This window comes from Vibrio splendidus 12E03, from assembly GCF_000272105.2.
Taxonomy (GTDB): domain Bacteria; phylum Pseudomonadota; class Gammaproteobacteria; order Enterobacterales; family Vibrionaceae; genus Vibrio; species Vibrio splendidus_I.
In genome coordinates this window covers 1-57,671 of sequence record NZ_AJZD02000066.1, presented here as the reverse complement: position 1 = coordinate 57,671, position 57,671 = coordinate 1, and the positions used below count along the sequence as shown (strand labels likewise).

At 43.9% G+C, this 57,671-nt stretch carries 44 protein-coding genes and 2 pseudogenes (1 of these 46 running past the window's edge); 21 read left to right on the top strand and 25 right to left on the bottom strand.

Translation table 11 applies throughout. The features are described from left to right. Positions 1 to 1,127, top strand: the 3' portion of a protein-coding gene (locus A142_RS06245; protein ID WP_017064641.1) for a methyl-accepting chemotaxis protein. Its footprint begins 298 nt before the window's first position; the window shows 1,127 of its 1,425 coding nt (coding positions 299–1,425); its start codon lies off the left edge, out of view; its stop codon occupies positions 1,125 to 1,127. Positions 1,128 to 1,534: 407 nt separating this feature from the next. Here A142_RS06245 and A142_RS06240 read toward each other — a convergent pair whose 3' ends face one another. The 3 genes from A142_RS06240 to A142_RS06230 all read right to left on the bottom strand — a co-directional run bounded on the left by A142_RS06240 (position 1,535) and on the right by A142_RS06230 (position 4,928). Beyond that, complete coding sequence (locus tag A142_RS06240; RefSeq protein WP_029405446.1) at positions 1,535 to 2,260, bottom strand: HAD-IA family hydrolase; 726 nt, start codon at positions 2,258 to 2,260, stop codon at positions 1,535 to 1,537. 304 nt (positions 2,261 to 2,564) lie between these two features. Then, entirely contained in the window at positions 2,565 to 4,373 is a 1,809-nt protein-coding gene (locus A142_RS06235) for an HD domain-containing phosphohydrolase (RefSeq protein ID WP_019822214.1), read from the bottom strand. A gap of 60 nt (positions 4,374 to 4,433) precedes the next feature. Beyond that, positions 4,434 to 4,928, bottom strand: coding sequence for a hypothetical protein (locus tag A142_RS06230; protein WP_029405445.1), 495 nt, complete (start codon positions 4,926 to 4,928; stop codon positions 4,434 to 4,436). Positions 4,929 to 5,176: 248 nt separating this feature from the next. Between A142_RS06230 and A142_RS06225 the strand changes: the two genes are divergently transcribed. The 4 genes from A142_RS06225 to A142_RS06210 all read left to right on the top strand — a co-directional run bounded on the left by A142_RS06225 (position 5,177) and on the right by A142_RS06210 (position 11,276). Further along, complete coding sequence (locus A142_RS06225) at positions 5,177 to 5,656, top strand: CreA family protein (protein WP_017064645.1); 480 nt, start codon at positions 5,177 to 5,179, stop codon at positions 5,654 to 5,656. A 129-nt stretch (positions 5,657 to 5,785) separates the two neighbouring features. Continuing rightward, positions 5,786 to 7,090, top strand: coding sequence for an inosine/guanosine kinase (locus A142_RS06220; protein ID WP_019822208.1), 1,305 nt, complete (start codon positions 5,786 to 5,788; stop codon positions 7,088 to 7,090). Positions 7,091 to 7,385: 295 nt separating this feature from the next. Further along, positions 7,386 to 9,134: a formate--tetrahydrofolate ligase gene (locus tag A142_RS06215; RefSeq protein WP_019822206.1), complete on the top strand. Its 1,749-nt coding sequence runs from the start codon at positions 7,386 to 7,388 to the stop codon at positions 9,132 to 9,134. A 237-nt stretch (positions 9,135 to 9,371) separates the two neighbouring features. After that, positions 9,372 to 11,276 (top strand): sensor domain-containing diguanylate cyclase, encoded by a 1,905-nt coding sequence (locus A142_RS06210; protein WP_019822204.1) that lies wholly within the window; start codon positions 9,372 to 9,374, stop codon positions 11,274 to 11,276. Between the two features lie 41 nt (positions 11,277 to 11,317). On the opposite strand, the gene A142_RS06205 is transcribed toward A142_RS06210, so the two are convergent. After that, the gene (locus A142_RS06205; RefSeq protein WP_029405444.1) at positions 11,318 to 11,923 is read right to left on the bottom strand and encodes a beta-phosphoglucomutase family hydrolase; all 606 of its coding nucleotides are present in this window, start codon (positions 11,921 to 11,923) and stop codon (positions 11,318 to 11,320) included. An 87-nt stretch (positions 11,924 to 12,010) separates the two neighbouring features. On the opposite strand from A142_RS06205, the gene arfB reads away from it, so the two are divergent. Beyond that, on the top strand, positions 12,011 to 12,421 hold the full coding sequence (gene arfB / locus A142_RS06200) for an alternative ribosome rescue aminoacyl-tRNA hydrolase ArfB (RefSeq protein WP_019822200.1): 411 nt from the start codon (positions 12,011 to 12,013) through the stop codon (positions 12,419 to 12,421). A gap of 93 nt (positions 12,422 to 12,514) precedes the next feature. Here the strand turns inward: arfB and A142_RS06195 are convergent, their stop codons facing one another. Next, a complete protein-coding gene (locus A142_RS06195) occupies positions 12,515 to 12,832 on the bottom strand; it encodes a helix-turn-helix transcriptional regulator (RefSeq protein WP_019822198.1) in 318 nt (105 codons plus the stop codon). Positions 12,833 to 13,033: 201 nt separating this feature from the next. Between A142_RS06195 and A142_RS06190 the strand changes: the two genes are divergently transcribed. After that, on the top strand, positions 13,034 to 13,360 hold the full coding sequence (locus tag A142_RS06190) for a hypothetical protein (RefSeq protein ID WP_019822196.1): 327 nt from the start codon (positions 13,034 to 13,036) through the stop codon (positions 13,358 to 13,360). 123 nt (positions 13,361 to 13,483) lie between these two features. Here the strand turns inward: A142_RS06190 and A142_RS06185 are convergent, their stop codons facing one another. The 3 genes from A142_RS06185 to A142_RS06175 form a co-directional block, all read right to left on the bottom strand. Beyond that, entirely contained in the window at positions 13,484 to 14,542 is a 1,059-nt protein-coding gene (locus tag A142_RS06185) for a S1 family peptidase (protein ID WP_019822194.1), read from the bottom strand. A 264-nt stretch (positions 14,543 to 14,806) separates the two neighbouring features. After that, positions 14,807 to 15,940 (bottom strand): glycine cleavage system aminomethyltransferase GcvT, encoded by a 1,134-nt coding sequence (gene gcvT / locus A142_RS06180; protein ID WP_029405443.1) that lies wholly within the window; start codon positions 15,938 to 15,940, stop codon positions 14,807 to 14,809. 447 nt (positions 15,941 to 16,387) lie between these two features. Continuing rightward, positions 16,388 to 17,011 carry a helix-turn-helix domain-containing protein gene (locus A142_RS06175; protein WP_019822190.1) on the bottom strand — a complete coding sequence of 208 codons (624 nt, stop codon included), beginning with the start codon at positions 17,009 to 17,011 and terminating at the stop codon, positions 16,388 to 16,390. A gap of 441 nt (positions 17,012 to 17,452) precedes the next feature. Between A142_RS06175 and A142_RS06170 the strand changes: the two genes are divergently transcribed. The 3 genes from A142_RS06170 (at position 17,453) to gcvP (ending at position 22,146) form a co-directional block, all read left to right on the top strand. Then, positions 17,453 to 18,745 carry a serine hydroxymethyltransferase gene (locus A142_RS06170; RefSeq protein ID WP_019822188.1) on the top strand — a complete coding sequence of 431 codons (1,293 nt, stop codon included), beginning with the start codon at positions 17,453 to 17,455 and terminating at the stop codon, positions 18,743 to 18,745. Positions 18,746 to 18,796: 51 nt separating this feature from the next. Next, positions 18,797 to 19,177, top strand: a complete 381-nt coding sequence (gene gcvH / locus A142_RS06165; RefSeq protein WP_004730871.1) for a glycine cleavage system protein GcvH — start codon at positions 18,797 to 18,799, stop codon at positions 19,175 to 19,177. Between the two features lie 89 nt (positions 19,178 to 19,266). Continuing rightward, positions 19,267 to 22,146, top strand: a complete 2,880-nt coding sequence (gene gcvP, locus A142_RS06160) for an aminomethyl-transferring glycine dehydrogenase (RefSeq protein ID WP_019822185.1) — start codon at positions 19,267 to 19,269, stop codon at positions 22,144 to 22,146. Positions 22,147 to 22,508: 362 nt separating this feature from the next. Here gcvP and A142_RS06155 read toward each other — a convergent pair whose 3' ends face one another. Beyond that, positions 22,509 to 23,723, bottom strand: a complete 1,215-nt coding sequence (locus tag A142_RS06155; RefSeq protein WP_019822182.1) for a DUF3644 domain-containing protein — start codon at positions 23,721 to 23,723, stop codon at positions 22,509 to 22,511. Positions 23,724 to 24,121: 398 nt separating this feature from the next. Between A142_RS06155 and A142_RS06150 the strand changes: the two genes are divergently transcribed. Continuing rightward, positions 24,122 to 25,504 carry an MATE family efflux transporter gene (locus A142_RS06150; RefSeq protein ID WP_019822180.1) on the top strand — a complete coding sequence of 461 codons (1,383 nt, stop codon included), beginning with the start codon at positions 24,122 to 24,124 and terminating at the stop codon, positions 25,502 to 25,504. Between the two features lie 95 nt (positions 25,505 to 25,599). Here the strand turns inward: A142_RS06150 and A142_RS06145 are convergent, their stop codons facing one another. The 11 genes from A142_RS06145 to A142_RS06095 all read right to left on the bottom strand — a co-directional run bounded on the left by A142_RS06145 (position 25,600) and on the right by A142_RS06095 (position 38,421). Beyond that, complete coding sequence (locus A142_RS06145) at positions 25,600 to 26,163, bottom strand: type II secretion system protein (protein WP_019822179.1); 564 nt, start codon at positions 26,161 to 26,163, stop codon at positions 25,600 to 25,602. A 362-nt stretch (positions 26,164 to 26,525) separates the two neighbouring features. Beyond that, positions 26,526 to 28,052, bottom strand: coding sequence for a methyl-accepting chemotaxis protein (locus A142_RS06140; protein WP_198928593.1), 1,527 nt, complete (start codon positions 28,050 to 28,052; stop codon positions 26,526 to 26,528). A gap of 506 nt (positions 28,053 to 28,558) precedes the next feature. After that, complete coding sequence (locus tag A142_RS06135) at positions 28,559 to 29,185, bottom strand: LysE family translocator (protein WP_019822176.1); 627 nt, start codon at positions 29,183 to 29,185, stop codon at positions 28,559 to 28,561. A 247-nt stretch (positions 29,186 to 29,432) separates the two neighbouring features. Next, entirely contained in the window at positions 29,433 to 30,293 is an 861-nt protein-coding gene (locus A142_RS06130) for a delta-class carbonic anhydrase (protein WP_019822175.1), read from the bottom strand. A gap of 365 nt (positions 30,294 to 30,658) precedes the next feature. Next, positions 30,659 to 31,117, bottom strand: a complete 459-nt coding sequence (locus tag A142_RS06125) for a hypothetical protein (protein WP_019822173.1) — start codon at positions 31,115 to 31,117, stop codon at positions 30,659 to 30,661. A gap of 132 nt (positions 31,118 to 31,249) precedes the next feature. Beyond that, on the bottom strand, positions 31,250 to 31,627 hold the full coding sequence (locus tag A142_RS06120; RefSeq protein WP_029405441.1) for a VOC family protein: 378 nt from the start codon (positions 31,625 to 31,627) through the stop codon (positions 31,250 to 31,252). Positions 31,628 to 31,820: 193 nt separating this feature from the next. Next, the gene (locus A142_RS06115) at positions 31,821 to 33,839 is read right to left on the bottom strand and encodes a M4 family metallopeptidase (RefSeq protein WP_019822170.1); all 2,019 of its coding nucleotides are present in this window, start codon (positions 33,837 to 33,839) and stop codon (positions 31,821 to 31,823) included. A 393-nt stretch (positions 33,840 to 34,232) separates the two neighbouring features. Beyond that, on the bottom strand, positions 34,233 to 34,589 hold the full coding sequence (locus tag A142_RS06110) for a hypothetical protein (protein ID WP_019822168.1): 357 nt from the start codon (positions 34,587 to 34,589) through the stop codon (positions 34,233 to 34,235). 222 nt (positions 34,590 to 34,811) lie between these two features. Next, complete coding sequence (gene trpS, locus A142_RS06105) at positions 34,812 to 35,876, bottom strand: tryptophan--tRNA ligase (protein WP_019822166.1); 1,065 nt, start codon at positions 35,874 to 35,876, stop codon at positions 34,812 to 34,814. 251 nt (positions 35,877 to 36,127) lie between these two features. Further along, complete coding sequence (locus A142_RS06100; RefSeq protein WP_019822164.1) at positions 36,128 to 36,928, bottom strand: hypothetical protein; 801 nt, start codon at positions 36,926 to 36,928, stop codon at positions 36,128 to 36,130. A gap of 161 nt (positions 36,929 to 37,089) precedes the next feature. Next, entirely contained in the window at positions 37,090 to 38,421 is a 1,332-nt protein-coding gene (locus A142_RS06095; protein WP_029405440.1) for a D-serine ammonia-lyase, read from the bottom strand. A 133-nt stretch (positions 38,422 to 38,554) separates the two neighbouring features. Here A142_RS06095 and A142_RS06090 point away from each other — a divergent pair, with 133 nt between their 5' ends. Further along, positions 38,555 to 39,748 carry an MFS transporter gene (locus tag A142_RS06090; RefSeq protein WP_019822160.1) on the top strand — a complete coding sequence of 398 codons (1,194 nt, stop codon included), beginning with the start codon at positions 38,555 to 38,557 and terminating at the stop codon, positions 39,746 to 39,748. 29 nt (positions 39,749 to 39,777) lie between these two features. Here A142_RS06090 and A142_RS06085 read toward each other — a convergent pair whose 3' ends face one another. After that, positions 39,778 to 40,575, bottom strand: coding sequence for a helix-turn-helix transcriptional regulator (locus A142_RS06085; protein WP_019822158.1), 798 nt, complete (start codon positions 40,573 to 40,575; stop codon positions 39,778 to 39,780). Positions 40,576 to 40,632: 57 nt separating this feature from the next. After that, entirely contained in the window at positions 40,633 to 41,166 is a 534-nt protein-coding gene (locus A142_RS06080; RefSeq protein ID WP_019822156.1) for a YbhB/YbcL family Raf kinase inhibitor-like protein, read from the bottom strand. Between the two features lie 243 nt (positions 41,167 to 41,409). Between A142_RS06080 and A142_RS06075 the strand changes: the two genes are divergently transcribed. The 4 genes and pseudogenes from A142_RS06075 (at position 41,410) to A142_RS06060 (ending at position 46,735) form a co-directional block, all read left to right on the top strand. After that, positions 41,410 to 42,819, top strand: coding sequence for an ATP-binding protein (locus A142_RS06075; protein WP_019822154.1), 1,410 nt, complete (start codon positions 41,410 to 41,412; stop codon positions 42,817 to 42,819). Continuing rightward, entirely contained in the window at positions 42,797 to 43,444 is a 648-nt protein-coding gene (locus A142_RS06070) for a response regulator transcription factor (RefSeq protein WP_019822151.1), read from the top strand. Before A142_RS06075 ends, A142_RS06070 begins: the two co-directional genes overlap by 23 nt. After that, on the top strand, positions 43,444 to 44,256 hold the full coding sequence (locus A142_RS06065) for a DUF2861 family protein (RefSeq protein WP_019822149.1): 813 nt from the start codon (positions 43,444 to 43,446) through the stop codon (positions 44,254 to 44,256). The genes A142_RS06070 and A142_RS06065 overlap by 1 nt, the downstream gene beginning before the upstream one ends. Before the next feature lie 103 nt (positions 44,257 to 44,359). Beyond that, positions 44,360 to 46,735, top strand: a pseudogene (locus tag A142_RS06060) (glycoside hydrolase). A gap of 72 nt (positions 46,736 to 46,807) precedes the next feature. On the opposite strand, the gene A142_RS06055 reads toward A142_RS06060, so the two are convergent. Then, a complete protein-coding gene (locus A142_RS06055) occupies positions 46,808 to 47,710 on the bottom strand; it encodes a LysR family transcriptional regulator (protein WP_019822143.1) in 903 nt (300 codons plus the stop codon). A gap of 128 nt (positions 47,711 to 47,838) precedes the next feature. On the opposite strand from A142_RS06055, the gene A142_RS06050 reads away from it, so the two are divergent. The 5 genes and pseudogenes from A142_RS06050 to A142_RS06030 all read left to right on the top strand — a co-directional run bounded on the left by A142_RS06050 (position 47,839) and on the right by A142_RS06030 (position 53,966). Beyond that, complete coding sequence (locus A142_RS06050; RefSeq protein WP_019822141.1) at positions 47,839 to 48,903, top strand: HlyD family secretion protein; 1,065 nt, start codon at positions 47,839 to 47,841, stop codon at positions 48,901 to 48,903. A gap of 3 nt (positions 48,904 to 48,906) precedes the next feature. Continuing rightward, positions 48,907 to 50,457 carry a DHA2 family efflux MFS transporter permease subunit gene (locus A142_RS06045; RefSeq protein ID WP_019822139.1) on the top strand — a complete coding sequence of 517 codons (1,551 nt, stop codon included), beginning with the start codon at positions 48,907 to 48,909 and terminating at the stop codon, positions 50,455 to 50,457. A gap of 286 nt (positions 50,458 to 50,743) precedes the next feature. Next, positions 50,744 to 52,332 (top strand): annotated as a pseudogene (locus A142_RS06040) (response regulator). After that, positions 52,326 to 52,658 carry an Hpt domain-containing protein gene (locus tag A142_RS06035; protein WP_017060508.1) on the top strand — a complete coding sequence of 111 codons (333 nt, stop codon included), beginning with the start codon at positions 52,326 to 52,328 and terminating at the stop codon, positions 52,656 to 52,658. Before A142_RS06040 ends, A142_RS06035 begins: the two are co-directional and overlap by 7 nt. A gap of 411 nt (positions 52,659 to 53,069) precedes the next feature. Further along, the gene (locus A142_RS06030) at positions 53,070 to 53,966 is read left to right on the top strand and encodes a sigma-70 family RNA polymerase sigma factor (RefSeq protein WP_019822137.1); all 897 of its coding nucleotides are present in this window, start codon (positions 53,070 to 53,072) and stop codon (positions 53,964 to 53,966) included. Between the two features lie 184 nt (positions 53,967 to 54,150). Here A142_RS06030 and A142_RS06025 read toward each other — a convergent pair whose 3' ends face one another. Both A142_RS06025 and A142_RS06020 read right to left on the bottom strand, forming a co-directional pair. Then, a complete protein-coding gene (locus A142_RS06025; protein ID WP_019822135.1) occupies positions 54,151 to 54,504 on the bottom strand; it encodes a hypothetical protein in 354 nt (117 codons plus the stop codon). A gap of 195 nt (positions 54,505 to 54,699) precedes the next feature. Next, a partial coding sequence (locus A142_RS06020) for a cadherin-like domain-containing protein (protein ID WP_019822133.1) occupies positions 54,700 to 57,671 on the bottom strand: 2,972 nt, incomplete at its 5' end.

The window sequence follows — 57,671 nt, the reverse complement described above, 5'->3', positions numbered from 1 at the left end:
AGGATGGCAACTACTACTCACTTACCGTTTCAACTAACGATATACAGAATCAAAAGCAGCAAGCACTGTACACTTTATTACTTAGCTTCTTGTGGTGTGTGCCTTTTGGTCTTTTCTGTTACTGGGTAGCGACTTTCCTAGGCGGCGCACTTTGGGTTCTTTATTCAACGACTCAAAAGATTGGTGATGGTGACTTAACATCACGCCTTGGCTTCCACCCTGGCCGTGATGAATTCGGCACGATTGGTTGTGCGCTTGACCGTTCAATGGACACGCTTAGTGAGTTAGTCAACAACGTAAACCACAGTGCAGCAACGCTAAGCGAAACATCGGCTTCTTTCGAAACAGAGATGAAGCGCAGCGAAACACAAATCATGAGCCAGAATGCGTCTCTTGACTCTGTAGCGACAGCAATGGATCAGATGACAGCGTCAGCCAATGAAGTCTCTAACATCTCTGCACGCTCAACTGAACAAACAGAGCAAGATGCTCAACAAATCAACGATAGCCATGCGAAGGTCCAACAAGCAATCTCAGAGATCACCACCCTTTCTTCTTTGATTGAGCAAACCTCATCTTCTGTTACTAGCTTGAATGTGAATACGAGCCAAATTAATGAAGTCATCACGACGATTAACGCTATTTCAGAGCAAACTAACTTACTTGCTCTGAATGCCGCGATTGAAGCGGCTCGTGCAGGCGAACAAGGCCGAGGTTTCGCAGTTGTTGCTGATGAAGTTAGAACACTGGCAAGCCGCACTCAGTCGGCTACTGTTGAAATCCAAGCGATGATTGAGCGCTTACAACAAGAGAGTCAAAATATCGCGAAGATCACCGAACAAACGGTTGATCAAGCGCAAACCAGTAGCCAGCTGATTTCAAACATTGGTCACGACGTAAACTCGATTGCAGATTCAGCTCAAGCACTAATGGACATGAGTATCCAAATCGCAACATCAGCCGATGAGCAAAGTAACGTTGCCAATACGATTGCAGCAGAACTTAACGATATTCGCAGCCAATCCGATGTGATTAAAGACGTGGCTCAGAATTCGTCAAATGGCGTATCTAGGCTAACAGAAGCGTCGGTTTCTCTGTCTCAGACGTTGGCACGCTACCGCACTTAAGACTCAACTGGCGACTAGCGGCGTGAATTGAAAACAAACTAATGAGGACTCGTAATGGGTCCTTTCTTTTTGGCTTTTGTTTAATAACATTACAAGAACCATGGTTAATAACGATGATATTATCAATTACCATGAAGCAAGTCGCAAAGGAGAGATTAAGAAGTGTCAGAACTGTCTAATATTCGAGCTTAGGAGTAATCTAATTGAACGGGTCTTTTTTCGCTTACCCTCTTGCTGCAGGTGACACATAATGAATAAAACAGAAACACCAAACACCGACGAGATTACATGCCCTTTGTGCCAACACGACGAGTATCTGCTTTCAGAAAGTGGAGAGAAGTTTACTTGTGCATCTTGCGGTTTCCATACCAAACAATTTAGTAAGGTAGTCAGCCTTCAATTGAGCTCTACCCCACCAAAGCTGCAGAATTCGATATACCACAATTTGAGCAGTGCTTGCCATTAATCCAAACTGAAATTTCTTCTAAACTGTAGATATCCTGAGCCGCGAGTTCTGCTGAGTCGGCTTCGGGATCTACGATTGCTTCATCAATACTCGGGCGCAGTCGAAACGATTGGATACCCGCGCGAACACCAGCCTCAATCCCTTTCAACGTATCATCCACATAGATGCACTCATTCGGTAGAAATCCCATATTCATGGCCGTGTACATAATTAGATCAGGTTCTGGCTTCCAGCTGTTAGCATCAAAAGCTGAGAACACTTTGCCTTTGAAGTCGTCGAGCATGCCAGTCATCGCCAATGAAGACTCAACTCTAGATTTCGGTGCATTGGAAGCAATACAAAACTCGATGTCTTGTCGTTTGAGGAATTCAATAAGTTCGATAGCGCCATCCATCGGCTTTAAATGACGCTGGAACAGTGCTTCTAATTCAGTGCGATATAACGGTTCAAGTGTATCAATTGAGATAGATAGCCCAAGACGTTCTTGTGTATCCATTAAGATGTCGGCTAACTTCCCGCCTTGAAAGTGCGCGTAACAGTCGTTGACGTTTAGCTCTGCCCCAAAGCCAGTGAAAACGTTCACCAAAGCTTGACAGCACAGCTTTTCACTATCTATAAGTGTTCCGTCACAATCGAAAATCACACATTTAGTCTGTTCTAATCGCATAGGTATCTCACTCAGATTGAATCCAAGTTTTATCCTATAGTGTTCTTTCAATGGGCGAGATGATTGAGGTAACAGTTTGCAGATACAGGCTTATTTCTCTTCGCGAAATATGGAGTTGATCACTTTATTGCTCGGCATAAGCAACAGCTTTCATCAAATTAACCCAAATTCTACGAAATCAAATACTGCGAGGTTTACATAAGCGACTCAATTTCAGGGGAAAATTTAAATCACCACTTCCTAGCCGAATCGTGGTGATTAGATAAAAGCCAAGACCGTATAAACGATTAAGATAAAGCGAGACTTAGCTAACAACCGACTCTTCTAATACCTTAGTTTCAAGCGAAGGTGAAGCCGCATATTCTACAGTTCCAGTATCGGGGTACGAATCTCGGATAGCGACAAACTCGGGTAAGTGTTTCAGTAACAATTTGGTTAGCTGAGGATCAAACTGGTAGCCACACTCTCGCTCGAACAAATCGACCACCATCTCTAATGGCCACGGTTCTTTGTAGCAACGTGCACTAAGCAGAGCATCGAATACATCGGCTACGGCAGTGATACGAGCAAACAGGTGTATTTCATCACCTACTTTTCCATTTGGGTATCCAGCACCATCCCAACGCTCATGATGTTCGTTAGCAATGATTGCTGCGAGGTTGGTAATATCACCAGCTCCGCTCTTCAGTAAGTTATAGCCAGCCGTAGTATGAAGCTTCATCACCTCCCACTCTTGGTCGGTTAATTTCCCAGGTTTATCCAAGATTGATTCAGGGACTGAAATCTTACCCACATCGTGCATTGGGCTGATGATCTCAATCATCTCGACCTCACGATGGCTCAAGCCACGATACTTAGCAAGCAATGCAGACAACTTGGCTACACGCTTAACGTGATTACCTGTTTCGCCAGAGCGGGTTTCAATTGCTTCTCCGAGAACATGAATCATATCCTTTTGAATATTCAAGGTCTGTTTCTGAAGCTTTAAGATTCGTTTGTTCTTATTCGCCAACTCTTTCTTTTGGCGCAGAGTAACGAATTGCATCAAGATGATCAGACTTAAACCCGCAATCACCATCGACAGCCCCAATAACAACTGGAAGTTTTTGCGAATAAAGGACGACGGTTCGTTAATAAATACCGCTTCATCAGGTAATGCGTTGGCACTGATCCCGTATCGTTTCATTGCAGGGTAGTTGAATACAAAACGTTTGTTATCTCCTGGAGTTAACGGTTCTGCAAAACCGAGAGGAAGATATTTATCCAACGCATCAACAGCCTCTTCACCCATGCTCTGTGAGTGATTCACATAGCCACCGAGAACATCGCCCGAAATATAAAACTGCCACAAAGCAAACACCGGAGCGGCACTCGCTGTTGACAACGTATCCGCAATCTCTTGGTAAGTGTGGTAAACCCCTTGCTTCAACTCGGTGTTGTAATGACTGAGTAATACCGCATCGTCCGCAGAGATCCCTTCCAAAAATTGGCTTGTATGTTCAAGCGACAAATCGCGAATTTCTACGAGATTGATATTTGGAAACTCAGCCATCATTCTGTTCATTTCTTTATGAATTAGCTCAGACGTGACACTGTAATCATTTACAAAATAAAGATTCTTTAGATTAGGCCTTAATTGGGAGATCAGCTTAATATTAACGTCTATCTGATCGTTCTCATAAAGCACGGTTGCTCTGTCAGACACCGCATACATGTCGGTACTGAAATCATTGATGCCAGCAGCAACGACAGGTGTTGAGCGATCAATCAAATTAGGCAGAGATTCAAGAAAATTGGCCGCGTTATCGTCCGTCGCAATTACGCCATCAAACTTATAACCTGCATATTTCGCACGTAAGTAGTTCGCGAGAGAGTCGTAATACTCTGGGCTGTGAACACGCTTAGAATCCAAATACTCTATTGAGAGTTTAACTTCGGTTTGAGACTGGCTGAACGCACTGTCTATCCCTTTCTGGAAGTCAGCAGTCCATTGATAAGAAGGTTCGTATGAGTGTAAAACTAGGATGCGTTTTATATCCCAGTCGTTAGCAAAGCTGAGTGAAGAATAAGCGCTAATACACAATACAGCGATTGAGATCAATAGCTTGTACATACAATACCCTTTAAATAAGACGGGGTATTGTACTTAGATTAACGCTTTCTCAAAGAATCTTTAGTTCTCGATCCACACTTTATCGCAAGAAGCATGATCTTGTGCCCAAAAATCGTGTAACTGCTTAGCAAAGTCGTTGATACTTTGACCATTTCCAGCAACAACGTCCGAGATCAATAGGGAACCATCCGCTTCTGTGACGATAGCGCTCGCCACAACTTCACCGTTTTGAGTACCAATATATAATACATGATCGTCAGAAAGCATAATTTGGCTCAAGAACTCAAGCATGTGTGCCCTTTCGATTTCATCTTGGTAAACGCTTGCTTGGTTGAGTGAAAATAGCACGGTCAATTTATGGAAATCGACTTTATGCAGTTCATCAATTTGGGAAGGAGTTTGATCTTGTGCTAGGAGTTGGTATGTCTTGGATGGAAGTTTGCTTTGATAAAGTTCACGGCCAAGGAGGCTCTCTTTTGCGGGGTAAGCAATATCGAGCTGACTAAATAGCCATTGGTTTTTCTTGTGTGCAATTTCAGGTATTTCGTTATTCATTCTTTTAGTACCTACGGTTAGTATCCCCAAATATCGCAGTTATTTGGAAGACATACGGTCGGCTGAGGTGCCGAGCTACAAGCAGAGAGCATACAGAGCATGACCAAGGCCAACAAGTACTTTAAATGCTTCATATTTTTCATTATCCAACAACATCCTTTAAGAACTTAACGAAAAGCTCTACACTCGTATCCAAGCTTTCAATATCCTTATAGTAAACAGAACTATATAAATAAAAAGGACTTCTTATGAAAAAAGCCTTAATAGCAGCAGGTATCGTGACAATGTTAGCTGGCTGTTCGGACAACGAGGTTGGCGACGTCTCACTGGGTTTCTTCACAATGAAGGATATCAAGATGTCTTCATTAGATGACGATAAGATCGCGGGTGTTACCTGTCATATCGCATCAATCGAAGCAAACCTTAGCCTTTCTGATCCAAGTGATAGCTCTATCTCTTGTCGTCAAACAGGTGAAATTACACCAGAAATGATTGCTCAAATAGACAAGAGTAAGTCTGGCGAAGTGGTATTCAAGCAATCGAAAAGTATCTTCTTTAAAACAATGAAGGTTCGTCGTATCTACGATGCAGAGAATCAGTCGCTGCTTTACTTGTCTTACACCACCAAAGAAACAGAAGGTAGCTTCAAACACAGCCTTTCAACTGTTCCACTATGGGGTACAGAGGCTTACGTTGATCCAGCGACGTTAGTGCAGCCAACCGAGTAGTTTCAAACATATAGTTAGTTGAATCACCTGTACAGACATTGTGCAGGTGATTCAAAATGTAATAAAAATGAAAGAAACAGAAACAAAATGTGATATCATGCGGCAAAATTTTTTCACTGTATTTTTCATATGAAGTTTCCTGGACAGCGTAAATCTAAGCACTACTTTCCAACTCACGCACGTGATCCGTTGGTCAACCAAATTCAACAAACGCCTAAGCTTCACCGCGCAACGATTGTCGGTGTTGGCCAAACGATTGTTGATATCGAAGCCCGTGTTGACAACGAGTTCCTAGAAAAATACGAGCTGAGTAAAGGTCACTCACTGGTATTGGAAGAAAGTAAAGCAGATGCGCTGTATGAAGAGTTAGTTGAGCGCGGTTTGATCACGCATCAATATCCTGGCGATACTATCGGCAACACACTGCACAACTATTCCGTACTGGCAGACAGCAAATCTGTCCTGCTTGGTGTGATGTCTAAAAAGATTGAAGTTGGCTCTTTTGGTTATCGTTACCTTTGCCGCACTTCTTCTCGTATGAATCTAAACCACCTACAAACTGTTGATGGTCCAATTGGGCGTTGTTACACGCTGATTTCTGAAGATGGCGAACGTACGTTTGCAATCAACGAAGGCCACATGAACCAACTTCTTCCAGAAAGCATTCCTGAAAAAGTGTTCGAGAAAGCGTCTGCATTGGTTGTGTCGTCATACCTAATGCGTGGCAAACCTGAAGATCCGATGCCAAAAGCGGTACAAAAAGCGATTGAATACGCGAAAGCGCACAATGTGCCTGTTGTACTAACACTTGGTACTAAGTATGTGATCGAAGGCAACGCTGAATGGTGGCAAGAATACCTGAAAGAAAACGTAACCATCGTCGCGATGAACGAAGACGAAGGTGAAGCGCTAACGGGCGAAAAAGATCCTCTATTGGCTGCTAACAAGGCACTTGAGTGGGTTGACCTAGTTCTATGTACTGCAGGTCCTATTGGTCTATACATGGCAGGTTACACTGACGAACCAGCGAAACGCGAAACCACACTGCCATTGTTACCGGGTAACATCCCTGAGTTCAATAAATACGAATTCAGCCGTGCGATGCGTCAGCAAGACTGTAAAGACCCAGTAAAAGTGTACTCTCACATTGGCCCTTACCTAGGTGGCCCACTTGAGATTAAGAATACCAATGGCGCTGGCGATGGTGCACTTTCAGCACTACTTCACGACATGGCAGCAAACAGCTACCACCACGTGAATGTACCAAACTCAGAGAAACACGAGCACACTTGTCTAACTTACTCTTCACTGTCTCAAATTTGTAAGTACGCAAACCGTGTAAGCTACGAAGTGTTGACTCAGCACTCTCCTCGCCTTTCTCGTGCATTACCTGAGCGCGAAGATAGCTTAGAAGAAACATACTGGGATCGTTAATATACCATATTAGGCAGTTACCTCTCAAAGGTTAACGCCAAGTGAGATTACCCATTCCTTGAAGGGCTGCCTATATGCAGCCCTTTTTGTATTCAACACCAATATAACGGCAGCTGAAGGTAATCATATCGAATATTTTGCTCGTTTAAGATTTGATCTCGCGCAATGACTCTTTAGATCTGTTATCTTCCAGCACATAATTCGTGTGGTTTGCCTTTACTTGGCAAATTTATACAGTACTATCGCCACGCAAACGTTTACGTACCACCTTTCGGTTCTGATATAAGGATCAAATATGCTGTCTGATATTGATATTTGTCGCTCTACTCCCCTTAAAAACATCAGTGAGGTTGCCAAGCAAGCTGGCCTGCACCACAACGAACATCAGCCATTAGGGCAATTCAAATCTAAAGTGTCTCTCACATCACTTGAACGCCTCGCCAACCAACAAGATGGTAAGTTAGTCGTAGTCACGGCGATCACACCGACACCTCTTGGTGAAGGCAAAACCGTCACTACTATCGGATTAGCACAAGGCCTCGCAAAGATTAACCAATCTGCAATGGCCTGCATTCGTCAGCCTTCAATGGGCCCGGTATTTGGTGTAAAAGGCGGCGCAGCGGGCGGTGGTCACTCTCAAGTTGCCCCTATGGAACAATTAAACCTGCATCTCACGGGCGATATTCATGCTGTTACGGCCGCTCACAACCTCGCCTCCGCCGCCATTGATGCACGTTTGTATCATGAACAGCGTGAAGGGTTAGACGCCTTTGAAACGCGCTCAGGCTTAAAAGCACTGAATATCGACCCAAGTAGAATCGTTTGGCGACGTGTACTTGACCATAATGATCGCGCATTACGCATGATCACGGTTGGCAAGAACGAAGCAGACAAAACAATTAACGGCTTTGAGCGAGAAGATGGATTTGATATCTCAGCCGCTTCTGAACTAATGGCCATTCTTGCTCTTGCCAATGACCTTCAAGATTTGAGAAAGCGCATCGGACGAGTGGTACTTGCTTACAACAAACAAGGCTTGCCGCTAACCGCAGATGACTTCAACGTTGCAGGCGCAATGACCGTGACCATGAAGGATTCTATTGAACCAACATTGATGCAAACCCTTGAAGGCGTTCCTACCCTAATTCACGCCGGGCCTTTCGCGAACATCGCACATGGTAACTCTTCAATTATTGCCGATAAAATAGCGTTAAAGCTGAGTGACTTTGTGGTAACTGAAGGTGGTTTCGGCTCAGACATGGGCTTTGAGAAAGCGTGCAACATAAAAGCGAAAGCGTCGAACAAGAAGCCCGATTGCGCTGTGGTTGTCGCAACCTTACGTGGATTAAAGGCTAACTCTGGTTTATACGATTTGAGACCGGGCACTCCATTACCAGATTCAATCTTTAATGATGACCAAGACGCGCTAATTGCAGGCTTTGAGAACCTAAAATGGCACATCAACAACGTTAAGCAATACAAAGTGCCTACAGTTGTTGCGATTAACCGATTCCCACAAGACTCAGTTCAAGAGCTCGATGCTTTGAAACAGATGATCACCGACTTCGATCAAGGCGTTAGCGTTGAAGTAAGCGAAGCATTTGGTCAAGGTGGCGAAGGGGCAACTCAACTGGCTCACGCCGTGGTAAAAGCTTGCCAAAAACAGAGTGGATTTAAGCCTTTGTATCACTCAGAGCAAAGCCTAGAAGAAAAGCTGATGGCAGTCGCTGAAGTTGGCTATGGCGCAGCAAGTATTACTCTATCTCCACTGGCTAAAAAACAACTGGCCGAATTCAAACTGCATGGCTATAACGACCTATCGGTTTGTTTAGCAAAAACACCATTATCGATCTCGACAGAAGCACACGTAAAAGGTGCACCAACCCAATTTGACGTGCCCGTTAGAGAACTAAAATTGTGTGCAGGTGCGGGTTTTATTTACGCTTTATGCGGCAATGTGATGACCATGCCAGGCTTACCTGACAAACCGGCGTTCATGTCGTTAGATATTGATAGTAATGGAAATATCGTAGGCCTAAGCTAGATGCTCTTAGCTAGATTGATGGCAATTAATCGCGATTAATTTGGCTTAGGTTTCGGAGCAGTGTTCTATACTGAGCAATCATTTACTAACTAAGTGATTGCTCAACAATCAAGCTTAAGTGCAAAAAGTTGCAGTTAAATCGTAGTTATATGCGAATCTTGTCTTAACTTCTGGGTCAAGATCACATTAAAAACCCTATAAAATATATAGTATTGCGCTGATTCTTTGAGGACAGTGATGAATACAAGTATAAAAAAACTAGTCAGCCAATTTCTATGTACCATCTTTGCCCTAGGACTAGTCCCTGCCCTCTACATCAATTCTGAACTTGACAGAATTGATGCTCAGCACACTCTAAATATTAAGCAGTCTAGCCAAAATCAAATCGAATACAGCTTTCATGAACTCGCTGTTATTGTTGAGCAAATCTCTAACTCTGTTCCTTCAATCGCCGACTCTCAAACACTACTCCGAGCGATTCGAGAACCTTCTATTATCCATAAAGAAACCCTGCAAGATCTTTGGGTGATGTTAGCTCGTGGCCAAAAATACTATTCCCAGCTTCGTTACCTCGATCTAGCTGGCAACGAAGTGTTTCGCGTTAATTATAAAGACAATCAAGCAATCGTGGTTCCAGATAGTGAACTGCAGAACAAGTCTTCGCGTGATTACTATGAGGTACTACAGCAATTAAAGATTGGTGAGATTAGCTCTCGCGGTATTGATCTTGAAGTCGAAAACGGAGAGATCGTTCGCCCTTTGATTCCAGCGCTACGCATTATGACGCCAGTCGCTGAAAACAACCGCATTATTGGTTACTTCATCGCAAACCTGAACATGCTTGAGATTTATAAGCGCCTTCACTATCAAATTGGTGCATCTTCTGCTGTTCCTATTATTCTCAACAAAACCGGACACATCATCATGGGGCCGGATCCTACGGAATCTTTCGGACATGTAATTGAATCACGTTCAGAGCAGACTTACGCAAAGTTATACCCTGAGCTTTGGACTGCGATTCAAGACAAGACATCTTCGAGCTATTTCGATGGTGAGAACTGGTATTTTCATTCCGACATCAGCCCTAAAATCAAACAGTTTGAAGGCCCTATTTACATGGTTCTTCACATTGAAAATCAGCAGTTCAGCAGTCAATACCGACAAGAAAAACAAGCGATCGTCGTTCAGATCATCACCTTGTCTTTCTTGATTTCGATGATCTCCGCTGGCTTCGTATTGTGGAACAGCAACCACAAGAAGAACAGTATCGAGAGCCAACTTGCTAAGGCCGCAATGAATGGCATGTCTGCCTTGGTGATTACCGACAGAAACAACCGAATCATCAAAGTAAACCAAGAGTTCACCCGTGTGAGTGGCTACGAGTTAGAAGACGTAAAAGGCCGCCAACCGTCCATGTTTGCCTCTGGTCGCTACAACGAAGAGTTCTACATCAAGATGTGGAGCATCATCAAAGAGAAAGGTATGTGGGAAGGCGAAGTGGTTAATCGTCGTAAAGACGGGTCTTTGATCACGGAAATATTGCGAATCCAAACCATTAAAGACTCGAAAGACGTGATTCAGTTTTATGTCGCTTCATTTGTGGATATCAGTAAGCACAAAGAGCTAGAAAACAAACTGAGAAACCTGAGCGAAAAAGATGCCTTAGCTGGTTGTTGGAACCGCCGTAAGTTCGATCTTGAGCTACGAGATGAGTGCTCTCGTGTGAATCGTTACCCTACTCGTGAACAGTCTTGCTTGGCTATCTTAGATATCGACCACTTTAAGCGTATTAACGACAGATTCGGTCACGACTATGGTGATCGCGTGATTCAAACCGTCGCTCAGGTATTGCAACGTGAATGTCGAGAAACCGATTTTGTGGCTCGCATTGGTGGTGAAGAGTTTGGTGTCGTCCTGCCACACACAACCACAGAAGAAGCCGAATACGTGCTTAACAGACTTCGAATTGCCGTTAGCCTTGAGTTAGACAACATCGTTACTGTCAGTGCTGGTATCACTAACCTGACGAGCGATCCTGCCCTTAACTACAAATGTGCCGATTTAGCGCTGTACGAAGCGAAAGCCGCAGGCCGTGACAGCGTGTGCCTGTTCCTAGACAGTGAAATGAGCGAAATCGCCTAGCTCGAATGTGACTACTAGGCGAACATTACATCGATTTCCGATCAGTTAGGCGCTGGGTGGAACTCTAACTTGTTCCCTTCAACCACCAGAATACAATCCATGTTCGCAGCATGAGCAGCCTGCTTACCTAGGTTCGTATCTTCAAACACAACACACTGCTTTGGCTGCAAACCCATACCAAAACACGCATCTAAGAAAGTATCCGGATTTGGTTTGTGATTCTTAACGTCTGTCGCTGTCACTAAGATATCAAGCTTATTCAGAATGTCTGTTTTATCTAATAATTGCTCTGCACTTTTACGCTGGCTGCCTGTCCCGACTGCAATCTTCTTATTACCCAGATGCTCTAACAACAGAGAGTGAGTACAAGGGATAACGTCTCCTTTGTCTTCGATAGCCGCAAACGACGCCATTTTAAACGTAGAAACCGCTTGTGGGTCGAGCGATAAACCGTATTTGCTGTTCACCTCACCGGCTATCTTATAACTCGGCATGCCGCCTAAGCTATGCAGCCAAGACGCTTCAAAATGAAAGCCAAACTCTTCAGCCGTTCGCTCCCACGCCTTTACATGTGCAGGCATTGTATCGATCAACGTACCGTCCATATCAAAGATTAATCCTTCATATGCCGTTAAATCTATTTTCATCACTACTACCACTCTTAAATAAAGTTACTGATACCATAACCAATATTCAGTATCATGGCGCCATATTACCGTTCAAAATGGATGTTTATGTTACAAATATCTAACTCTGTTTCGATTCAAGACTGGGAACTCCAGTTAACAGCGATCAGAGCACAAGGAGCCGGCGGTCAGAACGTCAATAAAGTATCGAGCGCGATACATTTACGTTTTGATATCAAGCACTCTACCCTACCTGACTTCTATAAAGAAAAGCTCCTCGCACACAAAGATAGCCGCATCACCAAAGACGGTGTGATTATCATTAAAGCGCAACAGTATAGAACTCAGGAACAAAACCGAGATGATGCTTTAGTGCGCTTGAAAGAATTGCTCTTGGAAGCGACAAAGGTTCAAAAAGTAAGACGAGCAACTAAGCCGACGCGTGGCTCTCAGAAAAGACGTTTAGAAAGCAAAAAACAAAGAAGCACCACCAAACAGCTGCGTGGAAGAGTGAGCTGATGGCTTCATGCCCTCAGAGAACACATTACCCTAGAAGTATCTGTCAATTTGACTAACGAATCGATCTATTACGCTGTTTATTTGAAAGAAAGACTACTGCTTCTTTTTGACCGACAAAATCAGCTTGATCAACAACAGGCGCTCTTCGCTGGTCAGCAGACGACTGACCGCCGCTACATCTTCCGCTGTCGCTTGTGATGCACCAACAATATCAAGCACCACATCCAAATCCGTCACTTTTAAGGTTCTGGTGATTGAACGATACTGAGACATCTTGATGTCCGCCTCGCCGCGTTCAATCCTTTGATAGGTTTTTAAGCTCATTCCTGCACTCGAAGCTAACTTTTCTTGAGACAAGTTGGCTTGTTTCCTACGCTCAATCAGCGCCATGATTATGGGTTCTTGTGACATAAGATCATCCTCAAAAGACAGTTATGTCCTAAATTCAGCAAGAAGCAGACCATATTGACTTGTGATGGTTTACATAAGCTATCAAAGGCATATTATTCGCTTGATAAAAACCGTTACGTTTCATAAACCTTCACACTGATATCAGTTGTGAACGTACAGGCTAGGTAACTTGAGTATTCAAGTGTTGGGAAATTAGAAAAATTGCAAATTGCGAATAATAAAGACGTCATATTGGAAATTGCGAATCGTTATAAATTGGCATTTCCTTGCATTAAGCACGCATTAGAAACGGACAATACCCGCTCAGAAATTATTGCAGTGCAGCATAGGCTGCTGACTTACAAAGAAGTGCTGTTGCACGGAAGTATGTTGGAAGAGAAAGAATTGAAGCAGGCCTTTTCTGCTCTGAACCAAAATGAAAAAGGTGTCGCACAAAGCGGTATTCAAAACATCAACGACGCAGTAAAAGAGATGGATGTGATTGTCGAAAGATACAGTAGAAAAGCGTCTACTGAATTGTGCATCTAATATTCGTCAATAACTGATAACACCTAATATTAGTAACTCACTGCGGTTTAAACGATTAGAACAAAAATGGCCAGCCATTATTTAATGACTGGCCATTTTTAACTAACATAAAGGAGTAATATTCTAACGAGAGAACACTCTTCTAAACCCTCCAAGTAGCATCAACGCACCTAGCAAGCCAAATGACACACTGCCACCGCTGCTACCTGAGCCAGATGAACTTGTGCCAGCATACGCAACTCGTTTTGCCTCTGTCGCAGAAAACTGGACGGTTTCAGTGCTATCGATTGACCCATTAGTCACGTCAGTTATCCAATCTTTATAATCATATATCTCTGTAAATACTGATGTAACACCGATGCCTGCACCACAAGTAGTTGGTCCAAAACTGGTTATACCAACCTGTTCATAAGTAGACCCATTTTTCCAAAAAACCGGGCCACCAGAATCACCTTGGCATGTACCACCATATAGACCATTATTCGGTCCATCGCCATTAAAACAAATTTGTTTGTCTGTGACTAAGGGACCGAAGACAGCTTTACAATTAGGAGTGTCAACGTATGTAAGATCAACTTGTTGTAGCAAAGTTGTACCATCAACATCCGTTTCTATGTCGCCATGGCCAACTGCAACGAAATCATTCGCAGCATTAAGGTAAGTATCAAATTGAGGAATAACAGTTTCAGCGGAAGATTGAAGATTGAGAGAGGCTTCTAACTTTAAAATCGCAATATCATTTCTTAATAACTGATTGATACTATTTGAATAATCAGTTCGGTAATACACCTCTGATACTCGTACTTTTGGAATGTTCCCGTTAGGAAATAGCGAGGTATCTTCCAATTGAGGCACAACCACTGTAAACAACTGTGCACTCTGATCACCGTAAATACAGTGTGCCGCTGTCAAGATATGGTAATTATCTAAAATAGTCGCACCACAGTAAGGGCCTGTAGAGTAAACACCATCATAATCAATACGATCAATGAACAAGCTCGCCATTGAAGGAAATTCAGTCACTGAAGCGTTACTACCATTCACGATATAAGGTGTGACACCCACATCAGGAGCACTCTCGGCCGTGTTTTCCGTTGCCAATACACTAGATGTATAAATCAACGGTGCTAATAGCACTAAAACGGCTTTACGAACCGGACTCACTGTATAGTTCACATTCATAGTTAACTCCTTGTAACCACTACGACTTATTTATAAAAATGATATGTGGCCACCATAACACGGCATAACCCTGAGTATAGTAAGTATTTGTAACGATATGGCCACATCTCTCATTTTATAAACGAAATTTCAGACGACGTGTCTTTAGCCAATACTCAAAGTTATGTACGTTACCAAATACAAAAAAGCCTACCGTCAAACATCTTAATATAAAGAGGTAAACAATAGGCTTTCATTTAACTTAGTGGTTTCTCTTAAAAGAGATTAGCCACGGAAGTAACGTTGAGGCACGAAAGGCATTTTTTCTACTATCATTGGTAGTTTCTTGCCACGAACGTCAGCGAAGACTTCAGTGCCAATTACTGCTAGGTCTGTACGAACGTACGCCATAGAAACAGGCTTGCCAGCGTTAGGGCCTGCTGTACCACTTGTTACTACGCCAATCTGGTTGTCTTCAGCATCGAACAACTCAGCACCTTCACGTACTGGTGCTTTAGTTTGGCCCACTAGACCAACGCGCTTACGTTGAACGTCTTTCGTTGCGATTTGCCCAAGGATGATATCAGCACCAGGGAAGCCGCCTGCACGTTCACCGTCAGTACGACGAACTTTTTGAATACCCCATAGAAGGCTAGCTTCAACTGGAGTAGTTGTTGTATCTAGGTCGTGACCGTATAGACATAGACCACACTCAAGACGAAGTGAATCACGTGCGCCAAGGCCGATCCACTCTACTTCAGCTTCTGCAGTTAGCTTACGCGCTAGCGCTTCTGCGTGATCGTTCGGTACTGAAATCTCATAGCCATCTTCACCAGTGTAACCACTGCGGCTTACGATGCATTCAACGCCATCGATATCGACTTTTTGAACATCCATGAACAGCATGTCAGCAACGCTTTGTTGGAAACGAGCAAGAACTTCAGACGCTTTAGGGCCTTGAAGTGCTAATAGAGCACGATCATCAATCACTTCCATTTCTACGTCAGCAGGAAGGTGCGCAGTTAGATGGTCGATATCTTGTGTCTTACATGCTGCGTTCACAACAACAAATAGGTGATCGCCTAGGTTAGCAACCATCAGATCATCCATAATGCCGCCCTGTTCATTAGTAAAGAACGCATAGCGCTGCTTACCAGAAGGAAGGTCGATAATATCTACAGGAACCAAAGATTCTAAGACAGCAGCTGCGTTCGCGCCATGAAGACGAAGTTGCCCCATGTGAGAAACATCAAAAAGACCGGCAGCATCACGAGTGTGTAAGTGCTCTTTCTTTACACCTAATGGATACTGAACTGGCATATCGTAGCCAGCGAAAGGAACCATTTTTGCACCCTCTTCAACGTGAAGTGCATGCAGTGGTGTTTTTAGTAGGTCTTGATTAGCGTGTTCTTGAGTCATTTTATTCTCCATGAAGCGTTGCAGGCTTTCCAAATCGAATCTGCCGCTTATATCTCTATTTAGAGTCGCCTCTAACGATATGGATTAACGTTAGAAACAGTAGATAGTAAAAAGTGATGTCTTTTATATAGGCTTATCTTGTTAGCTTTATAAATATGAATAGCTGTACAAATCCTATACGGCTCACTTTCTAAGAATTCACTTCAGTAAACTTCAATCAATATGAGTAAACCGTGTTCACTATAATAAACAAGGCTGAGTCAGTTTTACACCCTTAACAAGATTAAAACAGCTCAAAATGTGACATTTAACAATTTAAAAACAATTTATAGATACATACAAAAACGCGATATTGATGCTTTTCACACCAATATCGCGTCTTTTGGCAAACGTTAGAAACAAAAGCAAACGTTTGCATTCACTATAAGAAATTCTAATTTTGTTAACTTATTTTGCAGTCACCCACAAAATCAGTGCATCTTCTGTACTAGTAGAAATCAACATATGTCCCATGTTGGCGTCGTAATACATGCTATCACCTTCGCTCATGGGTACCGGCTCATAGAATTCTGAGTAGAACATCACATCACCAGAGATCACCATCAAGAACTCCTCTCCATCGTGGCGAACCCAATCGTTATACTCTTCAAAGGTGCGTGCTCTCACTCGGCTCTTGAACGGCATCATCTTCTTATTCGAAAGTTCTGTCGCCAGCAGTTCATGCTCGTAAGTCGGAGTTGGGTGAGGTTTACCCTGGCCTGCTTTAGTTAAGTCACGACGTCCTGTTGCCACTTTTTTTCTCGGTGGCTCAAAGAGTTGCGGCATATCAATTTGTAAACCCATCGCCAGTTTTTGCATAGCCTGAAAAGTTGGCGAGATTTGTTCGTTCTCAATTTTGCTGAGCGTAGAACGCGCCAAGCCTGTTCGTTGGCTTGCTTCTTCTAGCGTAATCCCAAGCTTGCCGCGGATATCTTTAATGCGCTGGCCAAGCCTAAGTGGTTCAATATTTTGATCTAACGTTTCCTTCGCCAACGTTAAAGATGGGTACTCATCATAAATGTCTTCTGACATAGGTCCCTCATTAATTTCTTGCTTCCTGTCTATTAATTTCATTGTTGCATGAAGCGCTTTGTTGATTAAAGAGCACACAGAGAAATAAAGCGTGCTCCCTGTAGCAAAACAAGAAAAGTTGTTTCCTATTGGAAATTTTTGTTGAAAATTGATTTTATCGGAGCTATGTTATCGACTTGTTAGATGAAGAGATGCTACTTCAGCTTGCAGCAAATGATAGATTTAACATTTGTAAGAGCTGTTTTTTACCCGAACTTTTTGGGAAACAATTCGTGCTGCATTGACCCTACAACGATCGCTTAGACGCTGTAAGAGTATATTTATAACGCAATTATCGTTTATCTGTACCTATATAGCGCAAACGATACCGATGCAGAAATCAACGTAAGACCTAATGGACTATAAAAACAATCACCATTAGCTTAATGAAAGGTCTCGACAATGAACGCTTACCAAAACCATAGCTTAGACAGTTTTTTCTCTACAAACCTATCTGGTACTGACGACGCTGTATTTGCTGGAATCCAAGCAGAGAACACTCGTCAAAACGAACAAATCGAACTTATTGCTTCTGAGAACATCGTTTCTAAGGCAGTAATGCAAGCTCAAGGCACTTGCCTAACCAACAAATACGCGGAAGGCTACCCTGGCCGTCGTTACTACGGTGGTTGTGAGCACGTAGATACAGTAGAAGCTATCGCAATCGAACGCGCTAAACAGCTGTTCAAATGTGAATACGTAAACGTACAGCCTCACTCTGGCGCTCAAGCAAACGGTGCAGTTAAACTTGCCCTACTTCAACCTGGCGACACTATCCTAGGTATGTCTCTAGATGCTGGTGGCCACCTTACACACGGCGCACGTCCTGCAATGTCTGGTAAGTGGTTCAACGCAGTACAATATGGTGTAGACCGCGAAACTCTTGAAATCGATTACGAGGCAGTTCGCGCTTTAGCTATCGAAAGCCAACCTAAAATGATTATTGCTGGTGGTAGTGCTATCCCACGCGTTATTGATTTCGCTAAGTTCCGTGAAATCGCTGACGAAGTTGGCGCAATCCTAATGGTCGATATGGCACACATCGCGGGCCTTATCGCGACAGGAGCTCACCCTAGCCCACTACCACACGCACACGTTGTTACTACAACAACGCACAAAACACTTCGTGGCCCACGCGGCGGTATGATTCTTACGAACCACGAAGACATCAACAAAAAGATCAACTCTGCAGTGTTCCCTGGCCTTCAAGGTGGCCCACTAATGCACGTTATCGCAGCTAAAGCAGTGGCGTTTGGCGAAGCACTTGGCCCAGAATTTAATACTTATATTGATTCAGTGATCGACAACGCAAAAGTTCTTGCTGAAGTGTTGCAAACTCGCGGTTGTGACATTGTGACTGGCGGTACAGACACGCACCTGATGTTGGTTGACCTTCGTCCTAAGGGCTTGAAAGGTAACGTAACTGAAGAAGCATTAGAGCGTGCAGGGATCACATGTAACAAAAATGGCATACCATTCGATACAGAGAAGCCTATGATTACTTCTGGCATTCGTTTAGGTACGCCAGCTGGAACCAGTCGTGGTTTTGGCACTGAAGAATTCAAACTTATCGGTGAATGGATCGGTGATGTACTTGATGGCTTAGTTGAAAGCCCTGAAGGCAATGCTGAAGTTGAGCAACGTGTACGCAAGCAAGTTAAAGAGCTTTGCAAGCGCTTCCCTCTTTACCGTTAAACCGTTTTTAAGATTTAAATTAAAACCTCATAAATTTTTGGAGAATAAGCAATGGACAATACACTAAAGTTTGCAGACAGCCACGAGTGGGTAAAAGACAACGGTGACGGTACTGTAACTATCGGTATTTCTGAGCACGCTCAAGAAATGCTAGGTGACGTTGTGTTTGTTGACCTGCCTGACACTGGAGACGAAATCGAAGCTGGCGAAAGCTTCTCTCTAGTTGAATCAGTGAAAGCAGCTTCTGATATCTACGCACCAATCTCTGGCGAAATCGTAGAAATCAACGAAGAATTAGAAGATAGCCCAGAGTTAATTAACGAAGAATCTTATGAAGGTGGCTGGATTGTTAAAGTGAAGATGTCTGATGCGTCTGAACTAAACAACCTTAAAGATGCGGAAGAATACCTAAGCTCTATCGAAGAAGACTAATAGGTAACCTCATTACGATAAAGCTGCTCTTTTGAGCAGCTTAATTTTAGGGGCTAGCTCACGGCTCCAGAGAGAAAGTAGAACATATCATGACTGAATTACTTCAAAGCCAATTACTAAAAGACTTGGGTACGCAAAACGAGTTTGTTGCTCGTCATAACGGCCCAAATAAAGCAGACCAGCAAAAAATGCTTGAAGCGATCAACGCGACTAGCCTAGACGCACTGATCGACGAAACGGTTCCTGCACAAATCCGTCTTGAAAAACCAATGACACTTGCTGCGCCACTGAGCGAAATGGACATGCTGACCTCTCTTAAAGAGATCGCTAACCTAAACCAAGTGAAACGTACTTTCATTGGCCAAGGCTACTACAACACATTCACTCCAAACGTTATTTTACGTAACGTTTTAGAGAACCCAGGCTGGTACACAGCTTACACACCATACCAACCAGAGATTTCTCAAGGTCGTCTTGAAGCTCTACTCAATTACCAACAAATGGTAATGGACCTAACAGGTATGGAAATCGCAAACGCATCACTTCTTGATGAAGCGACAGCGGCTGGCGAAGCTATGACATTGTGTAAGCGTGCTGGTAAAAGCAAGAGCAAAGTATTCTTCGTTGCTGACGATGTTCACCCTCAAACATTAGAAGTTGTTAAAACTCGTGCTGAGTACATCGGTTTTGAAGTAATGGTTGGCCCACTAGAAACACTTCCTGAACAAGACGTATTCGGTGCGCTTGTACAGTACCCAGGTACAACTGGTGAAGTTCGCGACCTAACAGACATCATTGCTAAAGCTCAGGCAAACAAAACGCTTGTAACTGTTGCAACAGATCTACTTGCTTCTGCTCTACTTAAGCCTGCAGGCGAAATGGGCGCAGACGTAGTAATCGGCAGTGCACAACGCTTCGGTGTACCTATGGGCTACGGCGGTCCACACGCTGCATTCATGGGTACTCGTGAAAAGCATAAGCGTACAATGCCAGGTCGCGTAATCGGTGTTTCGATTGATACGCACGGTAACCAAGCGCTACGTATGGCGATGCAAACTCGTGAGCAACACATCCGCCGCGAAAAAGCGACATCGAACATCTGTACAGCTCAAGCACTTCTAGCAAACATGGCGTCTTTCTATGCGGTTTACCACGGTGCAGAAGGCCTACGTACTATTGCTCGTCGTACACACCACATGACCGCTATCCTAGCCGCTGGCCTGACTAAAGCAGGTTACGAGCTAACGAATAACAGCTTCTTCGATACCATCACAATCAACTCAGAAGATAAGACAGATGCACTGTACGCGAAAGCGCAAGCAGCCGACATCAACTTGCGCCTTCTTAAAGGTAAGATCGGTATCAGCTTAGACGAAACAACAACGATCGACGACGTGAATGCCCTATTCGCTATCTTCGACGTGAAAGAAGACGTTCAAGCACTCTCTTCTGACATTGCATCAAACGAGTTTGCAGCAATTCCAGAAAACTGCCGTCGCAAATCAGAATTCCTAACTCACCCAGTATTCAACACGCACCACAGCGAAACGCAAATGATGCGTTACCTAAAACAGCTTGAGAACAAAGACTTCTCACTAACGCACGGCATGATCCCACTGGGCAGCTGTACGATGAAGCTGAACGCTGCTGCTGAGATGATTCCAGTAACATGGCCTGAGTTTGGTTCAATTCACCCATTCGCACCTCTTGATCAAGCAGCGGGTTACACTGCGCTAGCGAAAGATCTAAAAGAGAAGCTATGTGAAATCACCGGTTACGACGATTTCTCACTACAGCCTAACTCTGGTGCATCTGGTGAATACGCAGGTCTAATCGCGATTCAACGCTACCACGCAAGCCGCGGTGAAGGTCACCGTAACGTTTGTTTGATTCCAAGCTCTGCGCACGGTACTAACCCTGCAACAGCATCAATGGTGTCAATGAAGGTAGTAGTTGTTAAGTGTGATGAAGATGGCAACATCGACATGACAGACCTAGCAGCGAAAATCGAGAAGCACAAAGACAACCTATCAAGCATCATGATCACTTACCCTTCTACGCACGGCGTATACGAAGAGCAAGTGAAAGAAGTGTGTGAACAAGTACACGCAGCGGGCGGTCAGGTTTACCTAGACGGCGCGAACATGAACGCTCAAGTAGGTCTAACTTCACCTGGCTTCATCGGTTCAGACGTATCTCACTTGAACCTACACAAAACATTCTGTATCCCACACGGTGGTGGCGGTCCGGGTATGGGTCCTATCGGTGTTAAATCGCACCTAGCACCTTTCCTACCAGGTCACATCGAAAACGGTGTACAAGGTTCTGACTACGCGGTTTCAGCAGCAGATTTAGGCAGTGCTTCAATCCTACCTATCTCTTGGGCTTACATCGCAATGATGGGCGAACCTGGCCTAACAGACGCAACAAAAGTAGCGATTCTGAACGCAAACTACGTGATGGAAAAACTACGCCCTCACTACCCTGTTCTTTACCGTGGCACTAACGGCCGCGTAGCGCACGAATGTATTATCGATATTCGTCCACTTAAAGAAGACACAGGCATCAGCGAAGAAGATATCGCTAAGCGTCTAATGGACTTCGGTTTCCACGCGCCTACGATGTCTTTCCCTGTAGCTGGCACACTAATGGTAGAGCCAACTGAATCTGAAGATTTAGAAGAGCTAGACCGTTTCTGTGAAGCGATGATCGCAATCCGTCACGAAATGGCAGCTGTGAAAGCGGGTGAATGGCCACTAGACAACAACCCTCTAGTGAACGCACCGCACACACAAGTTGACCTTTCAGGCGCAGAATGGGATCGCCCTTACTCTCGCGAACTGGCTTGCTTCCCATCGAAAGCAACCAAGAACTCGAAGTACTGGCCTACTGTTAACCGTGTAGACAACGTATACGGCGACCGTAACCTAATCTGTTCTTGCCCAAGCATCGATAACTACGAAGATTAATTCGTAGCGGCGCTAAGCAGCTAAACATAACAAGAGGCGAACCAAATGGTTCGCCTTTTTGTTGTCTGAAATTCAAGGTAAACAAATACATTGACCTTACCGTAAGGGAAAGGTTTAAGGTTGAGTGGAATCAACAATGAATTAGGAACTGATTATGGGATGTTGCAATAAAGCGCCAAAAGGTGGAGCCCCTCTTGGCTTACTTTTAAAAGTCACGCTTGGGATTGGCCTTTTTGTGTTTCTGCTGGCTTTGTGGCAGTAGGAAGCTAATGCACACTAGGTTTGAAGCTAAGAAGTGATGGTATGAACAAGGTAGATAGCGCCAAGGATAGCTATTGGCGCTATAGCCGTTTTTTATATGTTCACTTCACCCGAGCCCTTTCGTACCATTGGTCAAATTGGTCTATGACCCTGTTGTGGTAGAAAGTTTTACTAATGCTTTTAGGGTTGTCCGGATCTAACCGGCGCAGTTTACAGTACCTTTCTCCTTCAGCTTTTAAGGTCCTCATTTGGTCATGAAAGACTTTATTTTGCTTAAAGTTCGTATAGCGTGCCTTGAGTATTTCTAGCAGCTCGTAGTAATCGTGTGGATAGTTTTTCAGAGCATCTTCTTCGGAAAGTACAATTTCCGGAGCATCAGGATCATTAGTTAGACGCACTTGTAACGCTTCATCATTTGTCGTTTTTACCAACTTAGTATGAAGTTTCAACGATATAGCAAAGTTTGCATCTTTGTCGTGCTCATGGTCTTTCTCGATGTCTTTCAGATACTTCAAGAGGTTTGACTTAACCTCACTGTCCACGCTAAAACTAGCAACATCTGAAAGATGGAAAAATGATACAGGCATAAGGTAGAAGTTGTACCGACTAAAATCATGATTGAACCAGTTCATTGCAAGAGTCATGAAGTTTTTCAATGAAGCTGTACCAATTTCTTGGATATTAGTGCTCAGCTCAAGATCACCACAGACAAAGTGCACAGAATCATCTCGGATGTTCATTAACAATCGAATGTTATCTCCGACTACCTTTGGGATAGAACCATTGGCTAATAAACGATTCAAGGCAGCACCCAATGAAATCGTTTTAGGGTTACCACTTGGGGATAATACTACTTGCGCCTTATTAAAAATATGGATGGACTCAGGATTGTCACCAGCATCTTTTACCAGCTTAGACTTTAGAAGAAGTTCCCATGCATTTGTCATTAGAATTGAGAAAGTCTCTTCTCGATGCTGAAAATTAGGTTTGTTATATATTTCTATCGCTGAGATACACGCCGAGATAGCCTTTTCTAACATGATCTGGTGAAGGTACTTATCTACTTCATCTTTTTGGCTTTGGTGTTGGCGAAAAGTGGTTGAGTTGAAAGTTGTGATAACTTCTGTGACCTTATAACCATCGTTCTTTCGCTCCAGCAATGAGACCCATTTTTTACGTAAATACGTTTTTACTGTAGATACGCTCCAACCTGTCTTTTGTGCTAATTCATCTAACGTGAACTCGTGTCCAGACTTAAAACTCTTAAGGAAGAATGTATACGCCTTGTCTACTTGCAACCATTTTTTTTCTGACATAAACCTACCTACTGACCGCATATAACAGCTATTAGACCGAAAAAATCCCGCATCTAAATACAGAATCTTACTCTCTAGTTCCTTATACCATAAATTGTACTAGCCTTTGTCTTTCCATAACAATCACTTATACCATTAACTTAGTGATTAGCGTGGCAAATGTTGAATTTATCTTTCTAGTATGACCCCAAATAAATCATTAAGTTACGTGCGTTAGATCTGTATCTAAACCATCAGGACCTGTGACTATCTCAGAGCAAGTTAAACTCGATAAATCCAATGCTTGACCCTATACGGTAAGGTGTTTATATTGTCGCCCGCCCAACGGGGCACATCCTAAAATGCACACCGGCCATCCTGCCATCACTGGTGCATTTATATTGGTGTTTTGAACTTCCATGCTAACGAAACTTCGTCCTTTTACTCGAGAATCGGGTGCGCTTATGCACCTTTCGATTCCAATCATTTTGACTCAAATAGCTACCCAAGCGATGGGATTTGTCGATACGACAATGGCTGGCCAAGTGAGCCCTGCCGATCTCGCCGCTATTGCACTTGGCACCAGCCTTTGGATTCCTGTGTTGCTGCTTCTACGTGGCGTGATTATGGCGTTAACGCCTGTTGTCGCTTACCACCGCGGCGCACGCGACTTTCAAAGTATCTCTGTTGAATTCTTCCAGATGGTTTGGTTGGCATTAATTGCTAGCGTATTACTTATCGCTTATTTGGTGAGTGCGAAACCGATCTTAGAATGGATTGGAGTCGCCGCTGAGATCATTCCTATCGGCAGCGATTATGCGTTTGCCCTAGCCTTTGGTGTTCCGGGTATTGCCCTGTTCTACACTTTGAACGGCTTCTGTGAGGGTATGAACAACACCAAAGTACCAATGATCATTTCGGTGGTTGGTTTGTTGGTGAATATTCCGGTCAACTACGTACTTATTTACGGTAAGTTCGGCTTCCCTGAAATGGGCGCTGTGGGTTGTGGCTGGGCAACAAGTTTGGTGTATTGGTTAATGTCGGGAATGCTGTATTCCTACATTAAAGGTCATCATCACTACAAGACCATTATTAGCTTTGCAGATGCAAAACCAAAAGCGAAAGAAATGCTTCACCTTCTAAGATTGGGTTTACCTATCGGGATGAACATCGCGGTATGTGGCAGTATCTTTGCGGTTATCGCTTTGATGATTGGCCGTATTGGAGCAGAGAACGTAGCAGCGGCGCAAATCGCACTCAATATATCGAGCCTGACTTACGTGATTCCTATGAGTATCTCGTTTGGCATTACGATTCGTGTTGGACACGCTCTTGGCGAAAAAGACGAACTAGGCGCAATTGAACGCAGCAAAGTCGGCATTTTGGTTGCCGCATTGATTTCATTACTTTCAGTTGCGATGTTCCTGCTGTTCCCTAAGTGGATCATTAGACTTTACACCACCGACCCTGCGATAAGTGCAACGGCAGCAGTATTGTTGACCTTTACTGCGATGTACCAGTTCAGCGATGCATTACAAACGTCTGCTAACGGTGCATTACGTGGCTATAAAGACACTAAGATCCCGATGATTTTAGCTATCGCTTCATACTGGGGCTTAGCACTTCCACTGGGCATGGTGTTGGGCTTAACAGACCACATTGTTCCTGCTATGGGTGAAGAAGGCTTTTGGATTGGTATTCTAACGGGATTAAGCGTTTCAGCGACACTGATGTTAATTCGCTTGCGATACGTGATTAAGAAGCGTGACTTGCCACCAGCAAGTGCTCCATTGGTAAACTAAGACCAATCATTAAGCTAATTAAAAAAGCGCGTTATTGCTACTCGGCAATAACGCGCTTTTTTATTGAATTTCTATCAACAGATAAAGAATGAAATTTAACACTCGTCGTTCACTATACGAACGGTACATTCACAACCACCAGCAGGACATTCATTTCCGGTAACACGCCCACCAAAAGAATCGTAAAGAACATAACAACCCGAGGGTAAGGCATCATCAGTTATGTTATTTCTGTCAAGGTCAGCTTGACTGAATGGCTGAGTAAATCCCACTACCGTGTGTCTGTTGCCTAATTCAGAGATTATACTGTCATCATCTGACAAAGTTAGGAAGTGGAGCATATTTAACGCATCTCCTGATTCACCTTCACTCTCAGGGCAAAGTGTTCCCCAGTCAACTTCAACTCTACCGATACCGAAATCGATCACATAGTTACTTTGGTCATCTGGGTTTTCCGCACTAGGGTTAAGTCCAACAATAATGGCCTTAGAGGTTACCTGAGTAATGACCCCTTCCATCGCACCAGCGACGCCCTCAAGTACCGCTTCTCTCGCTGACTCTTGGATATTAAGAAACCTCGGAGCTGCCGTAACAGCAAGAATCCCGAGTATGGTGATAACGACGATCAACTCCATTAACGTAAAACCGTTTTTCTTCATAACAACCACATCAACCGACAATTAAAGAATATTCAATAAGTGAATGAATCATCAATAACTATACATTGTGGAGAGATGCGTAACACCTTATGTGTCGCGTCAAAGCTGCTGTTTAGTCGATTTTTTGAACTTGCGCATGTGAGGTAAAGGTAAGTGGCTCATTGTTACTGTCTTATTTATTCACGTTGTTTGGAATAAGCTAAATTGTCACGACATAGCGACGCGGTTAGATTCTTCATTTTTGTTGTGCACTATTGGTGTATCTGCGTTGGCATGTCGCAAAAAATAGCGCTTATGTATGACATAAGCGCTATTAAATAACTGGAGACTCACACATCTCTTAAAGAGATATGTTGGGAAGTCTAGATTTTAAATGAACCGACATAACGATCGAGAATTTGTGACAACTCTGCCAGCTGCTGGCTTGATTGCTCTAACTTCTCACTTGCGCTCAAACCGTTTTTGACTGAGCTATTAACCGTATCCATGTTCATATTAATTTCATTCGCTACCGCTGATTGCTGCTCCGTTGCCGTTGCGACTTGCGTATTAATATCGAGAATAGCCAAAACTTGCGTGGAAATTTTTTCCAAAGCTTGGCGAGCCATTTCAGTTTCAGTCGTACCCTCTTCAATTAGGTTCTTACTATTACTCATCGAGCTAACAGCGTTCTTAGCTTCGGTTTGAAGTTGGTTTATCATAGTGTCAATTTCATCGGTCGACTGTGCTGTTTTTGTCGCAAGGTTACGAACTTCGTCAGCAACAACCGCAAAGCCTCGGCCAGCTTCACCAGCACGTGCAGCTTCAATTGCAGCGTTGAGTGCAAGCAAGTTTGTTTGCTCAGAGATACCTCGAATAACGTCAAGAATAGTACCGATCGACTGAGTATTATCAGCAAGGCTCACGATGATGTTAGAAGCACTATTCATTTCGGCTTCAAGGTTTGCAATCGAATTTGTGGTCTTCTCGATCGTCTTATGACCTTCTTGAGTTTCACTCGCTGCCATGTTTGCCGCGCTTGCAGCACCAGCCGCGCTAGACGCAATTTCATTAACCGTGGCGATCATTTCATTCATAGATGTCACGACCAACATGGTTTGTTGGTTCTGCTCTTGTCCTCTTTGCAATGCTTGCTGTGACTGCTCACGAAGCCCAATAGCGGTGCTATTTAATTCAACACCCGTATTCACTGTTTGAGTAATAATCTCGTGCACCTTGCCAACGAACACATTGAAAGCCGATGATATTTGAGCAACTTCGTCATTCCCTTTGATAGGCAAACGTACTGATAGATCACCATCACCTTCAGAAATATCGTGTAATGTGTTTTTCAATACTAAGAGAGGCTGCATCAATTTGCTAAGAAGAAGCGATAGAACAACGAGACAAACAACAAAAATGAAAACCATTGAAGCGAGCTGGTAGCTAATAATACCGTTCGTTGCTTGGCTAACCTCTGTGATAGGAATGCCGATATCAAAGGTACCGTACAGTTCACCGTTGACGTAGATAGGTGCCATGATGTCAAACACCCATACTTTTTGAACATCAGCGTACCATTTTGAATACTGTTGTACGCCTTGGGTTGCGCCTTTAACGGTATAGCTATCTTCGTAAACCTTATTCAGTTTATTTTTGTCGCTGTGTGCAACAGCGCTTACGTTACTATCAATAACAATGGCATAAGTGACATCAGATCGCTGTTTCAGCTCACCCACCAGCTTTTGTAAATCTTGAACTGGGTTGTCCGAATTCTCTAAGATATACCCAGCATTTCCAGCCAAGAATTCAGCTTGAACTTGAGATTTGTTTAATATTATCTCATCAATTTTTTCACTTGAAATGAAATAGGTTGACGCCATACTCGCAGCGACTGCAATGCCAAACATAATAAAAACGGCTAATAGGATTGTTTTCTTCATTTAGGTTGTCTCGACGCAAGTTTGTTAAAAGTTCTCTAAAGGTTTCAAAAAGCGAAACCAAAGCTCACACGTTTTATCTCGTGTTAGAGCTCCCCACGAGTCCTTTATCTGTAAAAGTATCGATAACTTTAGCGAAATCATACGAAAAACATATGTTAATCACACTTACTTAACATGTGAGTACATTCAACGCGAAACGAGTACTTAGAAATCTGATTAACAAATAACATCCCCCGCTTAAGAGGTATAGGTGAATAGCGAGTAGAAAATAGAGGATAGAAAATAAAGAGTAGGTTTCGCGTATTGACCCGCAGAGCCAGTATCTTGAGAAATGTTGGAGGCTTGATGCAACCGTTCACTTGTGAGTACTTAATATTCTCGCCTTTAGTTGGTGCGATAACAAAAAAGCGAACCTATTGGTTCGCCTTTTTAGTTAAGTTAAGCCGTGTTTATCTGTTTATCTGTTTATCTGTTTATCTGTTTATCGCGAGATAAGACCCAGCCGCAATCATTATTCCACCTGCACTTTGGTTTAATCTTTTATGTGCGCGTGGCGTTTTAAGTAAACTTGCCATTCTGCCCGCCCCCATTGCAATTAGCATTAAACCGGACATCAGAGCAACAGATGCTAAAACAGAAACCAAGACGATATCTTGTGAACGCAAAACCGTTAGATCAACGAAAGTTGGCAAGAACGAAATATAGAACAAAATTACTTTGGGATTTGATGCCGAAATTAAAAACCCTTGCGCAAAACTGGCGAGTTCTGATTTCTGACTTTGCTTGGCCGCGAGCTCCGCTGAACCTTGCACTTCAGGTAGGCTCTTAAACATCTTGTAGCCTAAGTAAATCAAATAAGCGGCACCAACGTAGCGAATCACCTCGAAAGAAAACGACCAATTCTCAGCAATCGTCGCGAGACCAAAACAGGCTAAAACAAGATAAATAAGGTCACTGCATATCATTCCTAACGAAAGAGTGATGCATTTACGCCATCCGTGAACCATACCGCGAGCTAAAATGGCAAAGACTCCAGGTCCTGGAGTGATACCAAATATAAACATGGCAATAAAGAATGTAACTGCACCTTCCAATGACATCGGCTTGTCCTTACTTATAACTCAGCATAATTGATCCAGAACGTACCATGCATCCTTGATTCTGGTAAAGAACGTTTTTGACTAACAACGATTCGCGCTGCGCATGTTTTGAATAAGTGTCACACGTAATTTACCCGCTAAGCATGCCTAGTACGCAAGAACCAAGGTATTTTTCGTTAAGACATAAAAAAGGCGAACCTAGTGGCTCGCCTTTGAAAAATATTGATTACAAATCAACGTAACAAGATTAGTTCGCTATTGGTGACAACAACTCTGGGTTTACAACTATGTTTCTCACTCCATGCGCGTGATCTTCGTTGAAGTCATTGCCTTCACACCAGCTGCCAACCGTCGCAATGTTTACTTTCGCGACTTGCGGTCTCACGCTCCATGTTACTTGGAACGGTGAACCTTGTTCATTGTAACCTGGGCCCGTTGTAGAACCTGCGTATTGAATCGCTGAGCCAGTATCTTGTGGGATATTTGGTGCTTGGTGCAAACCGTTGACTTTAGAGTGCTTAGCCAGTGCTTCAAAATCGAGTGCTTTGTCGTCATTCACCAATACGTAAACTTGGGTTTCTACACGCAATTGCGGGTTGGTAATCGCATCGTTGAAACAAGCACCAAGCGTTTCACCCGGTTCGACTTGTGCCGTTGAATACACGTAATGCACCTCTATGGTGTCGCCCGAATGCAAAGAACCATGATCGCTCGGACAAACCTTGCCCTCAAATGGTTTCAGCTCAGCAGAACTTAGCTTGCCTGTGTATTTAAAGCCACTCTGGAAACCTTTCCCGTCACCGTTGCCAGCGTATTGAGTAAACTCGCCACCTTTATGCTCTGCGTTCTTATGGAAGTGAATATTACATAAGTTCATGGCAGTTGAATCTGGCGCATTCGAAAACAGGCGAGCATTAGTACCCTCAAGTGAATCCAAATCACGAGGGGCTTGCGGGCCGAAACCTTTCCCTTGAGTATTTTCAGATAGATTCGCTCTTTGTTCAGCGATAACACTGTCTGCTACAGCCTCATGGCTCCCCTCAGATGCGTTCGCTTGAGCAGCTAACATAACCATCGCGACGCTTAAAAATGCACTCTTATTCTTCATATCTCTTCCCTAGAATATTGATAACAAAACCTAAATAACGGATTTAACCACAAACATACTACTATGCTCACAAGTGAATATCAGACATTGTCTTTGTAAGATTAGATTTCACGGCTTACTTTGGGAAGAGTATTAAAACCCTTGATGCATATAACAAGTCAAACACGGTAAATACGGCGAGTCCATTCCAGAACGAACAAATACCTACTTCGCTGACAGTCTCTTGACTCAGCCGACAAACAAGCAAACGACACGCTCTAACCAGAACTACAACCAGAGGTAACAGTAAGTTTTTGATATAAAAAAGCGAACCGTTTGGCACGCCTTATTGACTGATTCGATGTTCTTGGTTCTGAGCTCTTCGCTCAACCATGACCTGTGGCAAAGATTCCAAAGGTCAGAATATTCAATGTATCTGTCACACCCTCTAACGATCTAATGACTTTCTTAGTCGGCTCATTGTTAAGTAATAGGTAACTTCCAAGCCCTTTCTCATTGTCGGTCTCGACTTTATCTTGAGTCACTTGTTTAGCTGTTACTTGAGAATCATGTACTTGAGATGCACTTCCTTGAGTAGCATTAGCTTGAGAAGCTTCAACTGATTCAGTTTGTGTCTTGCCGTTTATATTGGATTCTTTAATTAAATCAGCATTTGTCTCATCAGTAGACTCAGTAATGACGTTTAGATTCGTCTCTTCTTCGATAGTGTTAGACAGAGTATCTTCGTTGCTCAATGTCTTTTCATCGATTTGCTCATTACTCGTTGTGGAGCAAGCGGTTAAGAAAAACAGACTAAAGATGAATGTGACTAGGTTGCGCACCAAGACGATAAGGCTCGAATTAATAAAACATTGTTCAATTGTAATTTATTTGTCTTGCTACATCTAGCTCAAGCGGCTTTGAGTGCGAAGTTATCTACTCGTAAACAAGCCAAAAATGAAGTTTGACTCTGAAACCTAGTAATTCGAAATCTCAATCAGATTACCATCAGGGTCTCGAACATAAACGGAGACAATTTTCCCCGTCGCACCTGTTCGTTGTACTGGCCCTTCTTCGATTGTGACCCCTTGAGCTTCAATATGTTCTATCGCCTTTGCCATTGGTGTATTGGTGATAAAACAAAGGTCAGCACTACCCGCTTGCACGTGCTGCGCTTTTGGTTCGAACTCATTACCTCGTTGATGAAGATTTATCTTTTGGCAGCCAAACGATAACGCTAAGCGACCTTCTCCAAATTGGATGGGTTTCATGCCTAACACGCGCTGATAAAAATCCACCGTCACGGTTAAGTCTTTAACGGTTAACACCAAGTGATCTAAATGACTGATTTCCAATTTATTCATCCTTGTTTCGTCGTTACTAGATATTGCATGCTGAATAAGCCTAAGGCACATATTCTAATGTTGGACGTGCTCACACAAGATCAGCATACATCTTCACCTCTCACTTTGAACGAATAAAGGGAGCACAGACTGTGCTCCCTTCTCATCGGTTTTAGCTCACTTAAATCACTTTATGTCGTTTTAACTAGTAACAAGAACCTTCAAATACCCAATACCAATAGTTATTGAACGGGTCTGCTCCCCAGTTATCCGCAGACGCTGAGAATCTGTTGCCATAGTATTGAACTGCCGTACCTGCTGGATAATAGTAGTTTGGGTTCCACTCTTGAAGATTATCGCACAAACCTTGTGGCTCAGGTTTAGGCGCTTCTAAGTCAGCACTGACCGCAACATACGCATCCATCGAGCCTTTAGAGCCAGAAGCCATCACATATATATCAGCACCCTGCACGCCATTTAGACCACAATATTCACGATTACCTTGATTGGTAGAGGCGCAATCGTAATCATTTAGTGATGCTGGTCGACCGACTGCAACGTACATGTCTACATCACCGTATCCATTGTAAGTTTGAACCCAAACTTCATCGGCCGGTGCGTTCTTAAGTACAAACTGTTGCTGATCATCACCTTCTGCCTGAATAGGTGTCGGCATGTTTATCTCTAGATCCACGACGCCAGGTGTTGGTGGATTAGGATTCGGGTTTGGCTGACCAGAACCACAGTTTTGTACATCAATGCCCACTTCGTTAAATGCAGACTTCACCGCAGAGGTCTCATAACCTAGCTTTTCTGCTGCTTTGCACACCCCATTGGCACCTTGTTGGAAATCCGAGTTTGGTGTCCAGTAAAGTTGGTTCGCGGTTGCGTAAGCCTTAAACGCTTTTTTGATGTCCCAACTGTTGCTTGTTGCTAGGTGGTAGAACGCTTTATTAAAGATCCCTGAACTATGGTGAACATCAATGCCATTGTAATACTGGTTGATGTGACCGATAGACATACCATCTTGGCTCGGCTTAATGAAATAACGCATTGCATCGCTATGCTTCATTACATGTTCACCCATCTTCCAATTGAAACTACCGTGCACATATTCACTTAACGCTGCTGCTGCCACGTCCGAGAAAGATTCATTCATTCCGCCCGACATGCCACGATATTCAAGACCCGAGTTTTGCTCAGTAAAGCCGTGACTCACCTCATGAGCAATCACGTCCCACGTAGCTAATGGATACATGGATTGGTTGCCATCACCAAACGTCATTTGGCGACCATCCCAAAATGCGTTTCCATAGTTCGAGCCATAGTGAACACGCATCTTTAGCTTTTGTTGAATGGGACGAGTGTTCAACCAATCTTGGTACATGTCGAACACACGTTGACCAAAGTAATGTGCATCGTTCATTGGCGCATACGCACCGTTGACGGCACGATAATTATTAACGTTGCTCCCACCATTATCGTTACAACTAAATTGATGTACTTGACCTGAACTCTGCTGGTTGTTCATGTTAAGCGTTATTACGTCTTGGCTGTCCATCTGACAGAACGAGTTAACTTGGAACGTGCCAAACTGTGTATTGGAGCCAAAATAATAACGGCCACTTTTCTGGTTTCCGCCCGGTCCTTCTGCCTCAATGAATGCAATCCCTTCCCACTGGTCGAGCAACTCGCCAGATTTCGCGTCAACGAGTGTAATCGGTCGTGACGGCGCCATACCTTTCGTTTGTAGGAAATCAATCTTATAAATAAGGCGTGCTTGTTGCTGTTCATCAAGCCAAATTCCAAGTTCAGTATTTGGACTGTGAATGGTCGCTGCCGCTACACCTTGATATTGTGATTTAGCAATAGCGAGTGCTTGCTGAGCGTTGATCATTGGCAATGTTGAGCCGATATCAGCTTCGATATCCGTTAACACTTGTCCATCTACTGCTTTAGCAATGCCCTTCTGGGAAAGATCAACCACTACCGATTGACCGTAAACCGGAATCCCATAGTGGAGTTGTTTCTTACGGAGGAGTGTTGTTGTACCAGTATCCACACGACTTGCATCTTGGTAAGCAAGTGGTTGGCTTACAGCGGTAAAACCCTGTGTTGTTTGATTGAGTACTGTAGATAAATCGACTTGCGAGTAGTCGACAACATTGGCAGCTTGAGAAGTAAACGCTATCGGAAATAGCATTAGTAAATGTGCACCACGCATACGTCACCTTTATAATTATGTTTTTATAAATTCACCCACTGGATGAGCGCGCATCTTAACGATAGAAACTCCATATAAGTTAATACACCTAATTGCATATGTGATATCGATTCAGAACATAGCTCCTAGTACAATTAAAAATGAGAATGGCAGTCAAAAATCAATAATTTCTTATACTTATCAACAACTCAACAAATAGACCTAAAATATGAAGGGGTATCTGATTTTCGATGATATGCACAAATTTCATGCTTCAAATCGTTACGAGATTCAGTATCGATATCGATTGTTAAATAACAGCACCAACTCACCCTCACAAGATTCAACTCCCGCAATTACACAAGATGGTATCGAGTAGAATAATGATGAGGGTGTGTTGGCGGTGGTTGGGACTTAGTGTTTGGTTTTGTTGAGCGTGTAAGTGACCAAGCTATCGTCCGCTATCTTAAACATCCAAGTATTATCGTTGTCGGTAAACAGATACTCATCCTTGGACGGGGTTTGCGTCAGCTTAGCGATGAACTCGGATAACTGAGGCTCGTATATTAGAAAACTCCCCTCAGAGGTGTTGATATCTAAGTCGTTATTCACTTCAATTTGCAAAGTTGAGCTAGGCAAGATGTCGGGCAACCAACCTCTATCAAACAAACGATCTTGTTGAGCCAATTCGTAAGTTGCGTACTCGTCACTGACCACATCAGAACAGCCCGAGGCTAGAAGTAAGATTGGGAGTAATAATTTGGTTTTCATTTAGTTCCATCATTTGAAGAAAAGGCCTCGTTCACTAGCCCAGCGATAAAAGCATGAAAAAATCAGCAAGCGAGTGACAAGTGCCGTTACAAAAGCGATGTTATAAATTAATCATTATTCCCATTCAACGTAATTGACTTTATTTACATATAACCCACACTTAAACCATTGATAATATTAATGTTAGGCTCCAGCATTTGTGTGCTATAAATAGCCCTGCAATCAGAGTATATTCAGCCCAAACACGCCCTTTACATCAAATAATACATTTGTTGTTCTTTCTCTCGATACCTGCGTGCCTTTGCGTAAGATATCAATGAGCTGAGCCTTGTCGTCTAACAGTTCAGTTCGGCGCTTTCTAATCGGTCGAATCATATCCTGTAGGCATTCTTCCAACACCTTCTTAGTTTGACCATCGCCCAGCCCACCTTTTTGATAATGCTCTTTTAGTTGACTGACATAATTAGCGTCTGCGTGAAAAGCATCAAGATAAGTGAACACGATATTCCCTTCTACCTTGCCAGGGTCTTCAATTCGTAGGTGATTTGGGTCGGTATACATGGATTTAACAGCAGCTCTGATCTCTTTCTCTGTCGCACCCAAATTAATGGCGTTGCCCATCGATTTAGACATCTTACTTTTACCGTCAGTACTAGGGAGACGAGATGCATTACTGAGAAGTGGCCTGCATTCATTCAAGATTGGCTTACCCGCCAACGAATTCATTTTCCTCACTATCTCATTGGTTTGTTCTAACATCGGTAGTTGATCATCACCGACAGGCACTAAAGTCGCGTTGAAAGCGGTGATGTCTGCCGCCTGTGAGATGGGATAAGTGAGGAAGCCTGCTGGGATAGATCGTCCAAATTCCTTGTTCTGAATTTCACTTTTGACCGTTGGATTGCGTTCCAAGCGAGCGATAGAAACAAGATTGCTGTAGAACATGGTGAGCTCAGCTAACACCGGCAACTGTGATTGCAGACAAATCGTGGTCTTGGTCGGGTCGATACCCACCGCAAGATAGTCAGCGACTACATTGAGAATGTTGGAAGAAACCTTCGAAGGATTATGGGCGTTGTCGGTAAGCCCTTGCATGTCGGCAACCAATATCGTTTGGTCGTGAATATGCTGCAAAGAGACTCTTTGTTTAAGTGAACCGACGTAATGACCCAAATGCAAAGGCCCAGTAGCTCTATCGCCAGTCAGAATGATTTCAGGCTTGTTGGTATTGTTCTTACTGCCAGCGCTATAGTTGCTGACCGCATGGCTGTTTGAGTTGGTATTCATGGTGTATCTCCAAGTTAGAAAGGCTACTGGAGATAAAAAGAGGCGACATTTTTGATGACATTCTTAGCTACCGTCCAGCAGCTAAAGAATGTGAGTATTCCGTGCTGCTCTGTTAAGAGCACCACCAAAAGAAAATTGAAGTTGAAGCGGAAGTAAATTTCATGGTTAAAACCTATCAACAATACAGACGAGCGACAACTGTTATTTACGCGCGCCAAGAAAATAGGTCATAAGATTAATAGGTTATAGGCTTAATCTTTAACGGAACACAGCTCAATGATTCGGTCACACATGGCTTGGTTGACTGTGAAGTGGGTGTTGAGGAACGCTAGTTGGGCAAGTGCCGATTCAGCCGTACGCTCGTAACCTTGTGTAAAGGTTGGTAGCAATTGAGCAAACTTAGGAAAGCGTGCCTCTAGCCTTCTATCCGACATAAACTCATCAACGAATTCAGGCTCAGACTGTTCAGTTTGATCCACAAGATCAATCAAACGATCGAGTGCGTAAGATTGAACGAACCGACTGCCCGACAGCTTTTCGCCTCGGTTATAACGAGACATACCCACATAAAGATTGGTTAGAGCCTCACCAATGATCCACTCTTGGGAATTAGTGTCTGTCTCCCCTTTTATTGGTGGAACACAACACTGCGTATCAAATTCATGTTGCTGCCAAACAATACGCCCTTCAGCAAACGGAATGTGCGCTAACTCGTGGGGTTCAAACACTGCAAACTCACAAAAGATTCCGTCAGCGTACAGGACTTTATAGCCATCGACGGTGTTTCTCACCGCGTAGTCGATTGGGTGAATATCAGATAGCCAATGCAAACTGTCTAAGAAATACTGCTTGTGCCCTGTTTGCACTATTGCGAAAAAATCGACATCTGAATACTGATCAAGTCGTTCTGTTTCAATACCTACTGAGCCCAATCCCAGCAAAGCATGAGCCTTACCCGATGCTTCCAAAGACTCCCCAATCGCATCTAAACGCTGGAGTAATTTTTCTGGTGTGTTTATGTGTCTTGTCTGCATCACTTTGTCCGTCTGCATTGCTCAATCCCTATCAAGTTGAATGCCACTCAACCTAACTGATAGTTAGAACACCTATGAAGCTAAATTTATAAAATGTGTGTTTTGGATAACGATCTGCGCAACTTATTGCTTCGTTTAAACTCATAAATCATCCACAAGAGTCCGACTTTCTATCCGATTTACACCGAAGACTTGGCTAAATACGCTGCCATTTCTTGCTCTGGAACCATACCGCCACCAGTCGCCCACACAAGATGAGTGGCATTGGCTAACGTAGAATTATCGATGCCTAACCTTTCCAGAAACTCACTATTTTGCTCAACATGAATCGCACCCGGCATACCCGCTAGCGCTGAAGGCTCAAGTTGAATTCCCTCTGCTTGATTCAGTTCACCTAACAATTGGTACATGCGTTCGTCGGTTAATGTGTAATAACCATCAAGCAAACGCTCCATCGCGCGACCGACAAATCCAGATGCTCGCCCCACTGCTAAACCGTCTGCGGCCGTTAAGTTGTCGATACCAATATCTTGCACCGCAATCTCATCATGCAAACCCGTATGAACACCGAGCAACATGCAAGGTGAATGAGTCGGCTCAGCAAAAATACAATGGACGTGGTCACCAAAGGCCATCTTCAAGCCAAATGCCACACCACCGGGGCCGCCACCTACTCCACACGGCAAGTAAACAAATAGTGGGTGTTCTTTATCCACTGAAATGTGGTGTTGTTCAAACTGCTGCTTTAGCCTTTGCCCTGCCACCGAATAACCAAGGAACAGGGTTTGCGAGTTTTCATCATCAATGAAAAAGCATCGTGGATCTTGCTCTGCCTCTTTGCGACCTTGTTCTACTGCAACGCCATAATCTTGTTCATATTCAACCACGTTGACGCCATGCTCTCGCAGTTTGCTTTTCTTCCAAGCTCTCGCGTCTGCCGACATGTGAACAGAGACCGTAAAACCCAATTTGGCACTCATGATACCGATCGACATGCCTAGATTACCCGTGGATCCTACCGCAATGCTGTATTGTTGGAAGAAGTCACGGAATTCAGGTTCGAGCAACTTACTGTAGCCATCGCTCTCACACAGTAACCCGGCTTCAATCGCAAGCTTCTCGGCATGCGTTAGTACTTCATAAATACCACCGCGCGCTTTGATTGAACCTGAAATTGGCAAATGGCTGTCTTTCTTCATCATCAAACGCCCTTTTATAGGTTGCTGATAATGCGCTTCCAATACTGATTTCATAGATGAAATGTCAATAAGCTCAGACTCGATGATGCCATTGGTGACTTGAGTTTCCGGAAACGCTTTAGCTAGATAAGGAGCAAACCTTTGTAGCCTCATGCTCGCATCGTGAATATCTTGTTCGCCTAATCCCACATAGGGTAAACCTTGCTCCAAAGTCGTGATGTTTGGGTTAAACCAAGTCACTTCTTCGAGTGCCATTAATTGTTGAAGTAGTGGGAAGTCTGAGATGAGCTTGTCGATATTCAATACAGTCATGGGTGACCTTTTCTGGCTAAGCGCGTACTGCGCAGGTTCAATCATTAGTAAACCTATTTAAACGGTATTTGTGTAATCATTCAATGATCTGTAGGCTAGCCTGTCTTCTCATAAGCAAACAGTAGAACAACCTATGAGCGCCTCTCTTCGTAATAGCATTTTCGTCATGTTAGGGATTCTATTCCTAGCACTTAACCTTCGTGGGCCTTTTACGAGCTTGGCTCCTGTACTTTCTCAGGTTATGGAAGGCCTCAACCTTACGTCATCGGCTGCTGGCTTCTTAACAGCTTTACCACTGTTAACTTTTGCCTTGTTCTCACCATTAGTCACCAAGATATCCCAACGAATTGGTCTAGAGCCTAGCCTACTATTAGGCTTAGTTCTGATCACGTCCGGGATTACACTGCGCTCTGCTGGGTTAATCCCAACTTTGTATATCGGCACGGTGATGATCGGGCTTGGTATCGCGATTGGTAACGTGTTGTTGCCCGTTGTAGTGAAAATTAGCTTCCCTACTCGTATTGCGACCGTTACTTCTTTGTACATTTTTACGATGGGCATCGGTTCGACGTTAGGCTCAAGTTTGATGGTGCCGTTTTCAAATCTAACCTTATTTACGATCACGGGTTGGCAATTAGCACTGTTAATGAATCTAATATTCCCAATATTAGCTTTGATGATCTGGTTGCCTAAAATCAGAAAACGCTCATCTTCAGCCAACAATAACAAGCAACAAGACAAACCTCTGCCGATGAAACAGATGATTAAAAGCGGCGTAGCGTGGCAAGTAACGTTAGCGCTTGGGCTTAACTCATTTACCTTCTACTCTTTGGCTGGCTGGTTGCCACAGATATTGAACGATCTTGGCTACAGCGAAATCGACGCGGGCTACATCTACGGTTTCCTTCAATTTTCGACTATGGTTCCGGGGCTGCTGTTACTGCCGTTATTAGCCAAAAGTGACAATCAACAATGGCTCATCACTCTGTGTGCATCGAGTGTATTTGTTGGATTGATTGGTCTTCTGTATTTGCCTGAGTTTGCGATCTTTTGGGTGGGACTGTTTGGATTAACCAACTGCTCGACGTTTATTATCGCTCTCTCTTTTGTTGGCTTACGTACATCGAATAGCAGCCAAGCCGCATCATTGTCGGGTATGGCTCAGGGAATCGGTTATGCATTGGCAGCCACTGGTCCTACGTTGGTGGGTAAGCTTCATGCTCAAACCGATTCTTGGAGTGTTCCTATTCTGTTGATCGCATCTGTTGCCTTTGCGTGCACGATTTTCGCGGCACTGGCAGCACGAGATAAGAAAGTGAGCGTTTAGGCAAACAGAATGATTATGGTATCGCGACTTTATTTGCTCTCGACTCTATGGCTGACGACGGTTTTGATGTATTCACTTGGCGACAAACCAAATTTGCCTTTAAAGCGCTGACTAAAACGCCCTTCCGATTGGTAACCGCAAGACTGAGCCAACATCGCCACGTTCTGTTGTCCGTTTTGCATCAGATAAAGCGCGTGACTCAAGCGAACTTCAGCCAGTACCTCTCGATATTGCATACCCTCAAGTTTGAGCTTTCGAATCAGTGTCGCTCGGCTCATCGCAAAACGCTCCGCAACCGACTCTAGCCGATGCTTCTCATCTGGTGAATGTGAAAGATAATGGCTGAGCTTTTGGCTAAACGAGACGTTGGCACTGGCAAACAATTGATGCAAAACCCCTTTTTCGGCCAATTGCTGGTACAAGCCCTGTAACCAAAACTGTTGAGTCTCTTTGCTCATGCTCTGTGTATCAAACGAAAACAGAGCATTGAGTGAGTCTTGTAAGTTTCGATCCGCTTTTACTGTAGGCAGTCCCAGATCATTCGAACGTTCCTCACTAAAATCAAGCATCGCCTGAGAAGGTTGGAATTGAAAGCTGAACACTCGCGACAAGAAGCGCCCTTTGTGGGGCATGTTCTCAAAGCTTAGTGAAGCTGATGCCTCACACAACAGCAGCTCAGAGTGTGAGAGTTCGGCCGCTGAACCTTTCCAAAACAGGCGCTTACTGCCTGTAATGATCTGAATGATACTAGGGGATAGAATCCTCACATTACGCAGCTTTTGTAACTGCTCTGCACGAAAGATCGTCACTTGATATTGATGATTCATCTCACCCCCCTTATTTAATTATTATGTACGTGTATAAGCTTTAACGTACATAAGCTATTAACGTGTATAAGTTGCGGTCAGTTTAGCTTTGTCTAAAGCCATGCTGTTCAACGTGAATCCAACCACAGCCGACGGCGTATTTTCGTCGAGGTTAAGTTTGTCCGTTGGTAATGCCCAAACCGTGAACTGGTAACGGTGCATACCATCTTTTTCTGGAGGACAAACGCCACCGTAGCCAACTGTACCGTAATCAATGCGACCTGCTTTGCCACCGACTTTAGAGATGTCGACACCGCGAGGTAGCTCGTTCACAGTTGCAGGGATATCAAACGCAACCCAATGCCAGAAGCCACTTTCAGTCGGAGCATCTGGGTCATACGCCGTGATTGCAAAGCTTTTGGTTCCTGCTGGTGCATCTTTCCACATCAATTGTGGTGATAGGTTATCGCCGTCACAACCCCAACTTGAGTATTCAAAAGTCTTCGCCATTGGGTGACCTTCTTGAATATCGTTGCTGGTTAATTCGAACGCCTGAGCAGAGCTTGCAGCCAAAATACTGATTGCCAATACTGATTTGATGATGAGTTTCATAATGGTTCCTCTTATTAGGTATGAGCCCAGTATAGTCCTCTCGATTCGCCCAATAATGACAGTAAGTACATAATTATCGAATTTATTTCAAACAAATGATATTTACTGCATTTTTACTTTATTGTTTAAAAGCATGACCCACACGACAATTTGTTGTTAAAAGAATACTTGTTGACATTCAGGTTACAAATCATGCCCAAAACTCTTTAGACTCGCCCCACGACTTTTAACGAGAATGATTGGATGCGCAGGTTTACATTGACTCTTTGCTTGATCTTTTGGCTCCCAACTCTAGCCAATGCCCAAAGTTTGCAAGATAAGTGGCAAACTCTGTATCAACTGAGCTGGCAATCATCTCCAATCTTAGTATCTCAACAAGAGTTGGCTCAATATCCGAAAGTTCTACTCCATGAAAGTAGCCGCTATCCTGATTTCAACCAATTCAGTTGGGACGACATCGCAGCGTTAGCGTCAATACAAGATCACTGCCAAGCAATTGAAAACAGTAATCCTTCATTACATAACGCCATCGAGTTTGAGCTCGCTTTGTGTCAGCAACAAGCATTGGATTCCATTTGGTTTGCTGCACACTCCAAACGACACCCTGCAGGTGGTAGTTTTGCTGATCGTTATTTGGCAGTTTACCCCGACGTAAGCGAGCAAATACGCCCGTTTTTGAGTATTACCAACCCTCAGCACCCTTTATATACCAAGCTAGAATCGCTAACCGCTCAAGGCAGAGAAGCACTGCTCAGTGGGTACCGAGCTTGGCAACAGGACGATGTGCTTTGGTTAAGTGGCGAACAAGGCTGGAAAGCCATTCCCTTAAATGTTTGGCAACCTATTGCAGAGCAGCAAGAGGTGTCTTTGACGGGTGAAACCTGCACTTTTCGTTACAGCAACGTCTGCTTAAGCGAACCTAGCAATGACAATCTGATCATGAAAACGTTGATCTTTACATTGCTGTTTACGTTGCTTTCCGGACTCGGTAGAGTCTTATACCTAAGAACAAAACAACGAAAAGAGAGGCAGTTCGTTTTACAGCTTCTTACTCATGAACTTCGCACGCCCATTACTAGCCTAGGTCTAACCGTCGAAATGTTTAGAAATCGCTACGATGACTTTTCTGATGAAACTCAAAATGCGGTTTGGCGTTTAATATCTGACTATCAAAGGCTCTCTCAGCTCACCGAAAACAGTAAAGTGTATCTAAGTTCGGATCAGTCAGAACCTTTGTTGAAGCAAAACGCTTCATTAGAAGAGTGGCTCGATCATGTCTGTGAAAAGCACAATATTTCTTATCAATGTGAAGCGCGTGAAGTCGAACTTAACCTGCCTTATTACTGGCTAACCATCTGCTTGGATAATCTAATCAAGAATGCCAAACAACACGGTAAAGGTAAGGTTTTGGTAAAGGTCGAACTCGGAGACAAGCTGACGATTGAGGTACAAGACGAGGGGCACTTCCCTTCTTTTCTGCAACGGTTTTTATCTCGAGCAACACCGAGTATCAATCACAGACAAGACAACATGGGCATTGGCCTCACTATTGTCGAACACTTGATGAAACAAGCGAATGGCCATCTCATTATTCTTCGTAACCCAACCCGATGTATTTTGGAAATAGCTTATGAACACCCTACTGCTGATTGAAGACGACCATCTACTTGGACAAGGCCTCGTCAGCTTCTTTGAGTCCAATGGTTACCAATGCCTTTGGGCGAAGGATTCAGAGAGTGCCAGTAAGCAATGGTTCCGAGCCGATCTAGTGATACTGGATCGACAACTCGAAGACGGTGACAGCTTGCGACATTTGCCGAATTGGTTACTGCTCAAAGCCCTACCAGTGATTGTGTTAACGGCTAAAGTGGAAGTCCAACAACGCGTAGAAGGCTTAATGGCAGGTGCCAAAGATTACGTCACTAAACCATTTTCGAACGACGAATTGCTTGCTCGAGTCATTACCCAACTTCGTCCGTTAGGGGTGAGCCAACTAAATTACGCCAACATTGAAGTCCGCTTTTCTGAACGAATCGCTTATTTGGATGAAAGCCCGATCACGTTAAAACCTAAAGAGTTCCAGTTATTGGTCTTGTTTGTTCAGAACCAAAGTCGTGTGTTTCACCGAGATGAGTTACTCAACAAAATTTGGGGTTATCAGGCTTTCCCTAGCACTCGAACTATTGATAATCACATACTGCGCTTACGCCAGAAGCTGCCCACATTGAATATAGAAACACATCGCGGCGTTGGTTACCGCTTGGCTGGGGAATCATAATGAAAGTTACTTCGTTAACCGCACTGCTCTGCACATTGCCGCTCGCAAGTCATGCGGCTTGGTTTACTGACACGCCATTGCAGCACACCTATCAATCGTTGCTTGATGGTCAACCTCAAGTTGCATGGCAAGAGCTACAAATCGCACTCGTTCAACAAACACTCGATAGTGAGCTTTGGCTGCCAGTCAAACAAGAGATACTGAGCCAAACTCAATGCGGAACTTCACTAAGACAAGACACTGAGACGAAACATCACATTCAAGTTAGCTTCATTCGACGCTACGGCCTGTCGTCGCACGGTTATCAAATTAAAGTCTCTGCCGAGCAACTCAACAAAGGCTTAGAAACCCAAACTCTTTCTTTGGTATCGCCTAAAGGTAAAATCCTTCTCGATGGGCAACTCACTTCCAACAATGAGTACCAGGAGATTGAAACCTATGAAATGTTCATCAAACCCGAATCTGGTGTTTATCAACTAAGGATAGGTTCAAACCACTACCCTATTATTGTCGCTTTAAATGACAGTAATCGATGGCTGACGCTCGAAAGTAAACTCAGCGAACCACATATCGTGCTCTCGCCTCCAAAGGTGATCGACAACTGCCCTGACGCTAATGTGAACTGGCAATGGTTTGATGAAAACTACAACCTGTTAGGTTACAAATTGCCAATCAAAACAGCGCAAGCACCCGTTCCCTCAGAAGGTCCACTTGGAACCAAAGCCAAGCACCTGAGTGCTTCGGTTGAAATGTTTGAATACCAAGGCGCTATTGAAGTCCAATATGTGCAACGCGTCGCCGTGCCTTTCTAATGGAACACCACTAAAGCCAAACAGAAAATAGAGACATATAGGTGACAAAGCACTAGCACTACTTAGGTGTAATAACCGTACTTACCCTTTTCGGAATCTAAATATGCTCAGCGTACGTCACCCACTCAATCTTTTTACTTTTGCCATTGTGGCTCTAACAACAGCTTGTCTGTTTTCATCCAATGCACAAGCGAGCCAAATAACGCTCACCAGTAACAACAATACCGTCTCTATTTCATCGAATACTTTAGAGATAGATTGGAACGGCTTAAGCGTTAACAGCGGCGTTCTCACTGTTGATAGCCAACCACAGAAAGCGACCAATCTGGTCATTGGCTTTTCCGATAAAGCTTACTCAGAAAAAATCGCCACTTGGACCTTAGTACCCAGTGGGATAAAAGTTGAGGCAGAACTAAATCAAGAACAACTCACTTTTCAGTTCAGTTTCCCTTCAAATATACAGGTGAAACGTAACCAGCCCGTAGAGTTGGCGTGGTTTGATCTAGCAGAACAACAAACTCAGACCCTATTTCTTCCTTTTAGCGAAGGCATGCGTGTACCTACAAATAACAAGCTTTGGGGTAGTTATCTAGTCGACAACCATTCTGGAAGCAACACCACTCAAGACCTAAAGATGCCTTTTTGGACAGCACAACAGAACGACCACTTCATTAGCTATCAGATGATTAATGCGACCAACAATCAACTGCTCTTTTCAGATGCATCCTCTAATGCTTCCTCAAATACAAAGACCAAAATTGATATGAAGGCATCACACCAATTTACGATGCTCAATCAGTCACAGCCTTTTATTGTTCGTATTACCCTCGGAGACTCGTGGTTAGATGGTGCCAAACAATACCGAGATTGGCGCATCAATAATGACCAGTCTGAAACACTTGTAGCAAAGCAAAAGCGCAATCCAGATGTAAGTAAGTTGATCGGCGCGAGCCACGTTTATTTGTTTGGCAAAGATCCACTAAGCGTCCAAGATGTAAGCGACTGGTGGGGATTGAAAAGCTGGTATCTAAAGGGCTCTAAACTCAACGTTTCCAAGGAAGCAAAAAGAGAGCTTTCATCACTCTCCAAGGGTAAAGATTGGTTCAGTCAGTACCACAAACAGTTATTGTTGGACTCTATTAGCCAGTCGTTGCAGGTGTTATTTCCAATCGGTAATCCGACACTCGAAAACAATACGATCAAAGCTCAATACGTGGCAGCGCAGAACAAGAAAAATTGGTTGGTTGAACACGCCTCCCCCTAACTAAACTCGTCAGACACTTGGGGACAAGCGTTGTCTTCAGATATGGTCGCCAATCTAAATAAGGCAGGCTTAAGCAAACTTTGGCTCGGATTTGATAATTGGATGCCAGCATTCTATCAACCTAACGCTGTGGGTCTGGCAAAACAGTCAGGATATCTGGTCGGCACCTATGACTCCTACAACACAGCCATTCCTGCGAAGCTGAACGACAACTGGCTAACCGCTCAATTACCAGAGCCAATGCGTCAAAGTTGTGCCATTGAACTAGCGGATGGCAGCCTAAAAAAAGGGTTTCGAGGTAACGGATTCTATCTTAATCCGAATTGCCATTTAGATTACGTAAAGCAGCGCGCTCAAGACATTATGAAATTCGGCAACTTCAACAGCTTGTTCTTAGATGTTGATGCAACCGCCATGGCACGTGAAGATTACAGCGGCTCTATAAACAGTCATAGCAAGAGTCATAGCAACAGCAATGTCAATGGCGATACAAACGAATCGGATATGCTTTCTGCCTTCAACAACCGAATGCAGTGGCTAAGCGAGCAACCATCGTTAGTATTAGGGTCTGAAGACGGCAACAGCCTAACAACAAAAGGCATCGTGTTTGCACACGGCTTAGAAACGGTTGGTTTTGGTTGGACAGATAAAGACATGAAAGGGAACCGCCGATCTCCCTATTACTTAGGTCGTTGGTACCCAGACCACAAGCCTGACTTCTTCTTTAAACCCGCCGAGGTTAAAGAGCCCTACAAGTCGCTACTGTTTTCGCCACAATATCGAATTCCGTTATACCAAGCCGTTTTCCATGATGAAGTAATCAATACGCACCATTGGCACTCAGACAGCCTTAAGTTCACTAATGTACAAGCAGAACGTGACTTAACCGCGATGCTGTACAACACACCACCGATGGTTCACTTGACCAGAGATGAAGCTTTATCAAGTTCAAGTCCAAGGATCAAAGCACTCAAACGCTATCAAGATGGCTTTGAACCGATGCACGAACAGTTATGGGATAAAGAGTTGGTCGATTTCGACTGGTTAGATAAGAACGGAGATGTTCAACAAACCGAGTTCAGTGACGGGAGTAAGATCATTGCCAACTTCTCCAACAAGACCTTTCGTCACGATAACGTTGATATTGCGGCCCTGTCGGTCAAAGCTATATTGGCGAATGGACAAGTCGTCGATTGGCAGTCAACTTATCATTAGCTTCGATACGGTTTAGGCAAAAACGATTAATAGGAAGCCTAAGCACTTATTTACCCGCTAAGGTTATCCCCGTTACTTTTGCTTCCTATTTTGAAAGGCAGTCAGTAGATAGTCGATAAAGACCTTTTTACGTTTCGGCATCAACTGTCTGTCTGCATACACTAGGCTTACTGAAACTTCTGGCATCTCATACTCAGGTAACAAACGAATCAGCTTCCCTGTCTTGAAGTGCTCACGACAAATGAATTCAGGAAGCACCGCCAAGCCGAGCCCATCCACACACGCTGTTAGGCATGCCGTGATGGTATTCACTCGCAACTGACACGGCAGATCGATCAAAATCGACTCACCGCCTTCTAATTGCAAATGCCACTTAGGTAGACGTGCCGCCTTGTTCACCACTTCAATCATCCTAAATGGAGGCTTAAGGTTATCGGGTGAAGAGATTTCACCGAACTGTTCTAAATACTCAGGGCTGGCTACCAATACACGCTTCGATGTTGTGAGGTAGCGAGAAACCAAGCTCGAATCCACCAGCTCACCAATTTGCGCGTAAAGATCGATCCCCTCCGCAATGATGTCGACTTCTCGATTCGACAGTTCTAAGTTCAAAGTCACGTTTGGGTGCTCTTTTAGGAAACTGTGGATGTATGTGGGTAATACTTGATGTCCCAATTCGACAGGCAACACAACATTCAACTGCCCTCGGATCAAATCCTGATTGGCAGAAACCTCTAACTCAGCTTGGTTCATGATCTCTTGCATCTGCATACTCGACTGATAAAAGCGCTCACCCTCTGGCGTTAAAACTAAACTTCGTGTCGAACGAGTGATCAACCTCACACCTAGGTGCTGCTCGAGCTCGTCAAGCTTTCGGCTGACGGTCGACTTGGTCATATTCAATGCTTCAGCTGCGTGCGTGAAACTCCCACAATCAACAACTTGTGTAAAAACAGTCACAGCATTTAAGTCCATCGTACTTCTCCCAAAGCCCTATTAGTAAGATTAATGCAACAGTGTTTCCCTTTTTTCCTATCTTATCAATCAATCGAATTCATTTACAATTCGTTACATCTAAATAAAAACAAAATGAGAAATAAAAAATGACAGAGAACAACAACGCTTCGCAATCAGTAAGCACAAAAAAACGTAAAAAAGCCCCGCTTATTGCTACTGCGATCATGCTGTCATTAGGTCTTGCTGGTGCGGGATATTGGTACGGCTATGGCCAATACTTTGAATCTACCGACAATGCCTACCTACAAGGCGACATCACGAATATAAGCCCGAAGGTGTCTGGCTATATTGTTAAGTCTTACGTAAGTGATAACCAATCGGTTAAACAAGGTGACTTGCTGGTTCAAATTGATGATCGTGATTACCAATCTGCACTTGCTCAGGCGAATGCGCATTTAAGCGTCGTTCAATCAAGCGTACACAACCTTATCGCTCAACAAACGTTACAACGTAGCCAAATAAATCAAGCTGAGAGCCGTGTTGATTCCGCACAAGCTGAATACGAGCGTGCAATCCAACAAGTCGTGCGTTCTCGTAGCTTATTAAAGCGTAACTATGCTTCGCAAGATGAAGTCGACAGCATGGTCGCACAACAAAAAGTCACCCAAGCAGAACTTGAAGAAGCAAAAGCAAACCTCGTCGCAAGTAATGATCAGCTAATCGTGATTGCGAGTGAAATCGAACAAGCAAACGCATCCGTGACTGAAGCTCAAGCACAAAGAGATCAAGCACAACTTAACCTTGATTACACCAAAGTTTACGCGCCAGCAGATGGTGTAATTGGCAAACGCAGCGTGCGAGAAGGTCTGTTGATTCAAGCCGGCGCGCCACTTATGAGTTTGGTACCAAACAACCAAGTGTGGATCGAAGCTAATTTCAAAGAGACACAGTTAAGCGGCATTCATAAAGGTCAATCCGTAGAAGTTGAATTAGATGCCTTCCCGGGACAACCACTTGAAGGCGTGGTAGACAGTTTCTCTCCTGCGACTGGCGCCAAGTTTGCGCTACTGCCACCAGAAAACGCGACCGGTAACTTTACTAAAATCGTTCAACGTGTACCGGTGAAAATTACCATTCCAGATCAGCAAGAATTGAAAGGTAGATTGCTTCCTGGTTTGTCTGTGGTAGCGACCATCGATAAACGAGGCTAGATCATGAGTAACGCTGGTGTTGTCACCCACACTAATGATGATGGAGTGGTTTCTAGACGCCATTGGATCGCCCTATTTGGCGGTTTGATTGGCGCGTTTATGGCGATCTTGGATATTCAGATCACCAACTCGTCTCTCAAAGATATTCAAGGCGCGCTGTCTGCCACCTTAGATGAAAGCTCGTGGATCTCTACGTCTTATCTAGTCGCAGAGATGATTGCTATTCCACTCAGTGGTTGGCTTTCTAAAGCGCTCGGTAAACGCCGTTATATCACGTGGACGACGGCCATTTTCACCATTTCATCTTTGCTGTGTTCGTTCTCTTGGAATATGACCTCGATGATCGTATTCCGAGCGATGCAAGGCTTCAGTGGTGGCGCTTTAATCCCGCTTGCTTTCTCGTTAGTGATTCAGTTATTACCTGTTAACAAACGGGCTGTGGGTATGGCACTGTTTGGCGTAACCGCGACCTTTGCTCCATCGATCGGCCCAACATTTGGTGGTTGGCTGACGGAGAACTTTTCATGGCACTATATTTTCTACATCAATATTCCGCCTGCTTTGCTTGTGATCACCATGATCCGATATGGCTTGGATGATGAAAAGCTCGACCTTGGCACGCTGAAAAAAGCGGACTGGTTTGGTATCGCCACCATGGCGTTAGGGCTAGGTTGTTTGGAAGTGATACTAGAAGAAGGTAACCGTGAAGAGTGGTTCAGTTCGAGCTTTATTATTGGCTTGAGTATCGTGTCGGCGGTGAGTTTGGTTTACTTTGTGATAAACGAACTCCAACACAAAAAGCCATTGGTTAACCTGCGGCTATTGCGGGATGGGCAGTTTGCTATGTCTTGTATCGCCTATTTGATTTTGGGGATGGCATTGCTCGGCTCTATCTATGTTCTGCCGATGTATCTCACTCAAATTCAGCAATATAACGCGATGGAAATTGGTGAAGTGCTAATGTGGATGGGTTTCCCACAACTTCTGATATTCCCAATTGTGCCCAAGCTAACACAGATAATTAAGCCTAAGTACTTGGTGACCTTTGGCTTCGCAATGTTCGGTTTCAGTTGTTACGTGAATACGCACATGACAATCGATTTTGGTGGCCAGCAGCTGATTTTGTCTATGGTTCTGCGTGCTATCGGTAGCCCATTTATTATGGTTCCGCTGTCTTTGGTTGCCATGAAGAACATCAGCAAAATGGACACGCCAGACGCATCAACGTTAACCAACGTGATGCGAAACTTAGGGGGCGCTTTCAGCATCGCGATTATCGCTACGCTATTGGATAACAAAACCCGTGAGCACTTGGCACACATCAAGGAGTCGTTACCTTCTGTGAGTCAACTTGGTTGGCAGACGCTTCAGCAACAACAAGCGTTTTTCATTCTGTCAGGAAGTGATGCCGCAACGGCGATGCAACAAGCGCAAGCAAGCTTACTTGGTACAATGCAACGTGACGCTGCCATCATGGCTTACAACGATGTGTTCTTAATGATGACGGCGTTCTTGGCTCTAGCGGCAGTATTGATTTTGAACATGCGTGATTAGCGCTAGTTTTTTAGTAAGTAAAACTTCAAAAAAGACTACATTTCAAATAAACAATCGTGTAAGAAAACAGAGAGGTAAGCTTATCGGCTTACCTCTTTTTTATTTCTAAAACACAGATACCCCCACAAAAATAAGGTAAACGTAACCTGCGTTTGAAGGCTTTCATAAATGCTATCGAATACTCTTTAATTACCAATAGTTTATTGAGTGTTTGTATGTGATATAGGCACCTTGACAATGTGCAACTTGACACCTAAATTAAAAATAACATTTGGTATTGAGGAAAATGGATTTGACCTTACCACCTGACCTACGAGTTTTAATTGTCGACGACTCCAAGAGTGCAACTATTCTTATAAAGCAGCAACTCTCGAGCTTAGGCATTTCACATGATTGCATCTTTATTGCGACCGACTATCGACAAGCCATTAAAGCGGTCGAGACGCACTCTTTTCATGTACTCCTCATTGACTACCACTTAGAACAGTCTTTTACTGGCTTTGAGCTGTTGGGTATTCTGTATCGAAATCGCCTCATCGATCATACGGTGGCGACAATCTTGCTCTCTGGGGATATGCGTCAGGAAACCGTATTGACTGCCCTTTCTGGCGAAGCACATCACTTTGTTTCTAAACCGATCAATACTCAATCTTTAGGCAAGAAGATTCAAAGTGCTGTGTCCGTTTCGAAGAAACTCACCCAACTGAATGACTTATATCCGATCACTAATCTGGAACGATTGACACAAGCGTTAGCGATCTCCCCTAATGGCAATAGCGTTCAGTTCGAAGCGACATTGATTGAACATTTAATTGGAGGTAAGAAATGGCAGTTACTCTCTAGCGTCATTAACAACTCGAAAACCAACATGCACCCAACCAAATTGGTGGCTGAGGCGCTGATTCTCGACAGCTTAGGCAAGCCAAATTTAGCCATAGATAAGCTCCACAATTTTCTGATAGCGCAGCCACTCTCATTAAGCGTGATTGATTGCTTAAGCTGTATCTATGAAAAACACAAAATGCTGCTGCCTGCTCTTAAATTGGCGATTCGTGCATTTGAGATGACACCGAGTATCAGCCATCGTGCAATCAGGGCGATCGACTTGGCTGAGAACGCAGATAACACACACATGATCATAAAGTTAGGTGAGATGTATGCAACCCACATTTCAGCTGCTGACATCGATGTCATCCATTCCATTGGTGCGCACTTTAATTCGTTAAAAGCAACGTATCAGCGCGAGACGCAACTAAAGTACAAACGTATTTTGCTTGAGCACGCCAACCAATTCACCGAGTTGGTAAACCTAAAACTTCCGGTAAAACAACAGCAGCAAGTTTTGGCCAGCCTGCCCTATTTCAGAGCAGCATATTGCTCATCGAAAATAGCCCTCAGGTTGCCCACAAAAAAGTGATTAGAGCTTCGACCCTGTTAGCGAATAATTTCCACAGCCAACCGACTTACTTGCTCGCTCAACTATTACCACTGCTCGTCCACTTTGGTGAGTACTCTCTTTATCATTTGGCAATGGAATGTCTAAAATCTCGTGGAGAAGCAGTAAATCATCAACTTGAGTCTAAAAATGTCGACCCTTCAACGTGTATAAACATTGAAAACTTTGGGTCGATCCAGGAATTAAAGGACTACATTCACAGTTACCCATATTCAGTTGCCGCCAAACTTGACTATATATACGCCATCAATAAAGCTCATATAGATGAGAAACTTAGCGATGACTATCTACAAGAAATCTTACAGTTAGAACTGCCTCCAAAATGGAATCAATGGATTAGTGATTCATCAAGGTATGGTTTTTCCACTAAGCCGCCTAGCCCATTTTCAACATTCAGCCGACAGGAGTCCACATGCTAGACTTTGATGCTTTAAACGCCTATTTAGACAATGACAGAGACGTCATTTACGCCGTTTTGTCTACATATCAAGAAGACCATGGCAATTCGCTACAAGAGATCGAAGAGTTGGTTCAACAACAAGACTGGGGCAAGCTTCATTTTACCGTGCACACCTTAAAAGGCATTTTAGCCAGCTTTGGTGAAGAAACGGCCACAGTTGCATTGGAAAGAGTAGAACAAAACACACTCAATAAGCTTGCGCCACAAGATGATGACCTTTCGGTTATCTATAGCGAAATGAAGATCATTAATCAGCAAATCGATGAGGTTCTTAGCACTTATTAGTCGATAGAATTAAAACGTGCGTGGCGATACTTAACAGCCGACACAGCTAAAAGAGTTGAGGTACTTGGAAACATTGAACCTCGACTCTTACCATTTTTTTATCATATCCCCTCTCAATTATAGATCTAACCCACACCTATAAATTCACGGTATTTATCTAGACAAAGCAATGCATAATATATGCTTTGTAAACCAGCCATATTGATGTTTTAAATGAAAAACCAACACACTTGACGAGATGCAAAATAGTTAAATATTTGTAGATCTTTTTGTGACAAAAACATACGAAATTGCATTTTATTTATTGGTAAAGAAGGAACTGTTATCTACACTCTAATGAAACCAAGCGTTAATCACTTGGTGGCATAATAATAAAATAAAACGTTCAGTCGGCTAGATAAGGACAAGGAAATGAACAACGATAGTTTTGCTGCGTTTCAGGTGCTCACGGATGAAACACCCATTACCGAATCATTTTCTACCAGTGCAGACCCTTATGCTCATTATCTGAAAGATATTGTAGGCATTGATCTGCTGTCGCGTGAAGATGAGGTGTATTACGCAAAATTGAATCGCGCGGGTGATAAAAAAGCGCGTGATGTCATGATCGAATCAAACCTGCGCCTTGTTGTGAAAATCGCAAAGAGTTACCTAAAACGTAAAGGCAATAACTTCACCCTGCTCGACCTGATCGAGGAAGGCAACATTGGCTTAATTAAAGCCATCGACAAATACGATCCAGAACCAGGTTATCGTTTTTCAACCTATGCTGTGTGGTGGATCCGTGAAAACATTGAAGCCGCACTCATGAACACGGGTCGTACCGTGCGATTGCCAGCCCACGTGTGTAAAGAAATAAACAGCCTCGCCTCAAAAAAGCTCGATGTAAGCAAAAAAATGAGTAAAGAGGTTTCAATTTCTGAGTTATCAGACAGTTCAGGTGTTAAGGCCGAACGCGTCGATCAACTGGTGGCGTTAAGTGGGTTTATTGACGTTACGACAACGGTTGGAACTAGCCATGCTCCTATGGTGCTTGATCAATGCGAAAGTGAATATATCCTCGACCCTCAACAAGACTGTGAAGATCAATCCTTTACCCAAGCTCTAGAACAAATTATCAATACACTTCCTCCAAAATTACAAAAGGTACTCATCCACCGTTTTGGTTTCTTTGATAACAAGGTGAAAACGTTGTCTGAGATTGGACAAATGTCGGATGTGAACGTTTCTAATGAACGAGTTAGACAAATGCAGAAAGAAGCGGTCGAAAGAATTCAAAAGCGACTCAAATTTGATGGTTGGGTGTAAGCAGTTAAGCCGAAACTGAGTAGTCAGAATGCTAAATAACTAGATCAGACATTTAAAGAACAATCTTAAGGGTGAGCCTCAAAGCTTGCCCTTTTTGTTTGCTGATTCGCTAGAAAAACAAAAAAATCGTAAGCCCACGAACCCTAAGTCGCTAATAGCTAATGGCAAGCGCCAAAGCATTAATTTACCTTAAAGAAGTGACTCGCTCACTGCGCAAAATGAGATAATTGATATAAGTGGTTTCAAGACAATCTTGTTCCCACACTGATAAAATCCTTTTAGCCGCAAAATAATAATCTTTGTTTCTCAACAACATCCCAACGGTATGGCTAAGCTTTTCAAATCGAACATGGTCGCTCGCAGAGATGTAGTCATCTTCACTTTCAATAATGGGCGCTAAACCATCAGCAAACCAATTATTCAATATTTCTCGCATCTCTAATTCGGACTCAGGTACATCCACACTCGACAACTCACGATGTTGAGGTGGCGGCACTATGTACTTCGACGCTTGCGGTGAACTGACATAACGATACATGCCCTCACTCCTTTTTAACTCTCTCTATAGTAACTAAGAACATTCTTGTGGATTCTCAAGTTTTTTGAAGCCAAAGAATGAATCTCTGCGACAAATAAGAAAGCCATGCAAAGGTCACTCTACATGGCTTTGCTCAGGGCAACTTTACGCTGCCCCATCTCCTTGTCGGTTTAGACTAAAACTAAGCTCTCTCGATTAAATCGAGCTTTGGTCGAAGTCGTTGCCTTGATCCGTTCCAGTTTGAGAATCTGAATCGAAGCTTCCAGAGTCGTCCGTGAAGTCAACACCTTGGTCTTGACCTCCCGCACTTGTCCAGTCGCTGCCACCAGATTCCATACCTGCCATGTCCGGTTGCTGTTCTTGCGTAGAACCTTGCATGGTGTATTGATCATCGACCTCAACTTCAACAGAACCGCTAGCACCGTCTATTGAGCTACCCAATTCGTCGTAACCTTGGAATTGGATCTCGCTAGTACCTTCATAACCTTCTGGAAGTTCGACGGATACAGGCTGCTCTAGGTTGCCACTGATTGTGAAGCTACCATCACCGTTATCCAGTGCGTTGCTCACAGTTGCGCCCTCAGGTAAGCCAGACATATCAGCGTAATCAACCGATTCGTTACCACTCACCTCATCTGGAATCGAGATAGAGATGGTATCGCCCGGTGCCGCGGTTACATCTGCTGTACTGTCTTCAGTTTCAGCATCTTGAGCTTGGTCATCAGCTTGTTGAGCCACTTCCACTTGTTGCTCTTCTGTTGCTTGAGCAGCTTGGACTTGTGGTTCATCACTTTGTACTGAATCATCTTCAACTTGGATGCTTAAGCTGTGACTTGATACTTCACCGCCGTCGTTAACTTCAACATTCATCGCTAAATTGCCATCGAAGTCTTCGTTCGGCCAGTAAGTCCACTCACCTTCACCTGATTCGGCAAAGAAGCCAGCATCGTTCGCGTCTGCAACATCAACAACTTGTGCAGAATCACTCACGCCTAACTCATCCACCAGCTGTGCATCCGTGATAGTTAGTGAACCATCATCAGCTAAGGCATAACCTTCGCTCGCCGCCGCTTCATCTCCGCCTTGGATATCCACATTGAAGAAGCTTTCGATGCGATTCTCGCCATCGGTCGCTATAAACCCAACTTGAACATCTCCGGTGTAGTCTTCAGCAGGTGTGAATTGATAGTTACCTTGGTTATCGCTCTCAATTACGCCCTGACCTTCCATCAAGCTTACTGACTCAATGCTCAAACTATCGCCTTCTGCATCGCTCAGGTTCGCTAACATGTCTTCATCAGTGAACGACAAGGTTGCATCCGCTGCAATTTCCGTCGTTGTGATGCTGTTAACTTCTGGTGTTGCATTCTCTTGTGAGTCGCCTTCTTTCACGACTACGCCAGTTTGCTCATCATGAAGCACGCCATCTTTATCAACTACGTACGCAATGTCTGCTTCGCCCGTGAAGCCTGGTGCTGGTGTGAACGTCCAAGTGCCATCGCCATTATCGACAATCTCACCTTGGCTGCGGTCGGCAAGATGAACCAGTTTCACTTCATCATCGCTGTCAGCATCCACATTCTCAGCCAAACCAATTAGGTCGTCCGCCGTTAGGATGATGGAATCACCCGCTACAGTTTCGAAATCACCTGAATCGATACCATCATCAAACGCTTCCGGCTCATCTCCGTAATCAACCGTTGTTGCACTTACGGTTACGAAGAACTCACCATGGAAGTCTTCAGGAGGCGTCATTTGAATGTTTGAGATATCCCAGTCGAACAGGTCGATGTATTGACCCGGTTCGGTAATCATCACGGTATTCACACCATCGGTTACCTCGAATCCAACAGGGAAACCTGTCATCACCAAGTTACTGAGTGTTTCTGAGTCATCGACTAGGCCAACGTTCAGTCCCAAGTGACCCGTTTCATCTTCACCGAAGACTAATGGACCGTCATGGTCGGTGGTAATTACCGCACCATCTGCAACTGGACGTACGAACACAGGAACATCAAGAACCGTTTCGAACTCACCATCACTCACGACAACTTGTAGGTCAGAAACACCCGCAAAGTCGCCTGTTGGGGTGAATGTCCAAGTACCATCACCGTTGTCTGTCACTTCTCCGCCATCTTCACCGTCTGCGGTGATAATGCGAGAAACAACCAGGTCAGCGGTATCAATGTCACCGAACAAGTTCATCAAGTCGCCAGCATCGAAGGTGAACGCGCCATCTTCGTCTGTGGTCATCATTGCGTTGCCGACATTGAATGGTGCGTCGTTAACCGGAATGACATCCACATTCAGCGACCCATCAACCACCTCTTCATCGTCAGTAGCTTGATAACCCAGTTCTACTAAGCCATTAAAGTCTTGAGTAGTCACTAAGTGATACATGCCGTCTGGTTGCTGCGTTAAGGTCGCGTTCGCTGGTGCTCGAACAGTGATGCTCTCGATGCTGATCTCGTCGCCATCAAGGTCTGTTACTTGACCCGCGATGTATGCTGGGTCAATCACCATGACCACATCTTCTTCGCCTTGCATCTCAATGGTTGGCGCTTCAGGTGCATCATTGACTGGCGTGACATCGATGTTGCCGTCGACTGAAATTGTCTCTTGGCCATCGCTAACGTTAAACGTCATTGGCACATCGCCATTGAAGTTCTCGTTTGGTGTGAATGACCAAGTACCATCTTCGTTATCTAGCAACACACCTAAGCTAGGGTCGATTTGTAGACCAGAAGCTGACAGCTCGTCTGCGGTGTTATCGATGTCGGTAGCTTGAGCTAACAACATGTCTTGTGTGATAAGAATGGTGCTGTCTTCGGCTGTAGTTAGTTTCACATCCTCAGATTCAGGTCCATCGTTCACAGCCAGAACTTCGATTCCTGCCGTTGTTGTTGCAGTTGCACCGTCATCATCGGTCACAACCACATCTAGGCTGATATCACCATTAAAGTTCTCGTTTGGCGTGAAGGTCACAGACCCATTATCGTTTTGAACCAAGGTGCCGTCAGAGCCTGAGTAAGTAACGCTTTCAAGCGACACTTCACCGTCCACATCGGAGCTATTGGCAATTAACTGCTCAGGGCTCAATGTAATGGTGCCGTCTTCGTTCATCTGGTAAGACGTTGCACCCGCCACTGGTGCATCGTTAACGTCTG

What these genes read in the sequence shown, in the direction of transcription:
- A142_RS06115 (WP_019822170.1), bottom strand. Translation starts at nt 33,839, where the DNA reads ATGCGTGGTGCACATTTACTAATGCTATTTCCGATAGCGTTTACTTCT.
- A142_RS06170 (WP_019822188.1), top strand. Translation starts at nt 17,453, where the DNA reads ATGAACGCTTACCAAAACCATAGCTTAGACAGTTTTTTCTCTACAAAC.
- A142_RS06095 (WP_029405440.1), bottom strand. Translation starts at nt 38,421, where the DNA reads ATGACTGTATTGAATATCGACAAGCTCATCTCAGACTTCCCACTACTT.
- A142_RS06185 (WP_019822194.1), bottom strand. Translation starts at nt 14,542, where the DNA reads ATGAATGTGAACTATACAGTGAGTCCGGTTCGTAAAGCCGTTTTAGTG.
- trpS (WP_019822166.1), bottom strand. Translation starts at nt 35,876, where the DNA reads ATGAATACCAACTCAAACAGCCATGCGGTCAGCAACTATAGCGCTGGC.
- A142_RS06235 (WP_019822214.1), bottom strand. Translation starts at nt 4,373, where the DNA reads ATGTACAAGCTATTGATCTCAATCGCTGTATTGTGTATTAGCGCTTAT.
- A142_RS06155 (WP_019822182.1), bottom strand. Translation starts at nt 23,723, where the DNA reads ATGTCAGAAAAAAAATGGTTGCAAGTAGACAAGGCGTATACATTCTTC.
- A142_RS06175 (WP_019822190.1), bottom strand. Translation starts at nt 17,011, where the DNA reads ATGTCAGAAGACATTTATGATGAGTACCCATCTTTAACGTTGGCGAAG.
- A142_RS06130 (WP_019822175.1), bottom strand. Translation starts at nt 30,293, where the DNA reads ATGAAGAATAAGAGTGCATTTTTAAGCGTCGCGATGGTTATGTTAGCT.
- A142_RS06100 (WP_019822164.1), bottom strand. Translation starts at nt 36,928, where the DNA reads ATGCAGACGGACAAAGTGATGCAGACAAGACACATAAACACACCAGAA.
- A142_RS06145 (WP_019822179.1), bottom strand. Translation starts at nt 26,163, where the DNA reads ATGAAGAAAAACGGTTTTACGTTAATGGAGTTGATCGTCGTTATCACC.
- A142_RS06050 (WP_019822141.1), top strand. Translation starts at nt 47,839, where the DNA reads ATGACAGAGAACAACAACGCTTCGCAATCAGTAAGCACAAAAAAACGT.
- A142_RS06240 (WP_029405446.1), bottom strand. Translation starts at nt 2,260, where the DNA reads ATGCGATTAGAACAGACTAAATGTGTGATTTTCGATTGTGACGGAACA.
- A142_RS06220 (WP_019822208.1), top strand. Translation starts at nt 5,786, where the DNA reads ATGAAGTTTCCTGGACAGCGTAAATCTAAGCACTACTTTCCAACTCAC.
- A142_RS06225 (WP_017064645.1), top strand. Translation starts at nt 5,177, where the DNA reads ATGAAAAAAGCCTTAATAGCAGCAGGTATCGTGACAATGTTAGCTGGC.
- A142_RS06085 (WP_019822158.1), bottom strand. Translation starts at nt 40,575, where the DNA reads ATGAATCATCAATATCAAGTGACGATCTTTCGTGCAGAGCAGTTACAA.
- A142_RS06150 (WP_019822180.1), top strand. Translation starts at nt 24,122, where the DNA reads ATGCTAACGAAACTTCGTCCTTTTACTCGAGAATCGGGTGCGCTTATG.
- A142_RS06045 (WP_019822139.1), top strand. Translation starts at nt 48,907, where the DNA reads ATGAGTAACGCTGGTGTTGTCACCCACACTAATGATGATGGAGTGGTT.
- A142_RS06195 (WP_019822198.1), bottom strand. Translation starts at nt 12,832, where the DNA reads ATGTCACAAGAACCCATAATCATGGCGCTGATTGAGCGTAGGAAACAA.
- gcvT (WP_029405443.1), bottom strand. Translation starts at nt 15,940, where the DNA reads ATGACTCAAGAACACGCTAATCAAGACCTACTAAAAACACCACTGCAT.
- A142_RS06205 (WP_029405444.1), bottom strand. Translation starts at nt 11,923, where the DNA reads ATGAAAATAGATTTAACGGCATATGAAGGATTAATCTTTGATATGGAC.
- A142_RS06055 (WP_019822143.1), bottom strand. Translation starts at nt 47,710, where the DNA reads ATGGACTTAAATGCTGTGACTGTTTTTACACAAGTTGTTGATTGTGGG.
- arfB (WP_019822200.1), top strand. Translation starts at nt 12,011, where the DNA reads ATGTTACAAATATCTAACTCTGTTTCGATTCAAGACTGGGAACTCCAG.
- A142_RS06075 (WP_019822154.1), top strand. Translation starts at nt 41,410, where the DNA reads ATGCGCAGGTTTACATTGACTCTTTGCTTGATCTTTTGGCTCCCAACT.
- A142_RS06215 (WP_019822206.1), top strand. Translation starts at nt 7,386, where the DNA reads ATGCTGTCTGATATTGATATTTGTCGCTCTACTCCCCTTAAAAACATC.
- A142_RS06070 (WP_019822151.1), top strand. Translation starts at nt 42,797, where the DNA reads ATGAACACCCTACTGCTGATTGAAGACGACCATCTACTTGGACAAGGC.
- A142_RS06080 (WP_019822156.1), bottom strand. Translation starts at nt 41,166, where the DNA reads ATGAAACTCATCATCAAATCAGTATTGGCAATCAGTATTTTGGCTGCA.
- A142_RS06065 (WP_019822149.1), top strand. Translation starts at nt 43,444, where the DNA reads ATGAAAGTTACTTCGTTAACCGCACTGCTCTGCACATTGCCGCTCGCA.
- gcvH (WP_004730871.1), top strand. Translation starts at nt 18,797, where the DNA reads ATGGACAATACACTAAAGTTTGCAGACAGCCACGAGTGGGTAAAAGAC.
- gcvP (WP_019822185.1), top strand. Translation starts at nt 19,267, where the DNA reads ATGACTGAATTACTTCAAAGCCAATTACTAAAAGACTTGGGTACGCAA.
- A142_RS06025 (WP_019822135.1), bottom strand. Translation starts at nt 54,504, where the DNA reads ATGTATCGTTATGTCAGTTCACCGCAAGCGTCGAAGTACATAGTGCCG.
- A142_RS06090 (WP_019822160.1), top strand. Translation starts at nt 38,555, where the DNA reads ATGAGCGCCTCTCTTCGTAATAGCATTTTCGTCATGTTAGGGATTCTA.
- A142_RS06110 (WP_019822168.1), bottom strand. Translation starts at nt 34,589, where the DNA reads ATGAAAACCAAATTATTACTCCCAATCTTACTTCTAGCCTCGGGCTGT.
- A142_RS06035 (WP_017060508.1), top strand. Translation starts at nt 52,326, where the DNA reads ATGCTAGACTTTGATGCTTTAAACGCCTATTTAGACAATGACAGAGAC.
- A142_RS06230 (WP_029405445.1), bottom strand. Translation starts at nt 4,928, where the DNA reads ATGAATAACGAAATACCTGAAATTGCACACAAGAAAAACCAATGGCTA.
- A142_RS06030 (WP_019822137.1), top strand. Translation starts at nt 53,070, where the DNA reads ATGAACAACGATAGTTTTGCTGCGTTTCAGGTGCTCACGGATGAAACA.
- A142_RS06140 (WP_198928593.1), bottom strand. Translation starts at nt 28,052, where the DNA reads ATGTTTGGCATTGCAGTCGCTGCGAGTATGGCGTCAACCTATTTCATT.
- A142_RS06210 (WP_019822204.1), top strand. Translation starts at nt 9,372, where the DNA reads ATGAATACAAGTATAAAAAAACTAGTCAGCCAATTTCTATGTACCATC.
- A142_RS06135 (WP_019822176.1), bottom strand. Translation starts at nt 29,185, where the DNA reads ATGTCATTGGAAGGTGCAGTTACATTCTTTATTGCCATGTTTATATTT.